The sequence below is a fragment of the Streptomyces kronopolitis genome (assembly GCF_014646275.1).
Classification (GTDB): Bacteria; Actinomycetota; Actinomycetes; order Streptomycetales; family Streptomycetaceae; genus Streptomyces; species Streptomyces kronopolitis.
This window is the reverse complement of record NZ_BMND01000041.1, coordinates 1-48,668: the sequence shown is the minus strand read 5'-3', so window position 1 is coordinate 48,668 and position 48,668 is coordinate 1. Positions and strand designations below refer to the sequence as shown.

44 protein-coding genes and 1 pseudogene are annotated in these 48,668 nt (G+C 71.1%); 20 read left to right on the top strand and 25 right to left on the bottom strand.

Translation table 11 applies throughout. From position 1 onward, the window contains the following. Positions 1 to 1,040: pseudogene (locus tag IEY78_RS34685) on the top strand (hypothetical protein); the annotation flags it as partial. A 774-nt stretch (positions 1,041 to 1,814) separates the two neighbouring features. Here IEY78_RS34685 and IEY78_RS29575 read toward each other — a convergent pair. From IEY78_RS29575 to IEY78_RS29475, 21 genes are all read right to left on the bottom strand, one after another. Then, positions 1,815 to 2,333, bottom strand: coding sequence for a prepilin peptidase (locus IEY78_RS29575; RefSeq protein ID WP_229700250.1), 519 nt, complete (start codon positions 2,331 to 2,333; stop codon positions 1,815 to 1,817). A gap of 338 nt (positions 2,334 to 2,671) precedes the next feature. Further along, positions 2,672 to 6,055 (bottom strand): LysM peptidoglycan-binding domain-containing protein, encoded by a 3,384-nt coding sequence (locus IEY78_RS29570; RefSeq protein ID WP_189103457.1) that lies wholly within the window; start codon positions 6,053 to 6,055, stop codon positions 2,672 to 2,674. Between the two features lie 5 nt (positions 6,056 to 6,060). Then, positions 6,061 to 6,519, bottom strand: a complete 459-nt coding sequence (locus IEY78_RS29565) for a TadE/TadG family type IV pilus assembly protein (RefSeq protein WP_189103455.1) — start codon at positions 6,517 to 6,519, stop codon at positions 6,061 to 6,063. 2 nt (positions 6,520 to 6,521) lie between these two features. Next, positions 6,522 to 6,968, bottom strand: coding sequence for a hypothetical protein (locus tag IEY78_RS29560; protein WP_229700249.1), 447 nt, complete (start codon positions 6,966 to 6,968; stop codon positions 6,522 to 6,524). Then, on the bottom strand, positions 6,968 to 7,339 hold the full coding sequence (locus IEY78_RS29555) for a TadE family protein (protein WP_229700248.1): 372 nt from the start codon (positions 7,337 to 7,339) through the stop codon (positions 6,968 to 6,970). Before IEY78_RS29555 ends, IEY78_RS29560 begins: the two co-directional genes overlap by 1 nt. Before the next feature lie 46 nt (positions 7,340 to 7,385). Beyond that, positions 7,386 to 7,598 carry a hypothetical protein gene (locus IEY78_RS29550; protein WP_189103453.1) on the bottom strand — a complete coding sequence of 71 codons (213 nt, stop codon included), beginning with the start codon at positions 7,596 to 7,598 and terminating at the stop codon, positions 7,386 to 7,388. A 56-nt stretch (positions 7,599 to 7,654) separates the two neighbouring features. Continuing rightward, positions 7,655 to 8,545 carry a type II secretion system F family protein gene (locus IEY78_RS29545; protein ID WP_229700247.1) on the bottom strand — a complete coding sequence of 297 codons (891 nt, stop codon included), beginning with the start codon at positions 8,543 to 8,545 and terminating at the stop codon, positions 7,655 to 7,657. Positions 8,546 to 8,550: 5 nt separating this feature from the next. Continuing rightward, on the bottom strand, positions 8,551 to 9,474 hold the full coding sequence (locus tag IEY78_RS29540) for a type II secretion system F family protein (RefSeq protein ID WP_189103451.1): 924 nt from the start codon (positions 9,472 to 9,474) through the stop codon (positions 8,551 to 8,553). Continuing rightward, complete coding sequence (locus IEY78_RS29535; protein WP_189103450.1) at positions 9,471 to 11,021, bottom strand: TadA family conjugal transfer-associated ATPase; 1,551 nt, start codon at positions 11,019 to 11,021, stop codon at positions 9,471 to 9,473. Before IEY78_RS29535 ends, IEY78_RS29540 begins: the two co-directional genes overlap by 4 nt. Next, positions 11,014 to 11,883, bottom strand: a complete 870-nt coding sequence (locus IEY78_RS29530; protein ID WP_373294271.1) for a CpaE/TadZ family protein — start codon at positions 11,881 to 11,883, stop codon at positions 11,014 to 11,016. The genes IEY78_RS29535 and IEY78_RS29530 overlap by 8 nt, the downstream gene beginning before the upstream one ends. An 11-nt stretch (positions 11,884 to 11,894) precedes the next feature. Continuing rightward, on the bottom strand, positions 11,895 to 12,587 hold the full coding sequence (locus IEY78_RS29525) for an SAF domain-containing protein (protein ID WP_229700245.1): 693 nt from the start codon (positions 12,585 to 12,587) through the stop codon (positions 11,895 to 11,897). A 36-nt stretch (positions 12,588 to 12,623) separates the two neighbouring features. Further along, on the bottom strand, positions 12,624 to 13,595 hold the full coding sequence (locus IEY78_RS29520; RefSeq protein WP_229700244.1) for an ATP/GTP-binding protein: 972 nt from the start codon (positions 13,593 to 13,595) through the stop codon (positions 12,624 to 12,626). After that, the gene (locus IEY78_RS29515; RefSeq protein ID WP_189103449.1) at positions 13,589 to 14,182 is read right to left on the bottom strand and encodes a hypothetical protein; all 594 of its coding nucleotides are present in this window, start codon (positions 14,180 to 14,182) and stop codon (positions 13,589 to 13,591) included. Before IEY78_RS29515 ends, IEY78_RS29520 begins: the two co-directional genes overlap by 7 nt. Positions 14,183 to 14,430: 248 nt before the next feature. Next, positions 14,431 to 15,408: a C40 family peptidase gene (locus tag IEY78_RS29510; protein ID WP_189103448.1), complete on the bottom strand. Its 978-nt coding sequence runs from the start codon at positions 15,406 to 15,408 to the stop codon at positions 14,431 to 14,433. Then, positions 15,405 to 17,867 (bottom strand): hypothetical protein, encoded by a 2,463-nt coding sequence (locus tag IEY78_RS29505; RefSeq protein WP_189103447.1) that lies wholly within the window; start codon positions 17,865 to 17,867, stop codon positions 15,405 to 15,407. Before IEY78_RS29505 ends, IEY78_RS29510 begins: the two co-directional genes overlap by 4 nt. Further along, on the bottom strand, positions 17,864 to 20,392 hold the full coding sequence (locus tag IEY78_RS29500; RefSeq protein ID WP_189103446.1) for an ATP-binding protein: 2,529 nt from the start codon (positions 20,390 to 20,392) through the stop codon (positions 17,864 to 17,866). The genes IEY78_RS29505 and IEY78_RS29500 overlap by 4 nt, the downstream gene beginning before the upstream one ends. Further along, on the bottom strand, positions 20,392 to 21,018 hold the full coding sequence (locus tag IEY78_RS29495; RefSeq protein ID WP_189103444.1) for a hypothetical protein: 627 nt from the start codon (positions 21,016 to 21,018) through the stop codon (positions 20,392 to 20,394). The genes IEY78_RS29500 and IEY78_RS29495 overlap by 1 nt, the downstream gene beginning before the upstream one ends. After that, the gene (locus tag IEY78_RS29490) at positions 21,015 to 21,329 is read right to left on the bottom strand and encodes a hypothetical protein (RefSeq protein ID WP_189103442.1); all 315 of its coding nucleotides are present in this window, start codon (positions 21,327 to 21,329) and stop codon (positions 21,015 to 21,017) included. The genes IEY78_RS29495 and IEY78_RS29490 overlap by 4 nt, the downstream gene beginning before the upstream one ends. Further along, positions 21,326 to 22,381: a conjugal transfer protein gene (locus tag IEY78_RS29485; RefSeq protein WP_229700243.1), complete on the bottom strand. Its 1,056-nt coding sequence runs from the start codon at positions 22,379 to 22,381 to the stop codon at positions 21,326 to 21,328. Before IEY78_RS29485 ends, IEY78_RS29490 begins: the two co-directional genes overlap by 4 nt. After that, the gene (locus tag IEY78_RS29480; protein ID WP_189103440.1) at positions 22,381 to 22,677 is read right to left on the bottom strand and encodes a hypothetical protein; all 297 of its coding nucleotides are present in this window, start codon (positions 22,675 to 22,677) and stop codon (positions 22,381 to 22,383) included. The genes IEY78_RS29485 and IEY78_RS29480 overlap by 1 nt, the downstream gene beginning before the upstream one ends. A 23-nt stretch (positions 22,678 to 22,700) precedes the next feature. After that, complete coding sequence (locus tag IEY78_RS29475; RefSeq protein ID WP_189103438.1) at positions 22,701 to 23,585, bottom strand: hypothetical protein; 885 nt, start codon at positions 23,583 to 23,585, stop codon at positions 22,701 to 22,703. A 739-nt stretch (positions 23,586 to 24,324) separates the two neighbouring features. Here IEY78_RS29475 and IEY78_RS29470 point away from each other — a divergent pair. From IEY78_RS29470 to IEY78_RS29420, 11 genes are all read left to right on the top strand, one after another. Continuing rightward, entirely contained in the window at positions 24,325 to 24,783 is a 459-nt protein-coding gene (locus IEY78_RS29470) for a hypothetical protein (protein ID WP_189103436.1), read from the top strand. After that, a complete protein-coding gene (locus IEY78_RS29465) occupies positions 24,780 to 26,969 on the top strand; it encodes a type IV secretory system conjugative DNA transfer family protein (protein WP_229700242.1) in 2,190 nt (729 codons plus the stop codon). The genes IEY78_RS29470 and IEY78_RS29465 overlap by 4 nt, the downstream gene beginning before the upstream one ends. Positions 26,970 to 26,977: 8 nt before the next feature. After that, positions 26,978 to 27,922, top strand: coding sequence for a replication-relaxation family protein (locus tag IEY78_RS29460; protein WP_189103434.1), 945 nt, complete (start codon positions 26,978 to 26,980; stop codon positions 27,920 to 27,922). 15 nt (positions 27,923 to 27,937) lie between these two features. Then, positions 27,938 to 28,273 (top strand): hypothetical protein, encoded by a 336-nt coding sequence (locus tag IEY78_RS29455; RefSeq protein WP_189103431.1) that lies wholly within the window; start codon positions 27,938 to 27,940, stop codon positions 28,271 to 28,273. 90 nt (positions 28,274 to 28,363) lie between these two features. After that, on the top strand, positions 28,364 to 29,740 hold the full coding sequence (locus IEY78_RS29450; protein WP_189103430.1) for a hypothetical protein: 1,377 nt from the start codon (positions 28,364 to 28,366) through the stop codon (positions 29,738 to 29,740). Between the two features lie 609 nt (positions 29,741 to 30,349). Beyond that, on the top strand, positions 30,350 to 31,018 hold the full coding sequence (locus IEY78_RS29445; protein WP_189103428.1) for a hypothetical protein: 669 nt from the start codon (positions 30,350 to 30,352) through the stop codon (positions 31,016 to 31,018). A 41-nt stretch (positions 31,019 to 31,059) separates the two neighbouring features. Next, positions 31,060 to 32,178 (top strand): hypothetical protein, encoded by a 1,119-nt coding sequence (locus IEY78_RS29440; protein WP_189103426.1) that lies wholly within the window; start codon positions 31,060 to 31,062, stop codon positions 32,176 to 32,178. Positions 32,179 to 32,370: 192 nt separating this feature from the next. Further along, the gene (locus IEY78_RS29435; RefSeq protein ID WP_189103424.1) at positions 32,371 to 32,583 is read left to right on the top strand and encodes a hypothetical protein; all 213 of its coding nucleotides are present in this window, start codon (positions 32,371 to 32,373) and stop codon (positions 32,581 to 32,583) included. Between the two features lie 254 nt (positions 32,584 to 32,837). Next, positions 32,838 to 33,176 carry a DUF3846 domain-containing protein gene (locus tag IEY78_RS29430; protein WP_189103422.1) on the top strand — a complete coding sequence of 113 codons (339 nt, stop codon included), beginning with the start codon at positions 32,838 to 32,840 and terminating at the stop codon, positions 33,174 to 33,176. Between the two features lie 99 nt (positions 33,177 to 33,275). Further along, complete coding sequence (locus IEY78_RS29425) at positions 33,276 to 33,509, top strand: hypothetical protein (RefSeq protein WP_189103421.1); 234 nt, start codon at positions 33,276 to 33,278, stop codon at positions 33,507 to 33,509. Between the two features lie 202 nt (positions 33,510 to 33,711). Continuing rightward, complete coding sequence (locus IEY78_RS29420; protein WP_189103419.1) at positions 33,712 to 35,304, top strand: hypothetical protein; 1,593 nt, start codon at positions 33,712 to 33,714, stop codon at positions 35,302 to 35,304. 444 nt (positions 35,305 to 35,748) lie between these two features. On the opposite strand, the gene IEY78_RS29415 is transcribed toward IEY78_RS29420, so the two are convergent. Next, complete coding sequence (locus IEY78_RS29415) at positions 35,749 to 36,042, bottom strand: hypothetical protein (protein WP_189103417.1); 294 nt, start codon at positions 36,040 to 36,042, stop codon at positions 35,749 to 35,751. A gap of 337 nt (positions 36,043 to 36,379) precedes the next feature. On the opposite strand from IEY78_RS29415, the gene IEY78_RS29410 reads away from it, so the two are divergent. The 8 genes from IEY78_RS29410 to IEY78_RS29375 all read left to right on the top strand — a co-directional run bounded on the left by IEY78_RS29410 (position 36,380) and on the right by IEY78_RS29375 (position 43,236). Continuing rightward, positions 36,380 to 37,186, top strand: coding sequence for a M48 family metallopeptidase (locus IEY78_RS29410; protein WP_189103415.1), 807 nt, complete (start codon positions 36,380 to 36,382; stop codon positions 37,184 to 37,186). Between the two features lie 833 nt (positions 37,187 to 38,019). After that, positions 38,020 to 38,418 carry a hypothetical protein gene (locus IEY78_RS29405; RefSeq protein WP_189103413.1) on the top strand — a complete coding sequence of 133 codons (399 nt, stop codon included), beginning with the start codon at positions 38,020 to 38,022 and terminating at the stop codon, positions 38,416 to 38,418. Positions 38,419 to 38,679: 261 nt separating this feature from the next. Beyond that, entirely contained in the window at positions 38,680 to 39,285 is a 606-nt protein-coding gene (locus IEY78_RS29400; protein ID WP_189103411.1) for a hypothetical protein, read from the top strand. 207 nt (positions 39,286 to 39,492) lie between these two features. Further along, a complete protein-coding gene (locus tag IEY78_RS29395) occupies positions 39,493 to 39,951 on the top strand; it encodes a hypothetical protein (RefSeq protein WP_189103409.1) in 459 nt (152 codons plus the stop codon). A 348-nt stretch (positions 39,952 to 40,299) separates the two neighbouring features. Continuing rightward, entirely contained in the window at positions 40,300 to 41,166 is an 867-nt protein-coding gene (locus tag IEY78_RS29390; protein ID WP_189103407.1) for a hypothetical protein, read from the top strand. Beyond that, on the top strand, positions 41,163 to 41,336 hold the full coding sequence (locus IEY78_RS29385) for a hypothetical protein (protein ID WP_189103406.1): 174 nt from the start codon (positions 41,163 to 41,165) through the stop codon (positions 41,334 to 41,336). The genes IEY78_RS29390 and IEY78_RS29385 overlap by 4 nt, the downstream gene beginning before the upstream one ends. A 280-nt stretch (positions 41,337 to 41,616) precedes the next feature. Next, complete coding sequence (locus tag IEY78_RS29380; RefSeq protein WP_189103404.1) at positions 41,617 to 42,249, top strand: hypothetical protein; 633 nt, start codon at positions 41,617 to 41,619, stop codon at positions 42,247 to 42,249. A gap of 183 nt (positions 42,250 to 42,432) precedes the next feature. Continuing rightward, positions 42,433 to 43,236: a DUF6042 family protein gene (locus IEY78_RS29375; protein WP_189103402.1), complete on the top strand. Its 804-nt coding sequence runs from the start codon at positions 42,433 to 42,435 to the stop codon at positions 43,234 to 43,236. Positions 43,237 to 43,375: 139 nt separating this feature from the next. On the opposite strand, the gene IEY78_RS29370 is transcribed toward IEY78_RS29375, so the two are convergent. From IEY78_RS29370 to IEY78_RS29360, 3 genes are read right to left on the bottom strand one after another with little or no spacing between them, the layout of a single operon-like run. Then, positions 43,376 to 43,768, bottom strand: coding sequence for a hypothetical protein (locus IEY78_RS29370; RefSeq protein ID WP_229700241.1), 393 nt, complete (start codon positions 43,766 to 43,768; stop codon positions 43,376 to 43,378). Then, positions 43,758 to 45,707, bottom strand: a complete 1,950-nt coding sequence (locus IEY78_RS34680) for a hypothetical protein (RefSeq protein WP_229700240.1) — start codon at positions 45,705 to 45,707, stop codon at positions 43,758 to 43,760. Before IEY78_RS34680 ends, IEY78_RS29370 begins: the two co-directional genes overlap by 11 nt. Next, positions 45,704 to 48,109: a DEAD/DEAH box helicase gene (locus tag IEY78_RS29360; protein ID WP_189103400.1), complete on the bottom strand. Its 2,406-nt coding sequence runs from the start codon at positions 48,107 to 48,109 to the stop codon at positions 45,704 to 45,706. Before IEY78_RS29360 ends, IEY78_RS34680 begins: the two co-directional genes overlap by 4 nt. Positions 48,110 to 48,668 lie beyond the last annotated feature (559 nt).

The following is a 48,668-nucleotide window of genomic DNA, read 5'->3' as shown; positions in this document are numbered from 1 at the left end:
AGCTGGAGCAGGAGCGGCTGGTGTACCAGGCCCGCCTGCGTTCCCGGTTCGGACGGGCCTGGCGCCGCAAGGCCCCCGTGGAGTCCCTGATGCCGCTGCGGCTCGCGCGGTTCGGGGTGCCGCTGGCGAAGACCGCTCCCGCGGGGCTGGCCGCCGCGGGCATCGAACCGCAGCTGCTGCCGGCGCCTTGGCGATCCGCCACGCCCGCCCTGGAGCCCACGACGCAGGAGCCGGCCGGGGTCGGAGCCGACGCGGGGGTCGGAACCGAGTCCAACGTCGGTGCCGAGTCCGAGGAACTGCCGAGTCAGTGGTTCGTGGCCCCGCAGCAGGTGACGTACCGCGGGAACTACGACCCGGCGTTCGTCCCCGAGCAGGAGCACGGGGACGACTTCGCCGGTGCCGTCCACGCCTACACCACCCAGCACGGCGACGCACCCAACGCCCGGGAAGACCCTGCGCCGATCATGGACGTGGTCGACCCGAAGCCCGAGCCTGAGCCGCAGCCGGCTGATGTCGGTCACGCGACCTACAGCGGCGTGACCGAGCACGCTTCGGCCAGCACCGCGGTGGCCGATGCACCCCCGCTTCAGGAGCCGGTGGCCGCAGCGTCGGCCACCGGTGGGCAGCAGACGCATCAACCGGTCTCCTCGGTCACCAGCCAGGGCGTGACCGGCCACAGTGCCGCTGCGTCCGCGGCCAGCCCGTCGGCCATCCCGTCGGCCCGTGAGCCGGACACCGTCGGCCAGCCTGAACTCTGGGAGGCCGAGGCGTTGGACAGCGGTGAGGCCACGGCGCGGCAGCCGCAGCCGCAGCAGCAAGAGCGCGATCCCGATGAAGAGAGGATCGAGCAGGTGCTGCAGTGGATGATCGAGGCGGAGGCTGCAGGGGAGAAGAAACTGTCCGGTGCAGAGGCTGCCCGTCGGCTGGGAGTAGCCCCGCGAACGGGCCAGCGAGCGGTTGCCGAGGCCAAGAAGATCAAGGCCGATCGCGAGCGACAGCAGGGCCGCGCCCACCTGAGGTCGGTCACCGACCGCACGTGACCGATCGGCAGATTAAGCCCACGGCATCGGCCACAGCGTGAGAGCCGTGGCCGAGTGGCCGACAAGCCTCCACCGGTCCGGCCGCGGCCATGACCGATCCACCCCGTGGCCGATGGCCGAAGTGCAGGAGTCGGCCACACGCCCGCGCACGGATACTCCCGTGGCCGATGGTCTGATCGGCCATCCCATCCGGCTATTCGCCGCTGTGTCCCGCCCGGCGGTACGGCGGCCAAAGAAACCCTCCAAGTCGACCGGCGAGCGTCGGTAGCTGCGGCAAGATCGGTGTATCAGCCGTCGAGGAGTGGGGGAGCAGGTGGGAAAGCCGCAGAGGAAGCCGGGGGTGCGGATCCCGTGGGTCCGGGATGAACGGGGTGACGAATACGACCGGTCGGCAATCGACATCAAGCCCTGCCCGCCGTACCTCATCCCGCTGAGAGGTCCACGGGCGGGCACTTCAGCCTCCACTGCCCGTCGGCCTCCGGCTCCGGCTCAGCCTCGGGCACCGGATCGGCCACCGGCACCAGCCGGCGGTCCGGTCGTTCCGCCACTACCGCGCTGTCCACCCGCCGTTCCTTCGCCGCGCTCGCCGCGCCTGCACGGCTGGCTGAACCGCCTACGTGGCCGCTGACCGGCCATCCTCCGAGTCGGTCATGGCCGATCGTCTGATGGCCGGTTCGGGGAAGTCGGCCACGGTCACCTGCACGAGCGCGATCGGCCAACGACTGGCCACCACCAACCGCACGACAGCCCCACCGCTCAGCACTGCGGGCGAATTTAGCTGTGGGCAAGGAGGGCGGCCAGCGTGCCGATGATCAGGAACGGGCCGAAGGCCATCGTGCTTTTGCGGGTGCTGCGTCGGGCGAGGAGCAAGAAGACCGCCACGACAGCCGCGAGCAGGAAGCTCATCATGAGCCCCAGGAGTGCCACATGCCAGCTGTGCCATCCGAGCAGGGCGCTGAGAGAGATGACGAGCTTGGCGTCACCCAGGCCCATGCCGCCCAAGGCCAGCACCGTGAACAGCACGCCGGCGGCGGCCGCGGCGGCCAGGGCCCGCCCGAGACTGCCGGGCTCGTGGTGCGCGGAGGCGACGGTGAGCAGCGTGAAGGTGCCGACGGCGGCGGGCAGGGTCAGGGCGTCCGGTAGACGTTGGACGGCGCTGTCGACCAACAGCAGGGCGGAGCCAATGAGCGCCAGCCAGTACTGGGCAGCGGCGTACCAGCCTTCCGTCCCGCCGGCCGCGACCGCGGCGAACGCCGCCGCAGTGGTGAGCTCCGGCAGCCAGGGTGCACACAACCGGACACGGCAGGTGGAACAGCGGCCGCCTGGCGGCAGCAGCCGCAGGGCATACGGGCGCCACGTCGCGCCCGGACACGGCGAGCAGGCCATGCACGGGATGCTGACGGGCTCGCCGGCCGGGACGGCGAGAGCAACAACGACCGGGCGTAGGGCAGCTCCTGCTGCAAGGCCCACAAGCGTGGCCAGCAGCTGACCGAGCATGGAGCGCCCCTCTCGTGCTGCGCCGCCTGAAGCGCGGCGGCTGGGATTCCGTGAGCAGGCGCACGGTGCGCCCGCATCGTCGGGTGGTTTGCTGCGCGGCACCAGCTGGTGAGTGCCGGGTGTTCGGCCGCCTCTCAGCTGGTGGTCTGGCGGGTGCGGGGGAGCAGGTCACGCAGGAGCTGCGCGGTCTCGGCGTCCATATCGACGCCTTCGCCGCCGAGCTGGTCGTTGATACGGACCAGCCTGGCGGCGGCCTCGCGCAAGGCAGCGGTGTCACCGGCCTTGTGGTGGGCCCGGAAGACGGCACGGTGCAGCGGTTCGCTCTCCTCGGCGGCGAGGAGACCGCGGTTCGCCGACCACAGGGCGCCGGTGGTGTCGCCAGCCTCCCGCAGACGGTCGGACAGCTCCAGCGCGACATCCACAATGGCCTCGCACATCTCCTGCATGAGCGGCTCGGCCCAGGAGTAGCGCTGGCGGTCGACAGCGGAGAACGGGCGACCGCGCACGAGGGACAGCGCGCGGCGCAGCGCCAGATCCCCGTCCTCACTCACGTCGTGAAGCCCCGCTGCGGCGAAGCGCTGGAAGCGGGTCCAGTCACAGTCGACGCTGGGGCTGAGCCGGTAGCGGTGGCCTTCGGTGTCCTGCAGGCGCGGGAAGAAGTACGTGCCGTCGGCGTCCTGGCCCAGCCAGCTGCGCAGGCGGGAGATCACGGAGGTGCGCATGGACTTGTGCACGGTGCTGGTGGGCCACAGTGCGGCGTCGATGGCGTGGTGGTCGACGTCGGGGTTCAGGTAGAGGAAGACCGCGAGTTCTGTGCTGGGGGCTTCTCGGGCGGAGTCGTAGCGGCCGGTCGCACCGGTGAGGGAGACGGGGCCGAGCAGCAGGATGTCTGGCGCCGCGGCGCCGGCAGCGGCGGCCGTATCTTCGCTTTCGGGTGCCGCAGTTGTCGTCTCGGGCGGGAGGGGGATGGTGAGGTGCGCGGTGCCGGTGGTGCAGGCCTGCGCGACGCGGACCAGTGCGGTGTCTGCCGGGCCCGGTGCGACGGTGGTGCTGGTGTCGACGGGCTCCGTGGCCAGCTGGGGGAGGGCTGCGGCGTGCTTTGCGGGACCTTCCGGCTCGTCGGCGGCGTCCTCGCCCTCGTCGTCGGCGTATTCGGCCGGCAACCCGGCCCCGTCCGCGCCCGAGGTCCCGGCCGGCTGCTCGCCGGGGGTTGCGTCCGTGGTCTGCAAGTCCTCCTCGTCGGTGACGGGATGGGCCGGGGCGGGGGACGGCGGCAGGGAAGCGGAGCTGGCGGCGACGCGCAGCAGCTCGACGGCATCCGCGTAGACGGCGTTGTCCAGGCCCTGGACATGGATGGTGAGGCCGGAGCCGGGCAGGGTGACGCTCTGCTCCGGGCCGCCGCAGTCCAGGGTCCAGGCGGTGTCGGGCAGCGGCACGTCGGTCGGGGCGGCGACAACGACGGCGCTCGCGGTGCGCGGCGCGGCATCGAGTTCGAGAGCCGCGAAGAGCGCGCCCGGGTCGCCGGTCAGGTCTTGGGCGAGGACGACGTGGGGTGTCCAGGCGCCGCCGGAGTCCTCGTGCAGCCGGGCCTCGCCCAGACCGCGTGCACCGAGCTCGGTGAGGCTGCGGCGCTGGTCGGTGGCGTGGGCGGTGAGCTTAGTGGTGATCTGGGCGAGGCTTGCGCTGCGGGCGACGCGCTCGGGTACGACGTCGTCCAGGCCGGGCGCGGTGCTATCGACGACCGTGACGTCCAGGGGGCCGTGGACGCTGGCGGTTGCCAACTCCATTGCGATCCCCCGCATCACGCTCTGGGCGAGGTGAGCATCGCCGGTGAGGTTGAGGACGCCGATGCGCTCGAGGTCGACCAGGACCAGGCGGCCGTCGTCGTCCCAGCCGAGCGAGACCAGAGCGGGGTAGGGGGCATCCATGTCGCTGTGGTCCTCGCCCAGAGTGGGGTGGGCGGCGGTGCAGGTCCACACGTGCGGCTGGCCGGGCATGGCCGTGAACGGAGCGACCGGCGGGGCCTGTCGGGCCAGGTGGAGATCGAGTCGGGCGTCGTGCAGGACCACCGCGTCGAGATCGGGCAGGTCGCGCCCGGCGTCGGCGAGGTGGGAGGCGAGCGCCCGCAGAGCGGCATTGAGGAGGTCGAAGCCGCTGTGCTGGACGCTGCGCAGTCGGCGCTCGGTCTCGGCGGCACTTCCCTCGGGCATGGCGATGCGGTGGCCGGGCTTGCGGCGGCGCTGCTGCAGCACACGGCGGGTGACGAGCGTGCCGATCAGCGCCGCGGCCAGCACACCGGCCCCAGCCCACACCATGGCGGGCGCCAGCGTCTGCTCATCGTCAACGGCATGCACCTCCGGCTGCGCCGTCTCCGTCTGCGCGGAGCCATGGGGCGCAGGGACGTCGGGTGTTGACGGGGCGGGAGACGAGGGGGCTGGCGCGGCGGGGGAGGAGTGTTCCGGCTGGGCGTCGGGGCGGTGCGTGCTGGAACTGCCGTGGTGCTCGGGTGCCTGACGGTCGGGTGCGCCGGTAGAGGAGTCCGTGTCCGGGGTGGTCGGCGCGGCGCTGTGGTCCTTGTGCGGGGCCGGCTTGGCCGGGGCGGGCCGCGGGGCGTCCTCGTGGTCCGCGTGCGGGGGCTGGGCGTTGTGGCCGGGCAGGTCAAAGTGCTGGCCCGGGTAGATCAGGTCAGGGTTGCTGATCTCGTCGCGGTTCTCGGTGTAGATGTCGTGCCAGCGACTGGCGCTGCCCAGCTTCTTCTGCGCGATGCCGGAGAGGGAGTCGCCCGAAGCCACCGTGTACGTTTCGGCCTTTGGCTCCTGCTGGGTCTCGGCGGAGGCCGGGGCGGCCGCGGCGAGCTCGGTGTGCACGCCGTACGCGTCGGCTGGCAGGTTGACGACGGTGCCGACGGGCAGCGTCGCGGTCTGCGGCAGGCCGGGGTTCAGGGCGCGCAGTTCGCTGTAGCGGCGCCCGTCGCCGAGGTAGTGCTCGGCCAGGTCCCACAGTGTCTCGCCGGTCGCGCCCACGGTGTGCCGGGGACCAGTGTGTGTGGACGCCTTCTGCGGCGTGGGCGCGTGGGCGGTGGAGGGGGCGGGGGCTGCCGTCGTGTTGTGGGCAACCGCGGTGGCGGGGGTAGCGGCGATAGCGGTGGCCGACGGGAAGACCAGCAGTCCGCCCAGCAGTACGGCCGCAAGGCGCTGCGGTGCGGCCAGGCCCCGAACCCGCGGCGCGGCCCGGTGGCGCAGGAGGGCCGCGGCCTCCACGACCAGGGAGGCGATGAACCATGCCCACAGCACCCAGCACACCAGCGTGATGGCGGTGAAGAGGACCTGCCCGTCGTCCGGCGCCATCAGGGCATCCCCGATATCGCCCACGGAGGGCACGCCAGCGGGCAGCGTGCCGACGCGCAGCAGCGCGAGCGGCAGGCCGACGACGAGCGCGGCAAGGGCCGCAAGGCTGCCGGTGACGCGTACCAGGGTCAGCGGCCAGGGGCGGTGCGTGGGGGAGTGGGGGTGGGGCATGTCAGTCAGTCTCCGACCTGGTGGACGAGCTGGGCGGTGCCGTGTCCGGTGACGGGCAGGGTGGGGCGGCCGACGCCGACGAGCATGAGGCAGTTGTAGGTGTCGGTCACGTCCACGTTCAGGCGCTTGCCGCCGTCGGAAACAGAGACGGTGCCCTCCACTCCGGCCTGGCGCAAGAAGTCCCGGGCGACGGAGACGGCGGCCGCCGGGTCGACGACGACCTCCCCGCCGGGGATGGCCTTGCCGGCGTCGATCTGCTGACCGCCTGCCCTGGCCGCGGCATTGGCGACGTCGTCGGCGTGCGCGGACGCCTTGAGCTGTCCCCCGCCGTCCACGACGAGAGCCAGCAGGCTGAGGAAGACCATGCCGACGATGATCCAGAACAACGTGGCCGAGCCGCGGTCTGCGGGACCACGGCAGCGGTGGCGCAGGAACCGGCGGGCGGCGGAAGTAAAGGGCAGCATGGTCACTCCGCGCGGTCGGCGTACTGGTCCAGCGCGCTCGTGGCCGTGGCGGTGAGCGTCTTGGAGCCGGGCAGGCCCGGCACCGTCAGCTGGGAGAGCGGGATGGTGCAGGTGACGGTGGCGGTCACGCTCGCGGCCTGCCCGAGCGGCGCGTTGAAGGAACTGGTGTCGATACTGACGGTCCGGCTGGTGCAGTTGCGATCGTCCTGGCGCAGGGCCGCAGTGGCGGCGGCGCGGCCGCGGGCCTGGGCGGTGTCCGCGTCAGCGGCCTGCGACGCAGCGCGGGCCGCGGAGTTGGCGGCATTGTCGACGCTGGAATCAAAAACTCCGGCCAGACCGTACGCGGCGAGCAGCCCCAGGAAGGGCAGCAGGAAGCACACGCAAATGATGTTTTCCAGGGTGTAGGTGCCCCGGTCGTCCCGCCGGTGAAGGCGGCGCAGCATCGTCATCACGGCCCCACATCCCAGCGCTCAACAGGCACTTCGGCGGACTTGGTGACCTGCGGGGTCCAGCCGGGCACCAGCGACAGGCTGGTGCCCGTCACGGTCACACGGACCCGGTCGGCGGTGGAGCCCGACGAGGAGACGACCGTGCCCTTGATGAGGTGCACCCCGGCGAGCCAATTCCGGGCGCGGGCGGTGCCGTCAGCGGGGGAGGCCTGGTAGGCGGCGCCGACGGTGGCGGCCTTGCGGGCAGCGGTGAGCGCGGCCTCCTGGGCCAGGTACCACATGCCCAGCTGCAGCCCGGCGCACAGAATCAGCATGATGACCGGCGCGGTGATGGTGAACTCCAGCGTCCCCATTCCCTCATCGCCCCGCATGCCTGCGCGCCGTGCGCACCACCGCTGCCTCCAGCTCCGCCACATGTCAGAACGAGCTCTTGAAGGTGGACATCAGCGAGTCGAACTTGCCGTTGAACGCAGCGCCGAAGGCGGTGGCGGCGACGATGAGGACGGCGCCGATGATGAGCTTTTCCAGGGTCTCCAGGCCGGCGTCACTGCGGGTGCTCGTCATGCGGGCCACGGCCGTCAGCCAGCGGTCGGCCAGCCGGGATCGCAGGGTGCGGGCGGTGTGCTTCATGGGATCTCCCCCTCTATTTGTGGTGAACGGTTGCTGTGCTGTCGCCGCTGAAGCGATCAGGTGCTGATCAGGGTCTGGAAGAGCGGATAGCCGAGGGTCGCGAACAGCACGACGAACAGCACCGTGCCCGGCACCACACTCTTTTCGGAGTCGGCGTTGGCCTCGGCCTGGACGTCGGTCTGCAACCGCTTACGCAGGGCCTTGGCCTGCGTCTCCAGCGCCGCGACGATGGAGGCGCCCTCGCCGCCAGCATGCGCGAACGTATCCGCCGGCCCGGCCAGCTCGGGGACGTCCAGCTGCTCGGACAGGGCCTTGAGCGCGTCCCACGGCGGAGTGCCCGACAGCCGGGCCTGATCGAGCGCAGCCCGGATCCGGACATAGACCCGTCCGTCGCCGACCGCAGCCGTCTCGTACAGAGCCCGCTCGGCGCCGGAGTGCGCCCCGCGCTGTAGGCGGGCCCGCTCCATCAAGGACGCCACCGCGTAGCGGTACTCCAGCCGCAGCTTGGTCGCTTTGGAACGCACGTTGGTGTCGGCGGAGACCCACATGATCGCCGCGAACATCACCGACACGAACAGCGGCACCACGAACGGCAGCGGAACGCCGAGCAGCGCGGCCATCGCCAGAGCCATCTGCGGCATCGCGAAGCCACCGATGGCGCCGATGACCTTGTCGCCGACGTGCTTGGCCGGCGAGATCCCGAGCAGATCCAGGTCCTTTCGTGGCACGCCCACCTGGTCGCCGAAGGACCCCAGGACGCGGGTGCCGACCTGCTCGGTCCAGATCGCGCTGCGGGAAGTCCCAGGCGCATGCTCCGTCTTCGGGGCCGCGGTGGTGTTCTCCAGGCGGTCGAGGACTGTGCCCAGGTCCGGGCGGGACGGCAACAGTTCCCTGACCACCAGGAAGGCGCCGCCGCCAATCATCGCGCCATATACGGCGCCTGCCATCGACATCATTCAACGCCCCCCTGCCCGGCCATCGTGGCCTGCTTCGTTTCCTGGGCCGGACGCGACTGCAGCAGCCGCGGCGAGGGCCGCACCGCGCACAGACGCCGCAGCCACACCAGGGCGCCTACGAATCCGGCGCCCATGAGCAACAGCCAGATCTGCCCGCCCGCAGTGTTGTAGGCGGGGCCGAAGGAACTGCCCATGGTGAAGCCCATCGCGAGCACGATGATCGCCACCCAGCGGGTCTGTGTGCGGACCTTTTGGCGGTCCGCGTCCACGGTGCGCAGCGACGCCGCCTCTTCGGCCGTCAGGTCGGAGAGGGTCTGCAGGGTCTCGACCATGCCGCGGCCGCGGTCGCGGATGTGGGTGATGAACACCAGCACGACGTTGTCGACCGCGCCGTCCTCGAAGTCGTCGGCGAACGCGCGGTAGGCCGCTTCCGGGGCGACGCCCATTCGCAGACGGGCCTCCAGCGTGCGGACCGGGTCATGGATGTCGGCGGGGACCTGGCGCATCGCGCCGCTGATCGCGGCCTCCAGGGTGTGCCCGACGACGTGCGCGCCGGCGAGGTGCTGCAGCCAGCGCGACAGCGCCTCCAGCCGCACGATGCGGCGGGTGGAGGTGACCGACGGATGCCAGATCCAGGGGAAGCCGGCCACCACCGCGGCGGCCAGCAGACCCTGCACGGGCCGAGCCGACCAGCCCCACACCACGACCGCCACGACGCTGGCGAACACGACGATCCACCGGTAGCGCTCTGCCCACGCACCGGGCAGCGACTCGCAGACCCGCTGCCACAGCGATGCCCGCTGCGGCCGCACCCGCTCTGCCTCGGCCGGCGCTTTGAACGACCGTACGGCCAGGGCGATGCCGGCCACCACGAGCAGGCCGCACAGCGCACCGAGCATCCCGAGCTGTCCCAGACTCATCGCCGCACCAACTCCATCGGCTTGGGCCAGCGGCCGTATTGCGCCTCGGTCAGCCATCGCTTGTCGAAGCCGATGTCGGTCAGCTCCTGCATGACCTCACCGGTCGGCAGATCCCGCGGCACACCTCGCGGGTCACCGTCACCAGCCGGCGCGAAGATGCGGCTGAAGGCGGGCTGACCGCCTTCACCCGGGGTGACCTGCAGGACGTCGGAGACGTAACGGTGACGGCGGCCGCCGATCTGCGTCTGGTCGGTCTGCCGAATGAAGACCACGAAGTTGATCGCGTTGGCAACGAGCTGGTGGGTGGAGTCCACGTCCTTGCCGGCGCTCTGGCACAGCTGCACTAGACGGGGCAGGACCAGGCGCGGGTAGGCGGCGTGCAGCGTGCACATCGAGCCGCGGCCGCCCGAGCTCATCGCATCGAGCATCGGCACCACTTCGGTGCTGCGGACCTCGCCGACGACCACGCGCGTGGACAGCATCCGCAGCGTGTGCGGGTACATGTCGGCGATCGTGATCCGCCCGGTCTGCGACCCGTCCTTGCCGACCTCGCCGTTGGAGGCGCGTTCCTCCATCGCCATCACGTGCGCGGCCACGTCCGGGTCTTCGTCGAGGAACAGCTCGCGGTCGGTCTCCAGCGTCACGATCCGCTCGCCCGAGCCGACCTTGCGCACCAGCGCCCGCAGCAGCGACGTCTTGCCCACGCCCATGTCCCCGGCGATCAGCATCGTCTGCTTCGCCGCGACCAGGCCCTGGAGGAACGCGCTGAGCGCGGGGCTGAGCGTGCCCCACTCGACGAGGTCCTCCAGGGAGGCGCTCATGACGCGGTGGCGCCGGATCGCCATGGTGGGCCGGGTAGTCAGCAGCGTCGCGGCGACGCGGGAGCGGTCCGGCAGCCGGAAGTTGGTCATGGGGGTGGCCGGGTTCAGGACGCGGTCGCCGTGGCCGGAGCGCGCGGCGAGCCGGTTGATGAGCGCCACCAGGCTTTCGTCGTCGTCGGCCACCGGGTCGACGCGTTGGGTGGGCTGGTCGAAGTAGTCGATCTCCACCCGGTCACCGTCCACGACGATGTTCTCGACGCGCTCGTCCTCCAGGTACTGCTGGAGCGGGCCTGCCTTGAACAGCGCGTTGATGATGGCCTGCCGGACCGTCTCCAGCTGGGTGCCGGACAGCGGTCGTGCGGTGCGGGCTTCCTCGACCGCCCAGGCCGAGACGCGCTTGGCGACCAGGGACCGGGCCAGCTCCAGCTGGTCCTCGGCACTGAGCCGGCTCTCGCTGCTCCGCTCCGCTTCCACCAGGTCCTGCGACACCGCGTCCTGCAGCTCCCGGATCACGGCCCGGGAGACAGGCAGCACACCGGGAAGCTCGGCCAGGCGGCCGGGAGCGGCAGCGTCGTCCTTGCCGAGCTGTACCGGCAGGGCAGCAGGCCGCGGCCCGTGAGCCGGTTCGGCGGTCCCGCTGTGCGGGGCCTGCTGTGCAAGCGCGTTCCTGAGCAGCCCGGACAAAGGGGTGCCCCCGTTCACCGGGGTGCCGTTGCGGTTAGTCATGGGCTGGCACCTCCTGGCGCGGGGCGGTCAGCCGCTGCACCACACCGGCAACCACTGGCGAGGTCACGGGCGGTGAGGGCAACTGCATGCGCAGGCGCCGCGTGCTCGCCTCGACCTCTGCGGCGCGGGCCGCTTCGCGGGCGTGCTTGAGCAGCCGCATCGCGCCCGGCTTCACCTGCCGGGTCGTGCCGTGCGTGAGGATACGGGCGGTCTTCTCCTCCCATGGCAGCGTGCCGATCACCGGGACCTGCAGCCGGTGGGCGATGTCATGCGCCGAGATATCGCCCTCCTGCACCAGCAGCAGTCGCAGGGCATCGGCGCCCGTCCCGCGCTCCGCCAACTCCTGCTGGAGGCAACGGACAACGGGCAGCGTCTGCGCCACGCTGGTCATGGTGTTGCGCATGACCAGCACGACCAGGTCCGCGCGGTGCAGCAGCGGCCGCGGGTAGAGGGAGGGGTGCACCCCTCCCGGTTCGAGCACGACACGGCCAGCATCGATGACGACGTCGTACTTGGCGTGCTGGTCCATGGCCTGCAACAGCAGGCTCAGCGGCTCCCAGGTCTGGGCGAGGGCAGCGGCCTGCAACGGATCGGTCAGGCCCGGTAGCCACAATCGGCTGCCGGACGCATCCAGTCGCCGCAGGTGCGCCTCGAACGCCTCGGCGAGCGCCCCTTCACGGTCGGCCTGGGCCAGGTGCCACAGACCGACTTCGCCGCCCCACTCGCCCATGCGGTAGCCGGTACGAATGGAGCCGCCCTTGGTGTCCGCCTCCGCCAGCAGCGACGGCCGAGGCCCGGCAAGCGCCATGGCCAGAGAAGAGACGGTCACGCCGCTCGCGTGTGCTGAGGTCAGCGCGATCACGGACATCGTGCTCAGCCCTTCGACGAGAGCACGATGGCAACCCGGCCGGTGGCGGCACGGGCAGCGAGCTGCGCGCTGTCGGTAGAGGCCACGGCAACCTGGATGACGACGGCCCCGGTGGCGTTGGGGGAGCCGACCTTGACGACCTTCGCCTCGATCTCCTCCGGGCTGGCCGACTTCGAGCCCGAGGCCGGGGCTGCCGAGTCCTTGCCGGGCGTGGAGATGACCTTGATCTGGTCGCCGGGTGCGAGCGCGTCGGAAGGGGCAGCGCCGCGCTGGACCTCGACGGCCACGAGCTCCTGGCCGTCGGGCAGGGCCTTGCCGCCGTGGATCTGCGAATTGGCCAGCAGCTCACCGCGGTGCAGCGGCGCTGTGGCACGCCGGCCGATCACGCTGTCCTTCTCGATGGCCTTCACCGGCTGCAGGGCAGGGTCTTCGGGCAGCGCCGCGGTAGTCAGGTCCTCAGCGGTGATTTCCTGTCCGGCCGGGACGTCCCGGGCCACGGCCAGTACGTCGACCCGGTCCCCGGCACTGCGCACCAGCATGGACGTGCCCAGCACGCCGACGAGCGTGATCAGCACGCCGAGCACCATGGTGGAGCGTTTGCGACGCCGGGGCGCCGGGCTGGCGCCGATGGGGGTCTCGGGCCGCAGCGGAGGTGCGGTGGTGGGGGCAGGGATCTGGGAGGTGCTGGTGCGGTTCATCGCGCCCGACTTTCCGTTACGTGCTGGTCCGCGGAACTAGTTGAGGACCTTGAGCTGGCCGATGCTGACCTGGGTCTGGGACTGACGGGTCTGGGTGAGCTGGCCGGTCTGTCCGGCGCCACGCCAGTCGATGGTCCAGGTCGAAGTGGCGGTGACCGGGTACTTCGCGTCCGGCTCGTCCTTGGAAGAGCGCAGGTAGCGGTATCCGCAGTCCGGCGAACTCTTCTTGCCGTACGACGACTTGTAGGGGGTACCGGCCGTGGTGCAGGTGACCGAATGGCCGTCGCCCATGTCCCACACGATCTGGTCGACCTTCGCCGTGGCAGTGACCGTGACAGCGCCGGCGGTCGCCGTGGCGGTGTTGGGCCCGTACGTCTCCGCGGTCTTGGCGGTCCACATCCACACCGGCAGCCCCACCAGTCCCTTGCCGCCGGGCTTGGGCACGATGCCGATGTCCGGGCCGCGCAGTGTCATCTTGTCGACGGCCTGGCGGGCGAGCTCGGCGGGATCGGCTCCGGCGCCGCCGGGCGGCTTGGCCATCCACACCAGCCCGGCGCCGTTGGTGCCGAACGGATCGCTGTTGGAGCCCATCGGGCAGGTCTTCTGGTAGATCGCGCCGTCGCCCGGCTTGTGGCCCTTCCACACGGGATCATCCGCAGGCGGGGCCGGGGCGGGCTTGTAGTAGCAGCCGCCGGAGAACGAGCCGAGTTCGGAGTCCTGGCAGGGCACCTCGACGTTGGCCGGAGCCTTGGCATCGGTGGGGCCGTTGTTCATGTCGGTGTTCTGGCCGTCGCCCCACACCTTGCAGACCGGCTTCTTGCCCGAGCCCTTGCTGGGGGTGGCGTGATGCTGCTTGGGGGCGTGGTGCTGGGGGCTGGCCGGGTCGTATGCGCCGACGCACACTTCCAGGCCGCCGCAGTCCTCGGGCCCGGTGCCGTCCGCGTAGGCGGGAACTGCTGCGGCCAGGATGCCGAGCGTCACTGCAGCGGCGGCCGGTGCCTTCAGCACGGGTGGTCCTTGTCCGCGGTGAGCCCGACGACCATCCAGGTCTTCCCGATGGTGCGCACGGTGCCGGTCACGGTGTAGCGGCGCGGCTGGTTGCCGCTGGCCGCCTCCTTGCCGCTGGACTTCACCACCGGCTTCCAGTGCGTGGTGTCCAGGCACTCGGTGACGGTCGCGGTCTTCGGCTTGTCGGAGAGGCTCAGAGCGGTGACCTTCGCCGAGCTCTTCGGCTTCCCCTTGAAGACGATGCCGCCCTGGCGATAGCGGAACAGGTTGCCTTCAACCGTGGCAAGGGCCTTGTCGGTGGCGTACTTCTCCAGTTTGGTCCCCGAGGCCTTGCCCTTGGCGTAGGCCTTGACCTGCTCGGTACGCATCCCGGAGTACGCCGCCAGGACGTCCTTGCGGGCCGCCGCGTCATCCGCCGCCGGCTTCGAGGCCGAGGACTTCGAGGGCGTGGGCTTGGCGTCCGAACCGCTGGGACCACTACTGCACGAGACGACGGTTAGCGCCGCAAAGCCGGTGGTAAACAGCGCGGTTGCGCTGTTCTTGAGCAGATTGCCGCGGTAGCTGTTCCGGCATGATGCGAGTCGCATCCGTGCTCCCCCCGAAGGTTCGATCTACAGGCAGTTTTCTGGGTTCTGTCGCAGTGGAGACGATTTTCTTGATCGCCACCGCAAGGACGGTTATGAGCCATATGAGTGGCCGAGCTTGCACCCTACCGCCCGTTTCGCAGACCGCGGGGTCTGTTTTCACGGGCAGTTGACCCAACTCCGACAAACCGCCCAAGTGATATCCGTCGCCTCCCGCGCCGCGGGGACCTGCCCGCCAGCCTCCGCCAGCGTCAGGTCACCCGCCGCACCGCCCACTCATAGCCGGACCATTCGGAAAGAGGGGCGGTCTCGACCCCCCTGCCCGGCTTCGGCGCGTTGATCATCGTGTTGTCCCCGACGAAAATCCCCACGTGACCCCAACCGTGCCTGTTGAAGATGATCAAGTCACCAGGCTGCATCTCATCGCGGGGGACCGCAATGCCCGCGAAGCGCTGTTGTTGTGACGTGCGGGGCAGCGCAACGCGGCCGCCTGTCCCCTTATATACGGCGTAGGAGGTCAGCCCCGAGCAGTCCAGCCCGCCGTTGTTCGGGCCGTGGATGTCGCCGCCACCCCATACATAGGGGACACCGAGCTGCGAGTACGCGGCCCGCACGATCGCGCTGGACGAACCCGCGGCCGCCCCGCCGCTCCCGCCCCCGGTGCTCGGCGCCGCCGCGTAGGCCTTCGCCTGGCCGAGTACCTTGCGCACGTACCAATCCGCGTGGTTATACGAGTAGATCGCTCGATAGATCCCCTTCTCAGAGCCGGACTTGGCGCCGTTGGCGCACAGCATCCGCGCCGCGGCATACACCGCATCGGCCGGATCCCAGGGCGTCGGCGGGTTCGCCCCGCCCGGCGGCACCGGGTACGCGTACCCCTTGAACGTGCTCGGGAGGAACTGCATGGGCCCGACCGCTCCCGCGCTCGACCGCATCGTGGGGTGGCGGGCGTGGTCGGTCTCGACCTTGCCGATCGCGGCGAGCACCGACCAGTCCAGCCCCGCGCAGGCGGCCGGCGCCGCCTTCCGGTAGAGAGCCAGCATGGCCGGCGGGATGTCACCCACCGCTCCGCCGCTCGGCGCCGAGATCTGGGTCCCGGCCGCGGCCTGCTCCTGCTGGTGGCCGGCGACGCCGTTGGCCACGGCGGCCACGAACAGCACCAGCACCCCGATCAACCCGAGGGCCCCTGCGCCGAACCCTGCCCCCACCGCTATGCCCGGCCGCTTCATGACCGCCTCCTGGGCTGCCGGGGACGGGGCGGCACGGGACGGCGCGGCGGCACGGGCGGCGGGGCCGGCTGCTTGGCCGCCGCGCCACGGGCACGGATGCGGTGCAACCGCTGCTGCAGACTCGCCTGCCGGCTGGACGCCGGCGGGGTCATCGGCCGCTGCGGCACCATCTGCGGCCGACGGCTGCGCCGCGGCGCCACGGTGGGCGCCGGGTTGGGCGGCCGGCCTGGCCCACGACGCGCCATGGGGGAGAGGGGTCCGGTGGTCCGGCGAGCCGAACGGCCCGCAGGGCGCGAGGGCAGCGGCGGCAGGCCGCGGCGGGCACGGACGCGGTTGCTGATCCAGCGCCCGCCGATGCCACGCCAGTACTCGTCGGCGAAGTCCCGCACCTGCGGCTCATACAGACTCCGGGCGGTCTCCAGGCGGTCCTGGAGCTGGGTGGCTGCACCGGTGACCTGACCGGGCACAGCCTGTGCCGCGGCCACCGCACGGTGCGCGGCCCGCGGCCCGTAGACCGGCAGCCCGACCGTGCCCTTCAGCCCGAGGCGGCCCATGCGCACGCCCGCCCGAGCTCCCGCCCCCACCGTCTTCCCGGCGCCGCGGGCGAGTCGTCCGGCGCCCTTGGCCAGATGCCGGACGGTGCGGGTGCTGCCCGCGCGGCCCAGGCCGCCGCCGACCACGCCGGCACTGCCGCCGGTGGCGGCCATCAGACCGAGCATCAGCGCGGCGCCACCGATCTTGCCCAGGGTGCCGCGCCGACCGCCTCCGCCACCGGAGCTGAGGTCGGAAGGGGCGGCGGCGCCGCCGAGCTTGGACGCTCCGACGCGGGTCTTGAGCCGGGCAGCCATCTGGCGCGAGCGGCTGATCAGGCGCTTGCGGAAGATGATCGCGCCGACACACAGGATGTCGATCGTGACGAAGCGGACGACGATGCCACCGGGAATGTCCTTCTCCGGCGCGGCGACCACGGCGGTGACCGCGACGACGAACACCCCGAGCGCCACGACGAGACCGACGAGCAGGGCCAGGCCGCGGGCGATCGCGGCGCCCCGCGACCACAGCCACGCGCGGCCGGGCCCCGGCAGGGTGCCGACGATCAGCGCGCAGCGCAGCAGCATCGCCTCGGCGGCGAGCCATGCCTGGGCGGCCAGGTAGCTGCCGGCGAGCCCGATGATGAGCACGCAGACCAGGAACGCCGCCAGGAACATGAAGGCGGACCCGGCGAGCTTGTCCCCGGAGGCCTTCTTCGCCGCCTTGGCACTTCCGCTGACACACGCCTTCTCGAACTTGACGTCGGGCTTGGTCCCGAAGGTGTCCATGCCCCACTGCGCCGCCTTGTCCTTGACGAAGTCCTCGATCTTGCCGCCGATCCCGGGCGCGAGGATGTCCCCGGCGCCCGGCATGTCCTTGATCGCCTTGGTCTGCTTGGCGACCTGCTGGTTGACGAGCGCGGTCGAGATGCGGGAGGACGTGAACTGCGTGGCGCACTTGTCCTTGGTGTCGTCGGTGAACGTCTGCCCGTAGGTGAGCACCTGGGAGGGCTGCACCACGAAGGCCTTGACGAGCTCGTCGGTGATCGGCGTCGTGATGCCGACCACGGCGTCGGCCGGCCGCCTGGTGGGGTCCTCGCCGCCCATGACGATGGAGGCCACGGCGACACCCAGGTCACGCGCCTTGCCCACCGCGCCGTCGGAGCCGAGCAGCGTCTGGGGCGGCGACGCGAGAGTGGTGACCGCGAGCGCGGAGATCAGCAGCGACGCGGTGAGTTCACCCCAGCCGCGCGAGCGGTCACCGAAGAACAAGTGGTAGGCCGCGACGGTGCCGCTGAAGGCGAGGAACAGGCCCGGCAGACCCAGCTGCAACAACACGCTGTTGTAGAGGGAGTCCGACACCGCGAGGGCCGGCTTGAGAAGGAGCGAGGCCAGCTTGAAGCCCAACGCCCAGGTCAGCAGCCAGCAGGCGAAAGCGATCATCCACTTGGTGCACATGAACAGCAGGCTCGTGAGCCATTCGTCCACCTTCAGGTCCCAGTCGGACCAGTCGCCGCTCTCGGAGTCGACCTTGAACGCGCTGACGGGGATGCCGTTTTCATCGGTGACATGGAAGGAGTCCAGGAGGTCGTTCTTGCCGATGCCGAGGCGGTGCAGCTTCTTGCGCAGCGACTCCTTGGCCTCCCGCTGTGCCTTCTTCGCGGCCGCCTTGCCCTGCGCGGTGTCCTCGTAGGCCACCCCGCCACGCCCGTCCGGCGCCGGCTTCTGGTCCGGCGATCCGGGTGTCCCGGATTCGGAGGGGGAAGGCTGCGCGCTGGTCGGTGCGGAGGGCTTGGGCTCGGGGGCCGCGGCCGCGTGCGTGGCCATTGCCGTGGTGAGAACGGCCGCGGCGCACAGCACCAGCACCAGCCGCCAGGCGCCCCGCCGCCCTGCGCACGCCGTCTGCCCGGCCAGGCGCAGCCACCTCATGCCGCGGACGCAGGGTCGGAGTGAATGGCGGGCTCGGCCTCGGGGTCGGCCGGGATGACGATCTGCATCCCGCCGATCCGCCCGTACAGATCGCGGTGCAGGCACTCACCGGCCCGCTGCGCACGCAGCTCGTCTTCCACGTCGACGGGGGACAGACCGGTGGTGACCAGCTCCACCAGGTCGGCATCGTCGGGGTCGAGGTCGAGGAAGGCGAGGCCGCGCTTGGCGAGGGCCACGTCGGTCTGCCTGAACAGGAACTTCCGAGGAAAGAGGCCGCGGACGACCTTCCCGGTGGCGGATGCCTCCGGGCCGATGTCTTCGCCGTCGTGGCTGCCGGCCAGGCAGCCGGCCCTGTGCTTGCGACCGTCACGGACCAACTCCAAGAGCAGGGCCATGCCCTCGGGGGAGGAGGTCAGCCACCAGCACTCGTCCCAGACCGCCACGGCGAATTCGTGGGGGTTGGCGAAGCAGATTTCCCGGCACAGCGCCGCGATGAGGTACAGCGCCGCCCGGCCGAAGGTCTTCTCGAACTCCAGCGTCGACAGCCGGTCAGCAGAGAGTTCGTGCTCCTTGGGGAGAGCCAGGTTGGCGGTGGCGAAGACGACCGCGTCGGCCTTCGACGTGTCCACCACCGGCAGCGTGGGGTCGAAGATCGTGCGGGCCAGGTCCTTGCGGGCCACCGAGGCCAGCTTGCGCGCGACCGCGTTCGAGGTCGCATCGCGCTTGCCGCGCACCTGCAGTTCACTGACCAGCTCTGCCATGCACGGCGTCGGCCCGGCCAGCGTCGCCTCGATCGCCTCCGACAGCGCGATGCCCTGGTCGCTCATCGGGCCGATGCCCAGCAGCAGCGTCAGGAACGACTCGGTGCGGCGCTGCGCCTGGGAGCGGTCGCGGATGGTGCGCAGCGGGTCGAGGGAGACCTGGGCCTGGTCGTCGATGGTGATGACCTGGGTGGTGCCGGGGCACGCCCTGGCGAAGCGAACCCATTCCTGCTGAGGAGTACGGTCGACGATGACCGCCCGGCCCCGGCTTCCCGGCTGTCCGGCCTTGCGGCCGGCGGCGAGGATGGTGTAGACGGCGGTCTTCATCGCGACGCTCTTGCCGCCGCCGAGCTCGCCGATGAACGCCGCGGATGCGGACGCCGACTTCTGCGGGCCGATCGACCAGTCCGTGTGCACCGGCCGGGTCCCGCCGCCGGCCAGCTGCAGGCCGAACAGCGGCCCCTTGGCGTCCCCGAGAGCGCTGGCGCCGAAGGCACCGGCCATCGCGAAGTCGCGCGCGAGGAGCACCTGTGCGTAGGACAGCGACACCGTCGGCGTGCGGGCGCCCGGCAGCATCCCGTAGAACAGCCGCTCTTGTTCGCCCACCGGGCGGATGAAGGCGTAGTCGTGCTCGCCGAAATGGGTCTTGAGCTCTGCGGCGCGGGCCTCCATCTCTGCCGGTGTGGTGCCCCACACGCACAGCGTGCCCATGGCCTGGACCTCGACCTCGGACTTCGTCCGGGTCACCGCACTGCGGAAGTCCTCCACACCGTCCGCCGCATCGTGCACGCGCGACGGCACACCGGAGACCTCCCCCTCGTACTCGCCGGGCTGGTTCGCCAGCTCATTGGCCTGCCGACGCGCCTTGGCGTCGGCGACGGAACCCGGGGTGACCTTCAGGCGCATCACCCAGTCCACCGGAAACCCGAACTCGTCCAGGCTCGCCAGGTACTCACTGCCGGGGAACACGAACCGCTCGGGCATCTCGGCCAGCGACAGGAACGTCTGGTACGAGTCGCCCCACTCCGTGGAGACCTGCAGCCAGCGCCGCCCGAACCGGCTCGCGCCCGCGCCGTCCTCATCGTGTCGGGCCTCGGCGGGGGCGCCGCTCTCCGCGAGGATGACCTCGCCCAGCGCAGCCGCCCCGCGGCCGCGTCCGCTGCTCTGCTCCGGGTCGGGCAGCAACGGCTCCAGCACTCCCCGCCGGGCGCTGTGCCCGTAGATCCACAGGATTTCCGCCTCGTTCGCGGGCCGCACCGCGATCGTCGAGGGCCACGTCGCGGCCAGCGCGCGGGCCTGCTTCAGCCGGCGCTCCTCTTCGCGGGCGCTGACCGGCGCCGGCAGCAGGCCCAGCTGCAGGGCCATTTCCGCGCGAGCCGCGTCGAACGCCATGCCGGCCGCCTGCTTCTTGCCGGCGGCGGACAGCGGGACGGCCAGCCAGTCCGCGCGGCTGGTCAGCTCCATGCGCTCCAGCTGGTCCCACACCCGCGTCGCCAGCTGCTCGTAGCGCTCGCTCGCGGCCAGGTCGACGCCGTCGGTCATCTTGCGCACCACCGCGGCCGGGTCGACCTGCGGGCACAAGCTGAGCATCATCGACTCGCCGTGCAGCTGCTTGACCAGAGACTCCATCGCGCGAAGCCGGCGTTCCTTGACGGTGCGGGAGGACTGGGCGTGCCCGCTTCCCTCCACCCGCCACAGCGCCCAGCAGGTGCCGTGACGGGTCCAGATGACATTTCCGGCGATGTGCCGGACGGGAATCCGCATTACTGCCCCCGCTCGTTGTTGGTGTTCGTGGTGTTCTGGCCGGCGGCGCGGGCGGCGAGCAGCGCGCCCACGCCCGACGTCACCCGCGCCACGGCCGCGTCGGTCGCCGGCCGCTCGGCGACGGCGGTGTTCTCCGGGGTGTCGGGTGCAGCAACGGAGCGCACCGGCCGGGGGGAAGGGGCGCCCGCCGGTGCCGTCGCCGGCGCGTGGGCGTCGGCCGGCTGCCAGGTCAGCGTGCAGACACCGACCGCCGCACCGCGCCGGGGCCGGCGCACGGGGCGGCCGTCCATCCGGCCGGCCGAACCGGCGACCGCCAGGCCCAGGACACTGGCCGCCACGGCGAAGGGGTTGCGGCCATCGACGTGCACACGGCCCACCACCAGCGCCAGGCCGTAGGGCACGCCGAGCAACGGAAGGGCATCGAGCAGGCCGTGATGCGCCCACAGCCCGGCGGTGAGCAGCAGCACCGCCAGGGCGGCTGCCGCCACGATGATCTGAGGCCACGTGTAGGGGCCGCCCCAGATCCGGCCGCCGCCGGGCCAGGTGCCCACGACGTTCTGGTGGCGCCGCGCCTTCGTGTAGCAGCGGCCGATCAGCGGCTCCGGCGCCGCAGCGGTGGTGCTCATCGCCGCTCACCGCCGGCCGGGCCGATGTGGTCGACGACGCGGACCGCAGCCGGAGCCGCATTGCTCCCGGGGCTCTTGATGTCCTCGCCGATCTTGTCCCGCAGCACGGCCATGTTGACGACGATGGCCAGGACCGCCGCACCACCGATGGCCGCGACGGCTGCCTTCAGCACGCTCTTGGTCTGGCCCCACACGTAGACGATGGACAGGACGTACATCAGCCCCAGCACGCCCACGAGAAAGAAGGTCTTGAGCTGGTTGACGAGGGTGGTTGCGTCGGAGATGGCTCCTGCCATCTGCATGAAGTTCATGAGCCGTGCCTTTCCTGAGGATCTGAAGAGGTGGAGGACGTCGCGAGGGCGGGCGCGGCTTCGAGCGCGGCGACCTCCCACCGGCCATCGCGGGCGCGCAGCTCGATCGCGTACGTCATCGGCCGCCCGCTCGCGTGCTTGCCCTCGGCGTCGACGTCGACCAGGAGCCGGCGCTGGACACCGTCGGGCGGGACCTGGGCCTCGGCGCCCTCGGCCGGCGCATGGCCGTGGTCGGCGATCTGCGTGACCGTCACCGCCGTGTACGGCGCCGGCCGCACCGCGTGCAGCGCGGTGCCGGGGGAGAGGTAACGGTCCAGCTCACCGCGGCCCGTCAGGTACGCCGCCAGGAAGTCCTGGACCGTGCGCACCGCCGGGTCGGACGCCAGCGGCGCGTGCGCTGCCCCGTACGACAGCTCGGGAGCCGCGCCCTTGGAAGCGGTCGGGGCGGCGACCTCGGCAGGCAGCGCCGTCGCCGTCCATCCCGCGGCCGCGCCTTTGGAGCCGGCCGTGGCCCGCACCGGCACCTGGAAGTAGCGGACGCTGTCGGACTTGTTCGCCGAGCCGGTGATCCGCGCGGCCACCGTCACCGACCAGTAGCCGGCCGAGACTTGCCGCGCCTGCACCGCCGACGCCGACTCCGCCCGCTCCGACCCGGCCTCGCCCTCGCCCGCCCACGACATTGAACGGGCCGCCGGGTAGAACGCCGCGAGCTCTTCCGCGGCCGCGTCACTGTCACCAGCCTTGACGTAGGTGGCGACGTACACCTCGGCGAACCCGGCCGGCGCCACCGCATCCGACGACGCCGGCCGCGCCCGCGGCGCCTCCGCCCGTGCGGGCACGGCCACCGGCTTCGCGGTGGAGGCCAGCGCCAAGCCGCCCAGAAGCGGACCGGTCAGCAGCAGGCCCCAGGCGCACCAGCGCACCAGCGCGGTCGCGTTGGCCATGGCGCCGGTGGACATCGGCGTGGTGGCCCACCCCGTGTCCACCGCCTCACCGGGGGCAAGGTCGGCGGGGGAGATGTCGGGGGCCGGCTTCGTCCGGCGCAGCCGCATCACTGGTGCCGCCCGGCAACGGTCACGTTCGCGGACATGGGGGTCAGCTCGGCGATGCGGGCCCGAAGCTGCGCTTCGGGCCGCTCCTGCAGAGTGCGCAAGGACGCCAGCACCGCGCCGATGTCCTGGCTCAGGAAGCGCAGCAGCCGCTGGTGGACGGAGGTGTCGAACGGGTTGGTGACCAGAGCGGCGCCCAGGGCGATCAGCCGGCGCTGGGCGGTGGTGACGCGTACCTCGTCCTCGTCCAGAGGCAAGGCCGCGGCCGTGGAGAGGACGGACGGTCGGGTGTTGGGCATGGCGAACTCCTTCAGCCGGTTGGTCAGGCAGCGGTGGATCGGGTGGCGGTCTTCAGGCGCGCGACGGCGCGGCTGCGGCGGCGCTGCCAGGTGCTGACGCTGGTGTCGGCCGCGCGGGCGGCCTCGCGGTCGGGCAGGGGAGCCGGGGTGTTGCGGTAGTGCCCGGCGATGACGCGGGCGTCGGCCTCGCTGAGAGTGCCGTCGTCCATCGCGTCCAGGACCAGCTCCAGCAGTTGCAGGCGCGCGGTGGTGAGCTCTTCCTCGGCCGGGGTCTCGTCGAGGCCGGCGGCGGTCGCGGCGCAGCGCAGCAGGCAGGCGCATGCGGGGTCGAAGGGATCGAGCGGATCGGCGAGGTCCTCGGCGGCCTTCAGGTCCGATCCGCGGGGTTCACGATCGGCGGCCAGGTCGTCCAGGACACGGCGCAGTGCATCGAGTGCGAGGTTGGCGGCCGGCCGGCCGGGGCGGCCGAGCACCTTGCCGCTGCGCGCGATCTCGAAGAGCGCGGCGATGGTCATGTGGCCGACGTCGTCGAGGGTGCGGCCACCGAAGGGGCGAATCTGTCCGTGCGTGATGCGCACCGCGGCCGGGATCATCGCCTGCACCACGATGCGCGCGGCCAAGATGGCCGATCGGCCATGGCCGGCCGCCCGGTCGAGGAGGGCGCGCAGCACCGCATCGGTCAGGGCATCGCCCGTGGCCGATCCGGTCGGACGAAGCGCGGCGAGGAGCTGTTCGGGACCCAGCGAACGCACCCAGGAATCGGTCACGACCGCGACCTCGACGGCCAGGCAGTCGGCCATCAGCCATCCGTAGACGGCGCCTCGCACGCCAGGGTCTGCGCACAGCTCAGCCCATTCCGCGTCCAGACGACGGAAGATCCCGGGGGTCGTGTTCGGGGTCGTGTTCACGGCACCGCTCCTTTCAGCTCGTGCCGTAAACACTCCTCACGCGGGCATGCCCAAAGGCCTGCCCGCAGCCCTAAAACAGCAGGTGGGAGGCATGCCCATGGAATGGGCATGCCTTTTCCCGCCCTGGGGCAGTCCCGTGCGGGGGCCTGGCGCCGGTCTTGGGCATGCCCTTGGGCAGCGAGGGCGTGCCAGGGCAGCCCTGTCCTGAGGCGGCGCTGTTCCTGGGCATGCCTGCTGCCGCCGGCTGCCGTGGTTCTGGGCATGCCCTGGAGATGGCGGCGTGTCCGTGGCGGGGCGGCCGGCGGGGGTGGCCGATCCGGACGCAGCGGCGGTCCGTGGCCCCTTCGTGAGGCCCGGTCATGGCCGATGGCCGACAGCGCCCGATCGGTCATGGCCGATGGCCGACCGGCAGGCCAGTGGCCGATCGGCAGGCCGTGGCCGATCGGCCAACCCGATCGGCCAACCACGTTCCGGCAGGCGCCCGCGCAGCCGTGGCGACATCCGCGGGACGCGACGAGGAGACGGGCGCCGGCCGCCGCGATGGATGAGCGGGGAGTCCGGATCGCCATCCGCGGCGGGCACCTCACCGTCAACGGCCGCCGACCTCAAAGGTAAAGAAAAAGAAAAGTTGAGGGGGTGCTGTCCGAATCGGCCTTCCAGCCGCACTTGGTCCTGGTGAAAGGACCGCAACCGCTGGAGGACCCATGCAGCAGTACACGCACCCCGACCGGAGCCGGGCATGAGCGCCGAGCTGCCCGGCGCGGCAGCCGCCCTCGACGCCGCACACGTCATCGCCGCGAGCTCCCCCTACCTCGCAGCCCTCATCCTCGTCGGCGCCATCGCCGCCGGGGCCATCGGTCTGCGCCGCCGCCGGCAGGCAGACGCAGCCCTGGCCCACCGGGCCCGTGTCGAGTTGGTGCCGACGTCCACGTTCAACCCCGGCCTGGACGAGATCGGGCGGGCAGCCCACCACGTCACCCGGATCCACCACGCGGCCGGCGCCCCGGCCCGCGGCTCCGCCGCCCGCCTGCGCTACACGGTCACCGACGGCCAGATGCGCTGCTACCTCGAAGGCCCGGCCGACGCGGCCGCGGTGCTGCGCATGCCGGCCTACGCCGAGGTCGAGGTCCGCACCCCCAACGCCGCCCCCGACATCCACCCCGTGCACTTCTCCCTGAGCAAGGAGGCCCGGCGATGAGCCTCATCGACCTGACCAAGCCCCACCCGTCCCCGACCGCGGCCGCCCCGCAGTACACCGAGCGCGCGGAACTCGTCCTGGCGCTCCCCGACGCCAAGCCCCTCGCCTCCCTGGGCCTGAACCCCGACCCGCTGCAGTCGCTGGCCGCCGCCCTCGCCGGCGTCCGCAGCGAGGCAGGCGAGCAGGCCGAGATGTGCCTGGACCTGATCCCCGTCAGCGAGCGCCGCCTCGCCCGCCGCCGCCGCGCCCTGCTCGCCGCCGCCCGCCGCCGCGGCCCCTCCGCCTACGGCGAGCGCCTCACCACCGGCAGCACCGCCGGCCTCGGGGCCGGCCTCATGGACGCCCTGACCTCCGACTGGAACGGCAACCGCTCCGCACGCACCACGAACCGGGTGCCGCGGCAGAGCGACGTCCGCGACAGCGTCGGCAAGTTCACCCCCGGCGGCACGGTCTTCGCCGTCCAGCTCCTGCTGCGCACCACCGCCCGCCACCCCCAGGCCGCCCACGCCCGCATGAACCAGCTGCTCGCCGCCCTCGCCACCACCAGCGGCGAGAACTACTTCCGCCCCCGCCGACCCAAGGCCCGCCGTGCCATCGCCCGCTTCGACCACCGCATGGCCACCGGCGAGTTCGCGCCCCACCGCCGGCAGTGGCTGACCACCCCCGAACTCGCCGGATTCCTCAAGCCCCCCACCACCCGCTGCTCGGGCAGCAACATCGTGCGCTCCGGCGGGATTGTCCCGCCCGCCCCGGCCAACCTGCCCGTCTACACCGGGCAGCCCGACCTCGTACCGCTGGGCGCCGTCGTCTACCCCGACGGCGTCGAACGCATCGGCGCAGCCCGCGTCGAGGACCTGCTGTTCGCCCTCTTGCTGGGCAAGTCCGGCCATGGCAAGACCGAGGAGGCCCTCGTCCAGGCCATCGCCCTGGCCCACAACGGCCACGGCGTCTGGTTCCTCGACCCGCACGGTGAAGCGTGGGTGCGCGCGCAGCCCTACCTCGCGCACCCGCACCTGCAGGACCGGGTGTGGGAGATCAACCTCGCCACGCCCACCCCCGACCAGCGGGTGGTGTCGTGGAACCCGCTGTCGATGGAGGGGCGTGACGCCACGCACGTCCAGGAGGTCGTCCGCGCGGTCACCGAGGGCATCGCCGCCGCGCAGGACTGGGGCGACAGGGCACCGCGCGCCCGCACCATCCTGGCGCGCACCGTCCAGGCCCTGGCCCTCATCGCGCTCCAGGCGGTCGACGCCGGCCGTCCCGATCTGCAGCCCACCGTGTTCCAAATCCGCTCGTGGTTGACCGACGACCGCTGGCGTGAAGCGCTCCTGCCGCACCTGCCGCCCACCGTCCGTAAGTACTGGACCACGACGTTCCCGAAGCTGGCGGAGAACGCGGTGCCCACCGTCACCTACGCGATCGACCGCCTCGACACCTCCATCTCGCTGCGCGCGTTCTTCGGCTCCCCGCGCTCCGGCTACGACGTCCGCACCGCCATGGACACTGGCAAGATCGTCTTCGTCTGCCCCTCCGGCTCCGAATCCGATGCCCTGGTCTCCTGCCTGCTCATCCACGACCTGCACCGCGCCGGCCTCTCCCGCCAGGACACCCCCCGCGCCGACCGCAAGACGTTCTGGTCCTGGGGCGACGAACTCACCGCCCTGGACTCCTCGTCCAAGGGCTTCCTCGCCGCCATCGCCGAACAGCTCCGCAAGTACGAGGTCCGCTTTATCGGCATGACGCAGATGGCGCTGCGCCTGTCCGCCACCACCCGGCAGGCGCTGCTGCAAAACCAGTCGCTGCTCGCCACCTGCGCGGCCGACTACGACGAAGCAGCCTTCGTCGCCCGCCGGTGGAACGGGCACGTCACCGCCGAAACCATCACCGAACTCCCCAAATACCACTACCTGATGTCGATCGCTCTCGACGGCCGCCCCACCAAGCCCTTCCGGGTCCGCGGCCTGCCCGTCGACGAGATCTTCGCCAAGTACTACAACCCCGACGGACTGCCCGCTCTCCGCCAGGCGATCGACACCAACACCCGCCGCCGCGTGGTCGGCGAAGTACTCGACGCCCTCGAAACCCTCGACGACGACATCCGCGAGCTGTTCACCGCACCCCCCGCACCCCCCAGCGGCGGGGGCGCCGGCGGCCGCGGCGACGACCAGCACACCCACCTCGGATAGGAGCCACCATGCCCTACACCCACCCCGTCCCCGCCGGCGTCAGCACCACCGGCCAGCACGCCCTTAACGTCCTCTACCAGCACCGCCTGGTGTCCACCGGCCAACTCCACCGCCTGATCACGCCCCAGAACACGACTTCCGAGTACCTCCGCCGCCAGCTTCGGAGCCTGCGTAGCGACGGCTTGGCTGATTGCGTCAACCGCCGCCGCCATGGCCAGAGCGAACTGCTGTGGTGGCTGACCGAGGGCGGGGCCGAAGCTGTGGAGGCCACCGGCCTGCTGCCCAAGCGCCCCTACCGCATGAGCCGGCAGGCAGCCGCCGGGCCCCTGCAGGAGCACACCCTGGCCACCGTCGAAACCGGCGCCGCTTTCGTCACCCACGCCGCCCGCCTCGGCCACGAATGCGGCCCCCTCGACTGGACTCCGGAGATCGCCCACTACTACCGCGCCGAAGACCGGCCCGGCGAGGAGCTGTCGCTGGTCCCGGACGCGGTTCTCCACTACGTCCACACCGAAGCCGACCGGCGCACGCTGCTCACCTTCTTCATTGAGGTCGACCGCGCCCAGATGACCGTGGGCCGCCTCGCCCAGAAACTCCACGCCTACGCCGCCTACCACGCCTACGCCCCGCAGCCGGCCACCCGCGCGGCACGCGCCGCCACCGCCAAGCCGCAGCTGGCGTGGCGCAGCCGCTACCCCCTCTACCCCCGCGTCCTTCTCGTCCTCACCGGCGCCACGAGCGCGCGCCTGCAGAGCCGCATCAACGACCTGCGCAGCCTCGCCGCGGCCGACCCCCGCCTGCCCACCGCCGGCATCAGGGCCGGCATCACGACCCTCGACGAACTGCGCGACCGCGGCCCCTTCGCCCCGATCGTCACCCCCGTCCTCGGCCCGGCCACCCCGACCGACATCTGGCTCGCCCCCGCCACCGCGCCCGCCGCCACCGCGGCCTGACGACAAGGAGACCCAGTGTTCTGGTTCACCACGCCCAACCCCCCGGCGCCCGCACCCGCGCAGCCCCACCAGCCGGCCTGCACCGACCTGGACACAGCGGCCCGGCCGCACACCCCGCTGATCGCCGAAATGCTCGCCCTGTACTGCCACACCCGCCCGATAGGGACGCTCGCCGGACAGGAACAGTCCGCGGAGGAGTACCGGCTGATCGCCCGCTCCGTCATCCACCACATCTACGAGGGCTGGCAGCAGCAGACCGGCGGGCGCGGAAGCATCGACGACCTTCTCCTGGTCCCCCGCACCCCCGCCACGGCCCCGCCGGACGGGGACAGAGCCCGCATCCCGCACTGAACACGACGGTGGCCGCGGAGTCATCACCTCCGCGGCCACCCACGCCTCACGGCGTCAGCACTCCCTGCTAGGAAAGCGCGCATTTTCATCATGCCCGACCACCCCACCGGCGGCCACCGCACCAAGGAAACCGGCTCGGCGCGACCAGAATTCACCCTCGTCCTCGACCCGGACGACCAGGAACACTGCACCACCGCCTCCCGCCGGCTGCGCCGCGGCGAAGACTTCCTCGCCGCCGCCCACCACATGATCACCAGCGGCTACCACCCCAAGGCCGGCGCCACCGCGCTGCGCCTGGCCCAGCTCTTCGCCGCCCGCATGCGCCGCAGCCGCGACGGCCACTTCGTCTTCGCCGCCGACGCCACCGCCCGCGCCCTGGGCGTCTCCCGCCGCACCGTGATGTACGCCGCCAAGCACCTGCGCGAGCTCGGCCTGATCGCCTACGTCGAACACGGCACCAAGGCCAACGTGCGGCGCACCAAGGGCACCTGGAAGGCCGGCGACGGATACCGCGCCACCGCCACGATCTTCGCCGCCGTCGCCCCGCCCGCGTACGACGAAGCCCGCGGCCGTCGCCTGTCCGGACACGGCTACCACGCCCGCATCATCGGCGTCACTGCCCACGGCCGGCACCGCGCCGTCGCCGAAGCCCGACGCAAGGCCGACCGGACGCGTTGCACCCCTTCTGTGGTGGTCTCCACAGACCACCTACAGGTGCAGGTAGACGGGGGTATTAACTACACCTCGCGCACGCGCGCGAGGCGCAAAAACCCCACCTTCCACCACCACCACCGCACCACCCCGCAGCGCTGCGCCCGGCACATCACCGCCACCCAGCAGCTCCAGACGGAGATCTGGTGGCTCCACCGCACCTGCTCACGCAAACTCGCCTACGCCCTGCGCCCGCTGCTCGACGCCGGCTGGACCCCCCAGAGCCTGGCCGCCGAACTCCAGACCTGGGGCGTGCCCGGACACCTCCGCAACCCCATCGCCTACGTCCACCACGAACTGGCGCGTCGCCAGCACACCGGCGACCTGCCCCCCACCCACGCCCCGGTACCCCAGCCCGCCAAGAACCCTGCCGCGGACGAGACCGCCGAGCGCTACACCGCCCTGCTCCGCTCCCTGGACGGCACCAACACCCCCGCCTGGCAGCACTACGAGACCCAGCTCCGCCCCGGCCTGCGCCACGCCCTCGCGGCCCGCCGCGCCGAGGTGCCGGCACAGCCGCCCCGGCACGCTGCGCGCCTGCGCGAACCGGAGAGCCATTTCTGGCAGTCGCTCGCAGCCCCGCACAGCGCCTCTGCGCTGGAGGCGTACCGGCGACGTACTCGTGGTGCGTGCCCACCGCGTCAGCCGGACGCCGAAGCGCGCGAGGGGTGGATGGAAGCCCTGCGCGACCAGCAGGCAGCCGAGCGCGCCTTCGCCGCGCTGCGTGCCGAGCTGGATGAGCGAGCCGGCCGATGACGAACGCGAGTTGGACCGAGGGTAGGTCTCATGGTTTGCCCCACGGTTTGCCCCACAGTTGGTTTCATAGTTTCACCGAGAGTTGGACCGAGGGTGCGAAAGCCCTTTTGGCGCCGTGCCTCATTGATGCAGGTCAGACCCCGTGGGCAGGCCCCTCGCCCGCGCGGACATCTCTTCCTACGCGGTAGCCGGAGGAAGAGAACCCTTGTTTGGTGTGCGGCGCGGGCCGTGTCGTAGCCGGTCGGCCGGCGTCCTCGCCCCGCGGCCCCGGCCGCGTCGCCCGCGTCCAGCCGGCCACGTTCATGACGCGGTCCGGTCACGGCCCCGCAGTCTGCCGCGCACCCGCCAGGGCGGAGATGCGCCGTCCGGTTGTCCGGCGCCAGCGCTTCCGGCGCGGCGCCGGATTCACGATGACCACCGGTAGGTGCTGTTCGCCCACGCACGCAGGCAAGGCCCCACCTGGCTACGGCCACGCCTCGCCGTAGGAGCGGAGTGCGAGGCGAGCCCCCGAGCGTGATGGAAGTGTGGTATATTTTTCTCGTTGGTTGGCGCGGCAGTGGCCGGCAACCGACAACCACTCCCCCCACGTACGGCACGGAAGGCGCTCGCATGAGCTTCGACGAGATCCAGGGTGAACTCCGGACGATCCGCCTGGAGATCTCGCCCGCTCGCCCCGCTCAGGAGCCCACCTGCCACCTGCCCGAGATGGACTGGGAGGAGCTGGCACACGCGCTGCGTGCGCTGCGCGCCGACCTGGTCGGGGAGGACCTGGAGGAGAGCGCCGACGACCTGTTCGGCGGCCTCTTCCAGGTCGACGACGCTGCGGACGTCGACATGTGGGCAGGCTGCGATGCCCTCCCGCTGGAGAGCGACGCGGACGCCGCAGTGCGCGCAGAGGGTGAGCGCATCCTGCGCCTCGCGCTGTGGGAGCAGGAGCGGGAGCAGGAGCAGGAGTCGGCCCGCGCCGCCTACTGCCGTACCGAGTCGCGCGAGAGCTACCGGGCGCACTGCGAGGAGCAGTGGAGGCGCGCGGAGGACTGGTGCCGCGGAAACCTGCTGAACCACAAGGCCACGGCGAAGGGCATCAACCCGCGCGCCCTGTTCAGCGGCCCGGCCACGATCGCCTACGCACGGGCCTCGGAGGACCTGGTCCGCTTCTGGGCGGACGTCGAACAGCGCTTGACGTTCGCGCAGTGGGACGAGATGAAGCGCGGCACCCGCACCGAGGCCGCCGAGCGGGCCCGGCAGACCGCGCACAACGTCCTGGTCGCCGCCTGATCACCCACCACCCGACACCACGACGACAAGAGGGGCTTGCCATGCACTACGCCACCACCAAGAGCCACACGACGGAGCTGCACCGCCAGGACGCGGGCAAGGTCAAGGGCTACTGCGGGAAGTTCGCGCCGAACCCGGTCGACCCGGCGGCCGCGTCCATGGGGCTCGCGGCCCGGACCATGCGCACCTGCCGCAAGTGCGACGAGATCGCCGAGGACCGGCGGCGCGCCGAGCTGTCCTTGGCGGACGGGCTGTTCGTGACCGAGATGGCGGCCTCATCCGCTCCGGTCGTGGCCGAGGAATCGCTGTTCGGCGCGGAGGACCTGGCGGACCTGTACGTGGCACCGAAGCGCCGCCAGCCCCGGCCCCCGACCACGCCGGACGACGGCGGGCTGTTCGGCGACGCGGAACTGGCGGCCGCGCAGAGCGAAGCGGAGCAGGCGGACGACGAGGACGCCCCCGCGCCGCTGACGGACGCGGACACGGCGGGCGCGGATGCGCGCGACCGCACGGTGGACCGGGCTGATCTGGCAGCCGAGCGGGACCGGTCCGCTCGGGTGCAGGCGCAGATGGATCGTCAGGACGCACGGAAGGTCGTGCCGACGCTGGGATGGTCGGATCAGGTTCACGCGGGGATGCGGGCCGCTGCGGCGGGCCGAGGGCCGGCTGATGCCGGCCTGAGCGGTCAACGCCCCGGCGGGACACCGCTTACCGGGGCGGAGTCCCGCCGTCCCGCATGCCGAATCGCCCTACAGGACCCGCGTCTCCGCTCCGGGCACCCATCCGGCCGTGATAGAAGTGTGGTATATTTTTCTCGTTGGGTCGGCCGGTGGCAGGCGCCCAACAACCGAAAACCACGCACCCTGGGAGCCCCCATGGCGAACCTCGCCGAACCCTTCGTCCTCCGATACTTCCTGACCCTGAGCCCGGACGGCCTGGCCCGCGTATGGGACGGGGCAACCCTGGACCTTGCCGACAATGCGACCGGGGCGGGCCCGTACGAGACCCTGTGGCTGACCGACGGTCTGGAGCATGGCCGACGAGACCTTCTGCGACCTGAACATGTCGCTGGGCGACGTCACCCGCGAGGGGCGCTTGCGGTACCTATACCTGCCGTCCGACACCGTGATGGTGCACCCCTCCGACTACGCCCCGGGTGACGCTCTGTGGGCCGCCAGCGGGCCCAGCTTCCCCATGCGTGCCGACCAGGCCCCGCCCGGGTACTGGCAGCGCACGGGAGGCCAGCTCCTGCCGTGACGGGGCTGGAGCCGGGGCTGCGCCAGCCCCGGCTCCGTCACCCCGGTCAGATCCCTTCACCTCGCCCCGCAGGCTCCTATCCGCAGGAGATACCCATGCCCGAGTACAGCGTTACCTGGGAGATCGATCTGGACGCGGCCGACCCGGGCGACGCCGCCCGCGAGGCTCAGGCGATCCAGCGCGACGCCAACGCCTGGGCCACCGTCTTCACCGTGCACACCGCGACGCAGACGATCACCGTCGACCTGGACGCCGGCCACCACACCTCGCCGGGCGACGCCGTCCCGCATGCCGAAGACGCCGTATAGCTCCCTCCGCCTGATCTCTCCCGCCGGGCCCGGGCCCGCACCCTCCCCGGCGCCCGGCAGTAGGCCGGGCGCCCCTTCCGCCACGGGAGCAGTACGCCTGGAAATCGTCTGACCCATCCGCAGGGCGCGGCCGCGTCGGGGGTGTTGCGGGGGCGCCTTCGACACGACGTGATGGAAGTGTGGTATATTTTTCTCATCGGGTCAGCCGGTGGCAGGCGCCCAACAACCGAAAACCACGCACCAACGGAGTCACCATGACCGCCCTGCTCATCACCCCCGAAGCCGATTTCGTCCAGCTCGACCTGCCCGCGGACTCCAAGATCCAACAGGCCGTCAAGCGCGCGGTCATGCGCTGCGACCGCTACGACGTCGTAGCCCTCACCAACACCCTCGACATGTGGATCGACGACGAGGGGCTCTACAACCACCCCGTCAACAAGGTCGCCACCGCGTTCGCCGCCCGCTTCGGCTTCATCTGGCAGAACTACCACGGCCCCGTACTCCTGACCGGCGGCGCCGACGTCGACGGGGGCACCGTCCCCCTCACCAAGGATCAGGTCCTGGCCTTCCTCGCCACCCTCGGCGAAGGCTGACACCCCGGGCGGGAGTGCGACCCTGCTGCTCCCGCCCGGCCGCCGCGCCCTCCACGCACACCACGCACACCACGCACCCCGACCCAGGTAGCTGATCGCATGACCACCCAACTCCAGCGCACGTACACCGTCATCGGGCTGCGAAGGGATGACGACTTCACCGACCTCCTGATCGCCAGAGTCCAGCCCGGCCCGGACGCCGACACCGTCGCCGTCCTCCGCTCCAGCGAAGACGACTTCACCCGCTGGTCCATGGACTTCGACGCCCCCGCCCCCGACGCCGCCGCTGCGCTGGCCTACGAATACTGCCGCAACGACCCCTCCTGGGAGTGATCCGCACGGGGTGCAGCCGACGGGCTGCGCCCCACGGCGAGCCGCCGACGAGCCCCAGGGCCGGTACTGGTACCGGCCCTGGGGCTCGTCGGCGGCTCGATGAGGGCGGAATCCGTGACGTGATGGAAGTGTGGTATATTTTTCTTGTTGGTCGCGGTGGCAGCGACCAACAACCGAAGACACTCAACTCCCGGGAGAACCCATGTCCAAGACGCCCGCCGCACAACAGCTCCACCGCAGGCATGAGGGGCGGTACACCTTCGGCAAGCGCGGAGCGGACGGCCGAACCCCCGTATTCGTGGACGGTGCGAGCGACCCGAGCGGCTACGTGTGGAACACCGGCCACGGCGCTGAACGCTGGTTCGCCGAAGGGTCCGCCACCGTCGATGCCACGTACCCGATCCCGGCCGCGCGCCGGTGGCAGGCGGCCGAACAGATCGTCGCCCTCATCGACGCGCGTGCGGACGCTGCCCGCGAGGTGGAGCGCAAGCGCGCGGCGGCCGCGACCAGCGTCCCAAAGGGGTGGCGTCCGGCGTCGTGGGGGGAGATCACCCGTGAAGGGTTCCGCCGGGTGCGCCTGGTCACCGAGGCACCGTACGTCGACCCCGCCACCGACCCGCGCGAGCCTGATGCGGGGGAGCGGTACGCCGCCGCCTGGACCGAACCGGTGCGCCTGCGGGCGGTGTCCCGCCACGGCCGGGCGCACAAGGCCGACCACGACCGCTACGGGGACTTCCTGAGCATCTCCCGGGTCGGCGCGACCATGCCGCACCACGTGGACGGAAACCACGCCATCGCGTTGGGGGCCCTGGTTCCGGCCGATTCGCCGCGCCGCACCGGCTCGGCCGCCGCGTGCCCGTCGTGCGGCGCTGACGCTCTGCTGTACGCGTCGGGCGGCCGCACCGAGTGCGGCCCCTGCACGGCCCACACGTTGGGATGGGACGTCGAAGACCTCCCGCACCCCGACCACTTCGACAATGCGCCGGCCTTCCAGCCCGGCGAACCCGTGGCGATGGATGTCGCCGGCACCGACGGCATCGTCGACACCTACACCGGCACCGTGCACGAGTGGCAGGTACGGCTGGACGGCACGAGCAAGGCGGTTCGGTCCCAGCAGTCGCGTAACGTGCGCGTCGACTTCCGGCCCTACGGGTCGGGCCAGTTCAACTGCGACCCCGCCACGCTGCGACGCGTCGAGACCGTGGCCGAACTGCCTGCGGGCAGCATCGGTGGATGGCGTGCAGGCATGCCCGCCGTCCTCTTCCGCTACAACGCCGACGGGGTGGCATTCGAGCGGCACGGATACGTCGTGGGGCTCAGCGCGGACTCATCCAACGGCGGGCACCGTGTCCGGTTCACCACCTCGCCGACCGTTCCCGCCGAGCCGCGCGATCCGGGCGAGGTGTTCCGGCCGGGCAGCTATGAGGCATGGTGTGCCTCGCACCGGCGCTCCGCCGACTTCAGGTGCAGCGATCGGGCATGGGTCGGTGAGGTCTACGTGACCGGGGAGGGCCGCGCGTTCGTCCGGCTGATCTGCGAGAGCGGCCGCGACCACTGGCAGCACGCCGAACTGCCCGGCTCCCCGGTGCAATCGGTGGACGGCATCGACCGAGCAGTGGCAACAGCCGTCCTGTGGGACGCGGGCTACATGCACCAGCGGCGACGCCCGTGGCAGGTGGTAGCCCGCGACGGCGCCCGGGTGCTGCGCGTCAGCCTCGTTCCCCTGCTGCCCGAAGAAGCAGCCGCAGGACGGCCGGGCACGGCGACGCCTCGCCCCGCTCCCAACGGGATCTAGTCCGGTGACTCACCACCTGATCAAACGCCCGGAGCGGCGGTACCAGTGCTCCCGGTGCCGGGCCGCCTTCCTGACGAGGGAGGGCGGCCGAGCCTCCCGGTTCGAGTGTCCCGGTGTGCCGCTGGCCCACGGGATCGAAGGCCGGCGGGAGCACGTCATCTACCCCACGTGGTCGAAGGATCGGAGCTGCGCGACGTGGGGGTGCCCGGACCCGGATCCCGCGCACCAGTGGCACGGGCCGGACCCGTACTGCGATGAGCTGTCGTGCCTGCGGTGCATGCACGCCTGCGACTGCGACGTGTGCGAAGGGCGGGTGTGGGCGCCGGGGTTGTTCCGGCTTGTCGACAGTCAGGAGGTGTGAAGCGGGAAGGGGCGGCCGCAGGGGCACCCCTCCCGTACGGGAGGGGCCGGCGCACCCGGGCATCGCACCTGAGACCCCTTTGGTCAGGGGTTGGTGAGGATCGCGTGAGTGCCAATCCGGCGCCACACCACGTGGCGGGCCGCAGGCAGCTGCTCCTGGCCGTATGACCACGTCGCGCGGCCGTTCTGCGCCCAGGTGAGTTCGAAGATGCCGGACGCGCGGCGGACGCCCTTGACGCGGAGGCCGGAGCGGAAGGGGCCGCCCGTGCGGAGGTCGTGGACGAAAGCGGTGACGGCCTGGCGGAAGGCGTGGCGCTGGTCGGGGGTGAGGTGCTGGAGGTCGGTGGTGAAGCGGGGGAGCGTCTCGAAGGTGGGCACGGTGGTGTCCTCCGGGCAGCACGACGGAGCCCCCGGCGGTTGCCGGGGGCGGGTGGGTGTCGAGTTGGAGCGGGGCGGCGCTCTGTGTGGGTGGGGCTACTGGTGGTTGGTCGTGGGCGTTCCTTCGCCGCCTCTTACTGGGGGCTGTTGGAAGCGATTGGCCGATTTCGTTGCTGGTGGGGCTGGAGTGTCGCTCGGACCGCGCTGCCCGAACGGGCCGAGGCCGATGGGACAGGGGCGGCCCACAAACAAGGCGTGATTGAAGTGTGGTATATTTTTCTCGTTGATTGGCGGTGGCAGTCGGTCAACACCGAAGACACTCACGAAGGACTTCCAGATGACGGGCACCACCCCAAAGCACGCCTACGAAGAGGCAATTCACGCGAGCGGACACCTCGTCGCGCACGACTGGTCCATCTCCATCCGCCCGCGCCGCCGCAGTATCGGGATCGCGATCGAACCGGGGGGACACGTCGTCCTCGCCGTCCCGCCTACGGCCCCCACAGAGCGCCTGACGGACTTCATCGGTAAGAAGATCCAGTGGATCGAGTCTCACGTGGGCACCTCGCGCGACAAGGCAGCCACCCCGCGCGAAGTCTTCATGAAGCAGTCGGAAGGCTTCTCGTTCCTTGGCCGGGGTCATCTGCTGCGACCGGTGGATGCCGATCACACGTCCGCCGAGCGTCAGCCCTGCTTCACGTCGTGGTACCTCAACATCCCCCGCGCCAAGCTGGCCGCGCACGACCCCACCCCGGTCATCGAGTGGTACAAGACCGAAGGCACCCAATGGGCGCAGGCGACGGCGCCGCAGTGGCAGCGGCGCCTGCTGCTTCGCGAGGCTCCTACGATCCGGGTCACCGACCTGGGCAAGCGGCGCTGGGGTGTATACCGGCCCAAGCGCCACGCAGTGGAACTCCATTGGACCTTGTTTCAGCTGACCCCCGACCTTGCCGAGCTCGTGCTGGTGCACGAGCTCGCGCATGCGACCCGCCCCGGCGGCACAGCTCATGGCGTCCAGTGGCAACGCCGAATGTCGGCCGTGATGCCGCAGTGGCGCCGCATGCAAAAACTGTTGAACACAGAAGGTCGCAAGGTATGGACCGGTGAGGTACAGGCAGGAGACCGGCAGGACGCGGTGCGGTAGTCGCCGCAGGCCGACTGGAGCACAGCGTGGCCCCGATCCGGACAACTTCCGGGCCGGGGCCACACTGCCGCGTACAAAAGGCGGTTGTGTCGCATCGTCAGGCTTTCGGCCGGGGCCATGTTGTTGAGGGGCTGCTTCGGCGTGAAGCGCAGGCTCGGATCTTGCTGGGTGGGCATGATGGTCGGATGCCGCACACCGACGCTCCACCGCCGTTGACGCAGTCGACCCTCTGCCCCTTGTGCGCGATGCGCACGGTGGGCGGGCCGGTGCCGGACTCGATCGGCCGGTACTCGCTGGCCTACGGCTCGCAGTACTGCTGCTCAGCGTGCGACGCATGGCTGTGCGCGGGCTGCGGGGACAGGCCCGTGACAGGCGCAGGTGTGCGCTGCGGCGTGTGCTCCGCCCCGCCGGAGCCGGAAGGACTGCGTGCCCCCGCCGTGTCTCCCGGGCCGGCGGACGAGGCGAGGTGCATCCGGAGGACGAAGACCACGGCGCGCCGCTGTCAGAGCAGGCCCACCGACTGGCCCGCGATCCCGGGCGAGCCGCAGCCCGTTGCGTCCTGCTGGGTCCACCTCAGCAAAGCGGAACGCGAGACCTGCACCCGAGCACGGGGACTCAGGAGTGCGGAACGAGCGAGGATCTGGGCCGAGGGCGAGCCGGAACGGCAACGCCGCGCTGCCGAAGCCGAGGCGCGACGGCGCGCGCGGATCGCCGCGTGCCCGTGCGACGAGCAGTTGCCCGAGGAATTGGCAACGTACTCCATGAGCTACCCCGCCCCGAGCCGCTGCACGGGGTGCGACTCCTGGCTGTGCGCGTCGTGCGACCGGGTACGTGTGGCGACCGAGGGCGCTCAGTGCGAAACCTGCCGCCCGCACGTCGCGGAACCCGCGTGCAATGGCGACCACACAGGCAAGGACATCCCCTTCTACCGGATCACCGTGGGTGGCCTGGAGTGCTTCGAGGAGGCGATTGGTCTGGTGATCCGAGCGGGGGCACACAACGGGGGCAACCCTCGCGTATTCGCGGTTCATCTTCCGATCTGCGAGAGCCAGGAGAAAGCGCTGGAGGCCCTGAAGACGTTCGACCATGGATCGGACGGGGGGAGCATCAAGGTGGAGCTGGTGCCCGAAGGCGCAGAGGCGGTGGTGGACCCGGGCCTGCCGGAGCCGGACCTGTCCGGCCTGGGGGACATCCACGACTGGTGGTGCACCCACGGCGCCGGGCGACGGTGAGCCGGCGGGCGAGGATCAACATGGCTGGTGAGGCCGACTGGGGCGGGCGGCCCGGAAGCGTTGCTGCGGCACGGTCCAAGGTGTGCCGGGGTCAGCCCGCTCTGTGGGCATGCGGCGCACGAGCCCGTGGATCATCCCGCCGGTTTGAATCTCGCTTCACGCCCGTTCGGTGAATCCGGTAGTGGGCCTGTCGGTGCTGCGGCATCGTCGTCTCGGGCCCGCTCGGGCCCAAGGGCGTGGGCGGAGCGGCTGGAGGCTGTGATGGGTGAGCGGAAGACGTGGACGACCGAGGAGTTCGGCTCCTCCCACGAGGGAGCGGTCGGCGTGCTCCTGGCCGACGGCACCGTCCCAGCCCCCGTCTTGGCCGAGATGAGCTCCGGTGCGGGTGGACGGTCGATCTCGGAGTGGAGCGTTTACGACGGCGCTCTCGCGCACGGGCCGCGGGCGGCCGCTCTGCGCGCGGTGTGCTCGTGTGGCTGGAGTGGCCCCCGGTACGAGCTGGACTGGGAGGCGATCGGCGAGCAGAAGCTGATCGAGGCAGCTCACGGCACGGCGGACACCTGTCTGGAGGACTGGGATGCGCACACCGTCGACGTCGAGCAGGCGGCCATTCCCTTGCCGGAGATGGTCACCGTGTTGCTGACCCAGCTGCACGGGGAGATCGAGAAGCTGGCCAGGACCTCCCCGCTGGCGGCTGTGCGGGCGGCCCGCCGGTTGGAGGTGACCGCCGCACAGGTCGGGTACTGGCCGGCCCACGACGCCCGACACGACACCACAGCCGCGCAGGCCGCCGCGGCCCTCGGCCTCAATGAGGACGATGCCCGCAAGTTGATGGCCCGCTTCGGCGGCTGGAGCCCCTACCTCTGAACAACCGACCCTGAAGGAGACTCCATGCCCATCATCGGCCCCGGACACCTCGACGCCGACCTGGATCGCATCCAGCACCGCTCCTGACCCGCAAGCAGCAAACGGCTGCCCCGCGCCGTCGTTGGGCTGGGGCTCAGCGTGGGCGGCCAGGGCGAGGACAGCAGGGGGTGTGACGAGCTGTCAGGCCCCCAAGGCAGACTGTCGCTCATGACAGAAGCCGGGCTCGACGCCGCCGCCCGCTCCCTGCGGGCCTGGCTCAATCGACAGCAGTTCAGCGACCTGTCTGCCTCCGAGGTGACCGCCTTCTTCACCGACGCGGTGGCCGACTGGGCGACCGACCAGGGATATGAAGTCCAGCGGGAGGTAACGCTGCCCACCGCCACTCGGCAAAACCGGACCGGGCGTCTCGACCTGCAACTGCGGCACCGTTCGGGGAAGGGACGGCTGATCAGCATCGAGGTGGATCGGGGTACGAAGGAGTGGTCCCTCGACAAGCTCGTCCAGGCCGCCGAGCTCGGCCACCTGGCACTGTGGCTTCGGTGGAGCCGCGCCCCCGTCACTCTGCCGATCCCGCCCACGGTCCGGCTCATCCGGGCTCAGGTCCTCAGGCGCACCACGCTCGCGCGGGCGAAGCTCCACTCGCTCCGGCCGGACAACTGCGGGTAGCAGGCTGCTTCGCACCCGGCAGCGCCATAGGTGTTGAGGCGGACCGGCGGCGGACTTCTACCGGCCCCGCGTCAGGGCACGGGGACCCTCCAGCAAGCCTCGGTGCCGTCGAACGTTCTGGTGAACAGGCCCAGGTGGCTGGGCCTGTGAGGACCCGGCAGAGCTGACGTCGACTGATCCGGTGCGCCGGGGGCAGCCCGCCCAGGGTCGCTCGTTGGGGCCGGTGTCGCCGAACTCTCCCGCCCGCCTGGTGGGCCTTGATGTACTGGACTCCGGAGCAGGCGAAGCAGGGAGTGGACGTTGCCGGGTACAGCAGGAGTTACACCGTCGAACCGCGGGCGGGGCCGCGTGACGGACTTCGACGACTTCGACGACTTCGAGTGGGTGGTGTGGCGCCTCGAAGTCCAGGACCCTCAGCAGCTCGCGGGCGAGAATCCCGACCTGGACGAGCGCACCAAGAAGACGATGACACAGCTCGCGGGCTCGCTGGGCTGCGTGTACGACCACTGCGTCGACTACGACTCCTACCCCGACGGAACGCCGTACTACGCCTGGTGGGTCCGCCTGCCCGCCGCCGAGCACGCCCGACACGGCACGGACGGCATCCCGCAGGCGCTCGGCCCGCTGCGCCAGTACCTGACCACCCAGCTTCCCGACGGCCTGAAGTGGGAGGTCACGCCGGATCGCCAGTTCACCGTCGACCACGCCGGCAGCATGGCCATGCGGACGGCCTACGACGATCTGATCGCTCCGTTCGAGCGCGCCCTGATCCCGCTGCGCCGGGACGGGGCCGACGCGCTCGATCCGCGGGCGAAGGTCTGGGAGCGGGAGGCGAACCTCCAGGTCGGGACGTTCGATCTGTGGCTGTGCAACGACCCTGACCGCCCGCACGCCTGGCTCGTCGTCACCGTCGGACTGTGGACCGAGCCGCAGTTCCTCGACGAAGAGCCCGCCGCCCGCCTGGGCCACTTCGGCTTCACCCCGCACCACCCGCTGCTGTTCCTGCCCCGCCCGCCCGGCCCGGCGACCTTCACCGCCCGCGCGGTATCCGGCCCCTTCCCCAGCAAGAGCAGCTCCAGGGCGAAGACCGCCGACTCCATCGGGACAGCTCACCAGTGGACGGCCAGCGATCCCTCCGTTCTGGCGGAGCGGGTCGCCCACGACCTCAAGCGGCTGTGGCCGCACCTCACCGACCCGGAAGGGAGACGATCGTGACCGTCGAGCCCATCGCGGACCTGCGGGCCGCGCTCCAGCAGGCCGTGGCACTGCTGGCGTTCGAGGCAGGGCGGCAGGGGGCCGCCGACCCGGAACGGGCGGAGCACCTGATGGCTGCCACCTCCGCTTTGGAGGAGACGTTGCAGCGCACCGCCGCCGCTCGGTCGTAGAGGCTGGCGGCGCTGATCAGTGCCGCCAGCCGGAGCCTCGGCAGCCACCCGCCACACCGCGCCACGCCCACGCACGGATGAAAGGAGCGGGCAGGGAAGCTCGCGTGCATAGGCTGGGAGTCGGCATGACACGAACGCCGCCCCGCCGCCGTCGCAGCGCCCACGCCGCCAGCGACCCAGAACGGCCAGGCTCCCCCGGCACCTGCCGGCAAGGGCCCGTGATCCCGTCGTTGATCGTGTCGCTGAACCGGGAGAAGCGTGGGAAGCCCCTGGAGAAGCCATGACGAAGAACGGCTCCAACGCGCGTAAGGCCCGCATCCGCGCGCACGCCACCAAGACCGGAACCAGCTACCGCCAGGCAGCCCGTGAGATGGAAGCAGAGCGCGCGCAGGAGCAAGACGACCGTGCGGCGCAGAAGGCGCAACTCCGCGCCGCCATCCATAACCCGGAGGACCTCGCCGAGGAGCGGACGCGTTACCTGGGACACATGCTCGCGGTAGATCTGCCCGACTCTGTCCGTGTCTGCCTGTTCGTACTGGCCGACCGCCTTGGCACAGGCAAACTCACCGACAGGCAGGGCGTCAGCTTCACCATTCCCGAGCTGTCATCCGCCACCGGCCTGACATATGCGGCAGTTGAGGACAGCGTGAACCTCGCCCGCGCCCATGGCTGGATCACCGGGGAGCCCCCCGGCCACGTCCATCTCTCCATTCCGGGCGAGAACATCGAGATGTACGAGTGGTTCCTGAAGCAGGTGAAGCAGCCTGTACGTGACGTCGAGCGGCACAGCGGGGTGCTGGAACGGATCGACCAAGAACGCAGCCACCAGGTGCAGGAAGCCGAAGAGGCACGAGCCATTGCCGAGCAGTTCTGGGCCGCACATTCCCAGAAGGCCACGCTCCTGGCCGAGTGACCGCTCTGGCCACGGACCTCAATCAGGCCGGATGTCACAGGAAGCGCGGGCGGGCGCGGCCGCCTCCGCGAGCAGCTGTACGCCGCCCCCGAACACCAGGCATGGGTGGGATGTTCGTGAGGGCTCGCCGCATCTGGCTGCGTACGCTGCGGGCACCGAGGTGTTTTCGAGGAAGAGCTGCGGATGACTGAGAACGCGTCTGTGCCCGGCCCGCGCCGGGACCTGGCGATGCACAACGACTGGTGGCCCGCGGGCTGGGAGCACGTCCTGCCCCGCCAAGGCCTTGCCCTGACCATGCTGATCGGGACCGCGAGCCAGCCCGGCTTCACCGGCTCCCTGGACGACCTGCTGCACAAGATCTTCGACGGGCACTGGGACATGATCGGCGGCGACCTCGACAGCCCCCTCACGTTCTCCTGGCCCGATGAAGAGTGGGACTACGAGGAAGCGCCGGAGGGCCGCGAAGCCTGCGAAGCCGACCGCTGGAAGCAGTTCAGCGCCACGCTGACGACCGCAGGCTTCCCGGTGCCCACCACCGTGCGAGACCTGTCCGAGCTTTATCTGACGTGGGGCCTGGCCCGCCGCGAAGAGACACCAGGCGGCACCCGCTGGTCCATGCCGACCGCGCTTCCGCTACCCGGCGACCTGCTGCCCCTGGACGACGAACTCGCCAGGCGCCTCGACGGGATCCGCTGGACGATGCGCACCGGCCCGCTCGTCGACACCCTCATCGACTACCTGCTCAACGACCTGGGCGAACCAGAGGAGACCCTCACCTCTCTGGACCGGCTCGCGGCTACCACGGACCAGGACGTCGACGACGTCCGGATCGCTCTCGCGGAGCTCGTGCAATCCGGCGATGCCCGACTCCAGCGCGGCGAAGAACCGGCTGACGCGGAGCGTCTGGAAGCCCACCGCCGCTTCCGCCTTTTCATGGACTGGGCGCACTTCCACGAGCACCGAATCCAGCTGAGCCGGGGTGACTGAGGCAGGGCACACATCGTGGGGACCACACCCAAGATCCCAGGCTCTACACGCACTCCAGTGCGGTGTCGCAGCTCAGCACCCCCGGGCCTCGCACCCCAGTATGTGTAGGGCCTGGGAACGGTGCCGCTGACCCTGCGGATCACCAGTCGTCGGGGACGCTGCCCACCCACGCGATCGGCCGGCCTTCGCTGTTGTAGCCCCAGTGCGGCTCCTCTATCGAGGTCTCGTGACCGTCGTCCAGGACACAGATGCGTCCCCAGCGGCCGTGCTTGCCCGGACAGATCCCGGCGAGCACGGCCGCGTCGCCATCGCGCACGGCCTGCTCGAAGCGGTCCTGGAACGGCTGGAGGCGGGCGCACAACTCCCTGCCGATCTGCGTCTCCGCCGCCTCGACCTGTGCCCTCACTTCCTGCACCCGCGGGTCGGACAGCACGAACGAGATGACCTTCTCCGCCTCCGCGAAGGCACTGGTGCGCACGTGCCGCCGGACGGCCTCCTGCACACGCCGCTCTTCCACACGGTCACCGGCCACGGCCCGTCTCCTCGCTTGTGCCGGGGTCGGCTCCGTCCAGAGCTTCAACGGTTTCGAGGTCAAGGTCGACGGCCAGGTGGTCGAGGAAGAGGCGCTGTTCAGGGCTCAACCCCAACCGCGGGTCCTCGGCGAGGCGCACGAGGGCCGCGGCGGTGAAGCCGGGGGCAACGGCCTGGACGGCGTGCCGCATGGCCTCCATCGTGGCTTCAGCCCCGTCCCGGTCGTCCTCGCCGGTGTAGTGCAGAGCGATGCCGTAGCTGCGCCACGCCCGTGCGGCCAGGGCCTCCAGAGCGGTGGACACACCCGGGTCCGAATCGCCGGCGGACAGCGCCAACGAGCCCTGAACGGCCGGTTCATGGCCGCCCCTGTACTCGCCCGAGGCCTCTACAAGGCGCAGACCGTAGTGGTCGAGGTAGGCCAGGAGGAACACGGCCAGGGCCCGGCCGGGGTCGCTGGCATGCTCAATCCCGGGCGGCTCGCTCGTCCAACCGAAGGTGGCCTGGTCGGGCCGCGGCCGCACGCCGCCGTTGTGCGGGTCGGGGAAGACCACGGCACGGGTGAAGAAGTCATCCAGGCGGCTCAGCAGCTCCTCATCCGGGTTGTCGACCTCGCGGCCGCGCACGGTGGTGATAGCCGCCTGGACGATGGTGGTGAGGTACCGCCGGCGGGCGTCCTCCTGCCGCCGCAGCGCGCTCTCCCAGCCCTCCTCAACCACATGTCGGCGGTGCATCTCCGGCTCACTCTGGGGGAGCGCGGCTTCCCGCGGTGCCTCCTCCAGGCCGCCGGCGTCCGCGGCCGGTCCGCCCACCGGAGCCTCCGCCGGAGGCTGCACCGGGGCGGCGGAGGCCGGCGGCTGGAGGGAGGAGACCAGCTGGGCACTGGAGGCCGCGCGCCCGCCCTGGGCGGTGGCATCGGCGATACGCAGCAGGTCGCTGCTCCCGGAGACGCCGCTGTGGGCGGAGGCGATGGCCCCGGCCTCCAGCCGCGCCACGATCTCGTCGGCCTCCTCCGGCGTGTGCCCGGCGCCGCCCAGGGCCTGCAACACGGCCGCCCGGGCGGTCAAGCCGCCGGCCACATGTGCACGGACGCGGGCGAGCTCCTGACCGGAGGCGTCCGCACCGTGCTGCTGCGCCGCGCTCACCAGCGGCATGTCCAGAGCTTCCAGGTGAGCCAGGAGCAGGCGTGCCAGGGCGCGGCTGTGTTCGCTGCCGGCCGGCTTCCCATCGGCGCTGCCGTCGCCACGGTCGCCGGGGTAGGCAAGGTGCCACGGGTGGATGACGGTGCGGTGCAGAAAGTCGCTGAGCACTTCGAACAACTCCGCGCCCGCTCGGGCAGGCTCGTGCCCGCCGGCCGCGGCGGCCGCGGCCCGCCCGATCTCGGCACCGGCCCACGAGAGCGCATCCAGCATCTGCCGACCGCCTGTCGAGGGCACGTCCTCGAATACCTCCACCACCCGGAACAACCCCGGCGGCCCATAGAGGTTGCCCTCCTTCGCACGGCGCACCTTCACCGCAGCTTCCTCCACCGAGGCGGCAACCGCCCAGCTCAGCACCTCCGAGGCACCGGGATGCGCCGGGTCGGCACACCTCGCCAGGACCCGGAACTCCCCCCGACGCTCCTCCGGCCGCACCCCGCCGGACGTCGGATACCCCTCCCCGCGCTCACATGGATCACCAGCAGGGCTGTACTCATCCCCCCAGCTCTGCAGTCCCACCAACTCCCGGATACGCCTCAGCTCCGCCAACCGCACCGCAGCCAACCGCTCCGACTCACCCACCGGGACCGCGAGATGCCCCCCGCCCCCGGCAGCTGCAATCAGCTCACCCAGCTGCTCCCACGTCAGGCCGGCGGCCTCCCGGCGAACCGCCACCCGGCACTCGGCATCGCTGATCTTCGCCATCTCGTCCCTCTGATCGTCGTCGGGCTGCTCGGTGCTCATGCCGCCCACTCCAGCCCGAGCGCGGCCAGCGCGGCCAGCTTGTCCGCGGTGAGCTTGCCGCGCCTCGATTTCGCGTTCGAGAGAAATACACCCAGCTTCACCAGGTGCTCCTGACCATCGACCACAACGGCCTCTTCGTGCCCTCTGGAGACCGTCACAGAGCCGGTGCGGGCCTTGTACTGCGCCAGGGCCGCAACGCCCCGCTCGAAGGCGCTCAGGGCCGCCGTGGGCCCCTTCGCGGGCGCCTTCGGCTCCGGCGCGGGCAGTGGCTGGACGCCGAGCTGCTCCAGGCGCTCGCGCTGCCCGTCCATCAGCCCCTGCCACACCTCGTGCTGGCGCTGCTTCGCCAGCCACCGGCCGACGTCCATCCCGTGCACGGTGACGCCCGGTTCGATGTAGGCCAGGGCGCTCTGGCTCTCCTCCGACACCATCTCCCGCACCGCCGCGAAACGCCGCTGCCACTCCGCCGGCCAAGCCGGGTTCCAGTCCTCGTCGATCGCCCGCAGCGCCGCCTCCCACTCCGGACGCCCCTCCAGCGCACCAGGCCGCCGCAAATTGGACAACCAACTCCCCACCTGCCGGTCCAACGCGGTCGCGGACCGCGGCGCACACAACGTCCAGTGCTCCGCGAAGTACACCCGCGCCGCCGCCAAGTTCTCCTCGAACCGCTCGTCCGCGATCGACCAGACCATGCCCAGCTCCTCCAGCCGATCCGCCCGCTTGCCGGTCATCTGCCCGGCCCCGAAGGCCCGCCGCTGCTCCGCCACCCAGGTCCCCAGCGGAAACGCGCCCTCCTTGTGCTCGTACGGGACCCGGGCGTGATGCTCACGCTCGGTGAATGCCTTGAGCTTCGCCCACCCGCGCCCCCAGTCCTGCCGCTCGATGTCGATCACATTGAAGCTGACCCAGTCCGCGACCATCACCGGGTCCCGCGGAGCAGCAAAGCGAAGCAGAAGACGAGTTTCCTCCTCACCATCCTCCGGCTTCGATCCGATGTACTGGGACGGCTGCGCAACATCCTTCTGGGGCTCCTGCGGGATGGCCAGCAATTCCACGGCCTCTTCATCGTGAGCCCGCAGACCCTCCAATACCTTCACCAAAGGACGGTACGATCCCGAGGTGAACATATCCTCCGGCTTTTCCCCCGGCTGGAGAAAAACCGGAACAATCAAAGAGGCCAATTTCCCTTCACCCGGCTTCTGCCGCAGAGCGCGCCCGATGGCCTGCACGATGTCGTGCGGCGCGCCCTTGGGGTCCAGCAGCGCGACGGAGTCCACGGCCCGGATGTCCACGCCCTCACCCAGCACCCGACAGTTCGACAGCACCGCGCGCCGGGCGGTCGACCCGAACTCACCCAGCACGCCCCGCCGGCGCTCCGGGACGTGCTCGCCGCACAGCCAGTCCGCCCAGACCTTCGCCGGGTACATCTCCGGCTGGTCCGCGTGCAGCCGCTTCGCCACCCGCTCCAAACCCTCCGCGTACGCCGCGGCCTCTATCGTCCGGTGATGGAACGTGATGCACGTCTGCAGCCCGTGCTGCGCCATCGTGTGCAGCAGCGCCGCCTGCAGCGCCCCGAGCCGCTGCCCGCGCACCTCCTCGGCGTGCCGCTCCTCGCCCATCAGCCGCTCCGGCGTGACCACTTCGTCCTGGAGCTCCAGGACGATGACCTGATACCGCGCGAGTAGCCCGCGAGACACCGCTGACGCCAGCGAAAGCTTGTACAGAACGGGCCCGAAGACCCTTTCGTCATCCATGCTCGCCGCCATCTCCTTCGGCAGCGCATCACGAACCCCCTCCGCAACCTCCCAGTGCGGGTCCCGCTCCTGCCAGATCCGCGGCGTCGCCGTCAGATACAGCCGCCGGTACGCCGGGATGACCGCCTGGTTGTGGATGTCCGCCCACGCCTTACCCATCGAGCCCGAAGTCCTGTGGGCCTCATCCACACAGGCGAGGTCTACCGGGTCCAACCGTTGGCCGTAGATGCCCTCGAAAGCTTCCGCCAGCACACCGAGGCTGGCGTACGTCGCGTAGATCGTCACAGGCCCTGTGCCGTGCCACAGCGCCAACTGCACGGGGTTCGTGGTGCAGCGCACCTGAAGGTCCCACAGCTCCGGATCGTCCTGGAGCGAACACACTGCAACCGCCGGCCCCCGGTGCCCGACGTCGTGCCACGCCTTCACCGTCTGCGCCAAAAGGTCCAGTGTCGGGACCAGAACGAGAATGCGGCCCTTGGGCACAATGCGGCGAGCCGAAGCCGCCGCAATGACGGTTTTCCCGGTTCCGCACGCAGCGTGCACCTGCCCGCGCATACCATTGGCAGGAATGCCGCCCGACGGGATGTCGAGACCACGCACAATAGCGGCAACGGCCTCGACCTGATGTTCACGCAGTTTGATGGCCATTTCCTGTTTCTCCTTTTCACGGAATGCGGCGTGCGATCAGAAATGCAAGTCCGGCACGACGAGATGGGCCGGGGGTGGTGACGTCTGGACCCAAATACTACGCAGATCGCGCCCGTGATGCATCACCCACGCGGCAGGTTCCTGCTCCAGGGTGATACATGTCCGAATCTCGCCCTACGGCGACGGGTTGTGGTGTATGCTGGCGGGGCATCAGTGAACGTGAACGTGTTGTTCCGGGGTAGGGGAGGGGTTCGGGTGGAGCCCGTCACTGCACTGCGGGCCGGCACTCCGTCAGGCCGACGGCCCGTCACTCTCATTGTGGGGTGGTGGCTGTGATTCCCAGTAGCTACGCAGGCTGACAGGCGATGCACCTCCCCTCGTAGCCAGCCATGGCACCCGCGCTTGCGCGGGTGCCCCAATTCGCGCTTGCGCGAATTGTACTTCTTTCGGGAATTCCGTTTACGGAATTCCATTCCCGCGTTCACGCGGGAATGCGAAGCGCGCTTGCGCGCTTCGTTTGCTATGCCCCGGCTTGCCGGGGCATTTCCCGCTCCGCGGG

What these genes read in the sequence shown, in the direction of transcription:
- IEY78_RS29570 (WP_189103457.1), bottom strand. Translation starts at nt 6,055, where the DNA reads ATGCCCCACCCCCACTCCCCCACGCACCGCCCCTGGCCGCTGACCCTG.
- IEY78_RS29565 (WP_189103455.1), bottom strand. Translation starts at nt 6,519, where the DNA reads ATGCTGCCCTTTACTTCCGCCGCCCGCCGGTTCCTGCGCCACCGCTGC.
- IEY78_RS29560 (WP_229700249.1), bottom strand. Translation starts at nt 6,968, where the DNA reads ATGACGATGCTGCGCCGCCTTCACCGGCGGGACGACCGGGGCACCTAC.
- IEY78_RS29555 (WP_229700248.1), bottom strand. Translation starts at nt 7,339, where the DNA reads ATGCGGGGCGATGAGGGAATGGGGACGCTGGAGTTCACCATCACCGCG.
- IEY78_RS29550 (WP_189103453.1), bottom strand. Translation starts at nt 7,598, where the DNA reads ATGAAGCACACCGCCCGCACCCTGCGATCCCGGCTGGCCGACCGCTGG.
- IEY78_RS29545 (WP_229700247.1), bottom strand. Translation starts at nt 8,545, where the DNA reads ATGGCAGGCGCCGTATATGGCGCGATGATTGGCGGCGGCGCCTTCCTG.
- IEY78_RS29540 (WP_189103451.1), bottom strand. Translation starts at nt 9,474, where the DNA reads ATGAGTCTGGGACAGCTCGGGATGCTCGGTGCGCTGTGCGGCCTGCTC.
- IEY78_RS29535 (WP_189103450.1), bottom strand. Translation starts at nt 11,021, where the DNA reads ATGACTAACCGCAACGGCACCCCGGTGAACGGGGGCACCCCTTTGTCC.
- IEY78_RS29525 (WP_229700245.1), bottom strand. Translation starts at nt 12,587, where the DNA reads ATGAACCGCACCAGCACCTCCCAGATCCCTGCCCCCACCACCGCACCT.
- IEY78_RS29515 (WP_189103449.1), bottom strand. Translation starts at nt 14,182, where the DNA reads ATGCGACTCGCATCATGCCGGAACAGCTACCGCGGCAATCTGCTCAAG.
- IEY78_RS29510 (WP_189103448.1), bottom strand. Translation starts at nt 15,408, where the DNA reads ATGAAGCGGCCGGGCATAGCGGTGGGGGCAGGGTTCGGCGCAGGGGCC.
- IEY78_RS29505 (WP_189103447.1), bottom strand. Translation starts at nt 17,867, where the DNA reads ATGAGGTGGCTGCGCCTGGCCGGGCAGACGGCGTGCGCAGGGCGGCGG.
- IEY78_RS29500 (WP_189103446.1), bottom strand. Translation starts at nt 20,392, where the DNA reads ATGCGGATTCCCGTCCGGCACATCGCCGGAAATGTCATCTGGACCCGT.
- IEY78_RS29495 (WP_189103444.1), bottom strand. Translation starts at nt 21,018, where the DNA reads ATGAGCACCACCGCTGCGGCGCCGGAGCCGCTGATCGGCCGCTGCTAC.
- IEY78_RS29490 (WP_189103442.1), bottom strand. Translation starts at nt 21,329, where the DNA reads ATGAACTTCATGCAGATGGCAGGAGCCATCTCCGACGCAACCACCCTC.
- IEY78_RS29485 (WP_229700243.1), bottom strand. Translation starts at nt 22,381, where the DNA reads ATGCGGCTGCGCCGGACGAAGCCGGCCCCCGACATCTCCCCCGCCGAC.
- IEY78_RS29480 (WP_189103440.1), bottom strand. Translation starts at nt 22,677, where the DNA reads ATGCCCAACACCCGACCGTCCGTCCTCTCCACGGCCGCGGCCTTGCCT.
- IEY78_RS29470 (WP_189103436.1), top strand. Translation starts at nt 24,325, where the DNA reads ATGAGCGCCGAGCTGCCCGGCGCGGCAGCCGCCCTCGACGCCGCACAC.
- IEY78_RS29465 (WP_229700242.1), top strand. Translation starts at nt 24,780, where the DNA reads ATGAGCCTCATCGACCTGACCAAGCCCCACCCGTCCCCGACCGCGGCC.
- IEY78_RS29460 (WP_189103434.1), top strand. Translation starts at nt 26,978, where the DNA reads ATGCCCTACACCCACCCCGTCCCCGCCGGCGTCAGCACCACCGGCCAG.
- IEY78_RS29450 (WP_189103430.1), top strand. Translation starts at nt 28,364, where the DNA reads ATGCCCGACCACCCCACCGGCGGCCACCGCACCAAGGAAACCGGCTCG.
- IEY78_RS29445 (WP_189103428.1), top strand. Translation starts at nt 30,350, where the DNA reads ATGAGCTTCGACGAGATCCAGGGTGAACTCCGGACGATCCGCCTGGAG.
- IEY78_RS29440 (WP_189103426.1), top strand. Translation starts at nt 31,060, where the DNA reads ATGCACTACGCCACCACCAAGAGCCACACGACGGAGCTGCACCGCCAG.
- IEY78_RS29435 (WP_189103424.1), top strand. Translation starts at nt 32,371, where the DNA reads ATGCCCGAGTACAGCGTTACCTGGGAGATCGATCTGGACGCGGCCGAC.
- IEY78_RS29430 (WP_189103422.1), top strand. Translation starts at nt 32,838, where the DNA reads ATGACCGCCCTGCTCATCACCCCCGAAGCCGATTTCGTCCAGCTCGAC.
- IEY78_RS29425 (WP_189103421.1), top strand. Translation starts at nt 33,276, where the DNA reads ATGACCACCCAACTCCAGCGCACGTACACCGTCATCGGGCTGCGAAGG.
- IEY78_RS29420 (WP_189103419.1), top strand. Translation starts at nt 33,712, where the DNA reads ATGTCCAAGACGCCCGCCGCACAACAGCTCCACCGCAGGCATGAGGGG.
- IEY78_RS29410 (WP_189103415.1), top strand. Translation starts at nt 36,380, where the DNA reads ATGACGGGCACCACCCCAAAGCACGCCTACGAAGAGGCAATTCACGCG.
- IEY78_RS29400 (WP_189103411.1), top strand. Translation starts at nt 38,680, where the DNA reads ATGGGTGAGCGGAAGACGTGGACGACCGAGGAGTTCGGCTCCTCCCAC.
- IEY78_RS29395 (WP_189103409.1), top strand. Translation starts at nt 39,493, where the DNA reads ATGACAGAAGCCGGGCTCGACGCCGCCGCCCGCTCCCTGCGGGCCTGG.
- IEY78_RS29380 (WP_189103404.1), top strand. Translation starts at nt 41,617, where the DNA reads ATGACGAAGAACGGCTCCAACGCGCGTAAGGCCCGCATCCGCGCGCAC.
- IEY78_RS29375 (WP_189103402.1), top strand. Translation starts at nt 42,433, where the DNA reads ATGACTGAGAACGCGTCTGTGCCCGGCCCGCGCCGGGACCTGGCGATG.
- IEY78_RS34680 (WP_229700240.1), bottom strand. Translation starts at nt 45,707, where the DNA reads ATGAGCACCGAGCAGCCCGACGACGATCAGAGGGACGAGATGGCGAAG.
- IEY78_RS29360 (WP_189103400.1), bottom strand. Translation starts at nt 48,109, where the DNA reads ATGGCCATCAAACTGCGTGAACATCAGGTCGAGGCCGTTGCCGCTATT.